Raw genomic sequence first — 57,671 nt, 5'->3', positions numbered from 1 at the left:
TCATTTTGAAAAAGAGAGGAGCCTTTCATCGAATAAGCCAACGAGAGATCTCGAATAATGCCGTACGCCCAGGAAATTCGCCACGAATCATTTTGAGTTTTGCTGATGACGTCTTCCCATAATGCATCCGCATCAACAGCTTTATTCAGCTTGTCCCATCTTCCGGTACCTTCTTTATTCGTCATTCGGTTTACTAAGGCTTCAACGTTTGCGGCAAGCTCAGGATCATTCATATCGATCCCTTCTCCGCCAACCAGCTTTGCCGCCCATTTTTTGCGAAGCGTTTCATACGCTTTTTTCTGTGCTTCCGATTCTACCGTAACAAAGCTTTGTGCGGATACTCTACGATCGCTCGTCGCAGCAGTAATCACCGCCGTACCATAATCATGAGCCGTTACTTCGCCGTTTTGAACCGTTGCTACTAGCGAATTGGAGGAGCTCCAAATCAGGTCATCCATCGGTGCATTCGCAGGTGCCACAGTAGGAATCAGCTGGACTTTTTGCTCCTTATCCATGTTCACGTTTTGTGGACTAAGCGCGATGGACGTAATATCTTTGAATGGAGTGAGCGTTACATCGTCAATCCATATAGTCCCTGTACCCGTCTCAAAAAATATTTCAACCTTAAAGCTGGCAATTTGCGGCTTATCTGGAACCTGCAGCAGCAGTTCATAAGAGGTCCAATCCGTTGTCCCTTTTACATAAGGAAGATAAGGACCGTCTTCAATCTTTTTCCCATCAGCACCGCAATACTGTGTACGAACATATACGCCTTTACTCACATTTTCCGGCAGCACTTGATCCGTCTTCATCCAAGCCTGCAGCTTATAGGTCTGCCCTGGTGTAATCGGAACAAGCGGATCAGGAACGATGTCTGTTCTAGCAAGCTTGTCGTGTTTCACTTGCACTGATCGTGTTCCCGTGTGATAGACAGCCTCCGTAACAGATACATTCTGATTGCCTTCCATTGCGCGCCATACACCCCAGCCCGTTGGTCTTCCTCCATCCTGCCAACCTTTATCCGGTATTAGGCTGCCTTCCTCAAAGCCGCCATTAGCAATCAAATTGACCATTGTATTCGCACTCGCAACCGCTTGATCGCCAAGCATAGGCAGCCCCGCAAACAAAAGCTGAAATGCCATACAGCATACCACTACAATTGAAATAGACTTCTTCCTGATCTTCATGAATGAACCCTCTCCAATCTCCAGTTCATGATGGTATTACTTTGCAATACTTTGCACTACCCCAAATCAGGTGTCTCTTGAAGCGTCACTTGCAGCGTCTTCGCTCCATGCAGTTCGAACACTACAATTTCATTTGCACCGGTACGAAGCAGCGGACCTGGAACATAAAGCGTCTTCTGCGGCCCTGCTTCCCAGTAACGTCCGAGGTTAAAGCCATTTACGAATACAATTCCTTTGGTCCAGCCTTCAAGTGCCAGGAAGGTATCTGCAATATCCGACTCCTGCTCGATGTGGAAGGAGCCTTGGTAGAAGGTTGGTCCATTTATGTCTGGTACTCGCTCTTCAGCAGCAGGCGCTTGCTCAAGTTGAGCAATATTATGAAGCGGCAGCGAATGAATCGTCCAATCATATAGAAATTGGAAGCCTAATCTCACCCCTTCAGTAATCCCTTTATAATCTCGCAAATACGGTCCATAGTTGGTTCTGCCCATATTCTCGACTAGAATACGAAGCTCTGCCCCGCCCTCCGGCACATCGAACTCGCTTGGCTGTGGGTCCCAGCGTTCGATAACTCCCTTATACTCTCCATCTAAAAATACGAGCGCGCGATCGTGAACCTCCTGCAAAACAAGTGAACAATTGAGTCTTGGGCCCGAAACCTTTGTTGTATATAAAATAAATCCATAATCCTGTCCGAGCTTCTCCATCGGTTCAGGGCAAGTGCGCTGCACGGGTGTCGACAGCAGCGGCAGCACGTCGAACAACGGCGCGACCGGCTTCATTTGAACATGGCCATATTCCATTTTGCGAACAGGCTCCGGAAGCGGCATTAACGCCGTGCCAAAATGTTTTGCGATTAGTTCCCTTAACAGGACGTATTTTTCCGTAATATCCCCCCACTCGGTTAGTGGACTATCATAGTCATAGCTCGTTACCGTCGGCTCATATTTCCCGTGGTTGTTGGCTCCATTATAGAATCCGAAATTCGTACCTCCATGGAACATATAGAAGTTAACCGATCCGCCAGCATTCAGCATATCCTCAAACACTTGCACCGCTTCCTGTGCATCCCGCGTATGATGCGGCTTGTTCCAGTGATCGAACCAACCATTCCAATACTCCATGCACATGAGCGGCTTGTCCGGCTGGACTTGCTTTAAGCTGTTAAAAGCTTCCTCTGTTCTCGAACCAAAGTTTACGGTTTCAAGAATACCCGGAATCATCCCGCCCTGCAGCATAAAATCTTCCGGGCCATCTGAGGTAAACAGCAGAACGTCCATTCCGCGCGAAATCATGCTTTCCTTGATATGCTCAAGATACTTTAGATCATTGCCATAGCTGCCGTACTCATTCTCAATTTGCATTGCAATAATTGGACCGCCGTTTGTACATAACAAAGGCTTCAGCATCGGCAGCAGCACATCATAATAAGCATCTACTTTTGATAAAAATAACTCGTCATTGCAGCGCAAGCGCATTCCATCCTCAGCAAGCAGCCAAGCCGGCATGCCGCCGAACTCCCACTCCGCACAAATGTAAGGACTTGGACGTACAATGACATGCAATTCCAGCTCTGCTGCTATCTCGATAAACGCTACAATATCCGCCATTCCCGTGAAACAGAACTTACCTTCCTGCGGCTCGTGCATATTCCATGCGACATACGTTTCAACTGTATTAAAACCGCAGGCTTTCAGCTTAAGCAATCGATCCTTCCAATACCCCGGAATAACACGGAAATAATGAATCGCCCCCGACAAAATCGTTATCGGATTATCCTCATAAAGAAATTGATTACCTTGCACTTTGAATGATGCCATGTCACTTACTCCTCTGCTCATGAACTAAATGTAGTCTACTTTGCGTTACTGCTTTGCTTTTGCATGCTCGCCGATTAAATGATTAATTTCCTCACGCTTGCGGATATACCATTCCGTCTCACGCGGATATGCTTCAAAGGATAGTTCCTGCTCTAAGCCATCTTCGAGCAAAGCAATTACCGCTTCTCGTGAGGTACTCCGCTCTAGAAGCTCAAGCGCTCGCAGATCCTGCAATGCTTCTGTAAGCACCTCCAGCCTAATTGACTCAATTGGCCCTTCAGCACCTGGATATACGAGAAATGCATCCCCCGCTGGAAAACCGCCCCCAGCATCCGTCACTTGAAACGGATTAATTGGATACTTCGAGAACTGCGCATACCAGAAGTTATAGCCCCAATGCAAGAAACCTGCAAGCTTCAGCTTATACAGCTGCATGCCTAATACACGATTGCGCGATGACGGCATATGGAGAAAGCGATTAGACACGAGCTTATATTGGGCGCAGCAATAATACGACCATAATCCCTCTACTCCGTGTTCAAGAAACGGCTGAATCGCATTGCTAGCCGGAATGGGATGCTTAATTAGACCACTTTCATAAAATTCATACTCTGAGAGTGCATCAATGATCGGAAATCCTTCCAAAATCGGTCCAATAAGCTCACTCGCTGCGCGATAGGTGTCCATGTCCGCAAGGTTTGGCTCATCCGACAGATGGAAATAAACCCGCTTCTCTAAATCATTTTCTTTTATAAATGACACTAACTCGTGCAAAAATAACGTAAGAAATTCGGTGTACTCTGAATCCTTGGAATCCGTATCCCAGCCAAACAGCTGCTTCTCCTGACCATCAACTGTGGCGACTACCTTCGGTGCATGCTTGGCACCCCATTGTGTAAAGAGATGAGAGAACTCAAAATATTTCACGCCGCTGCGGTCACATAGTGCAATCCAGCGCTTTAATTTTTCAAAAGTAAATCGGTAATCATCCCCCACGCATTCAACTTGAACGAGCTGCACGGTTGGGCGGTCACCCCCAATTTCCGTGTCTAACGGAGGGGTAAACAAAGGGGTCAAAATCATATTCATTCCATGTTTCACAGCGGTTTGGATGTATTGCTCAATCAAATGCCAATGGTACTCGCTAAATACGTCCGTCTTGTAGTAGGTAGCCAAGCAGTCAACATGGAACCATTCGGTATGGATAAGTGACTGCTCGGGCAGTGCTGCCGCAATTACCTCCAGCGTAAATGTTTCCTCGCCTACTTGCTCGCCGCTATCATTGATGAGATAGATACGAATATCAAATAAACCTGCTTTCGCATCCATCGGCACCTCGACAGTTATCCATAGAGAACGCCATTGGCTGGGATAACCGGTTAAACCACGGCTTGCATCAAATGGGATTAACGCATCTGGATACAAGCCGGGCGTGCTTCTCAGCACATATTCATCCGCATCGTGATAGCTCACCATATTGGCGGGTACCAGCTCTACCGTTCGTACGGTCAATGCTTGCTCAAGCTCGGACTCCACCCGAACCTGCAGCTGCCGCATAAGTACATCTGCCCGATATGCAACCTGGAACGAATAGGATTCACCAAGCAGTGCCGAGCCTCTAGTTACCGCAGCTGTATGCAGTTCTTCATCGGCAAATACTTTAATCAATGAACTGATACATCTCGTTTCCAGCTGCAAAGCTCCATTTAACTTTTCCACTTCATATTCCCCCTACATGATCTAATAAAAAAGATAAGCCCGGTAAACTCGACTGACCTATTCGAACTTACCGGGCTTATTTACTTACTTGCTTGCTAACGCTTTGTAAGAATCACTTGTTTCTTTCAGATGCTGCTGGAAGCTGGCGTCGGCTTTAAGCCCGTTAATAAACTTGTCCCATTCCTCCATGCTTGCTTTGCGGATGACAACGTTTGTGTACATATCAACAAACTTCTTCTGCCAATCGCCGCCTTTTTCCATCCATACTTCAGTCGTTGGCAGCCCTGCAGCAGGATTCTTAATTGAAGATGCTGAGATGGTATCTACCAGCTGGCGGTTGTAATCTCTAACTTCTGCTGGCATGCCAGGTCCTTCAGCACGTTGATATTTGTTGAAATAACCGGAAATCCATTGCGCAGTCGTCGCTGTACCATATGCTTTTTTCTTGCCTTCATCGGTTTGAACGATTGAACCATCTTCCGATACGGTATAATCCTTGTCTTTAATACCATAGGTAACGAGATTGTAGCCTTCTTCAGTCGCCGTTTCGTTATAAACCTCAAGAATTTTCTTCAGCTTGTCTTCACTAACCTTTTTGCTGACTAGGAACAACCCATAGTAGCCATATGCTTGTTCATTGTACTTTTTGCCATCTGTGGCAGCTGGAATTTCATACGCCTTCAATTCTGCTTCAGGCTTAATTTTTTGCAGCTCTTGTCCGAAAATAAATGCTTCGTTAATATTGCCGAAGGAGATACCCGCTTTGCCTTGAATCATCATTTCTTTCACTTGGCTTGGCTTCATTACGGGCAAGTCCGGCGTAATAAGACCATCGCCATACGCCTTGCTCCAGAATTCAAGCGCTTCTCTTGCTTCAGCTGTCAGCCAGTATGGCTCAAGACCGCCTTCAGCCGTTTCCTTCCACGCTGTACCTGCGCCAAACATCGTCATCATATAAGGGCTGACACTCGCTTGCACCATACCAAAGGTATCGTTTTTACCGTTGCCGTCCGGATCATTTTTTGTAAAAGCTTCTAACACTTTGTAGAGCTCATCCATCGTCGTTGGTGCTTTCAATCCCACTTTATCAAGCCAATCTTGACGAATAATGAGAGATTCATGTCCATCCAATGGGCGGACACGCGGAATACCGTAGGATTTCCCCTTGAACTTAATGTTCTCAATGGCATTCTCCGGATATCCTGCCAGGTTCGGATAATCCTGCAAGAACGGAGTCAAATCCCAGAATGCACCCTGCTCAATTGCGGTTGAGAATGCAGGATCATTGATATCCTCAATAAGAATGACATCAGGCAAGCTCTTGGAAGCAAGCAAAGCATTCAGCTTCTCTTTATAGCTATTAATCGGATAAAAATCGATGCTCAGCTTTACATTTAGTTTTTCGTTGAGCTGCTGGACACTTTCGAGATCACTGCTTGGAGATTCACCATAAGTCATCGTGCCGATATTAATATCAACCGGCTTTTGTTTACCCTCTTTATTGCCGGCCGATTTAGCTTCGCCACCATTCGAACAGCCAATTAAACTTGTCGTAAGAACGAGCGTCAAAAGCGTTATGCCAAAGCTACTTTTTTTCATTTTTAAAACCCTCCCTTATTTGTAGTAAACCCCTATATAATGGTCGTTTATCCGTTAACCCTTTACGGAACCAACCAGCATACCTTTTACAAAATACTTTTGCAGGAACGGATACACCATAATGATAGGCAGAGACGCAACAACTACCGCTGCCATCTTGATCGTCTCTGGAGGGAGCATTTGCTCACTCTGCAGCATTGCCGCTACGGATGGATCCGCTATATTGGTTGAAGCTTGAATCAGCATCATTTGCAGCACAACCTGCATCGGACGAAGTTCATCCGAATTAATGTACAATACGCCGTTGAAGTACGTATTCCAGAAGCCTACTGCAAAGAATAGCCCGAACGCAGCGACTGCTGGCATCGAAATCGGAAACATAATTCGAAAGAAAACCCCAATATCATTGCATCCATCGATCTTCGCTGCTTCCTCCAGCTCCTCCGGCAATTCCTGATAGAAATTTCTCATCAAAAATACGTACCAAGCGCTTGTAATAGCTGGCAAAATCAATGCCCACACGGTATCGATTAGCCCCAAGCTTTCAACCAAAAGAAAGTTCGGAATCATACCCGGGTTGAACAGCATCGTCATTAGAATCGCAACGAGGAAAAACTTTTTACCGAAAAACCGTCTCCGCGACAAGGCATAAGCCAAGGCGCTTGTAACGATAATACCGATTGCCGAACCCACAACAGCCAAGAAGCCGCTGACCCCTAATGAACGCATAAACATCGGAGTCGATAAAATGTACTTATAGGAGGAAAGGCTCCACTTCTCTGGAATTATAATTAACGACTTTCTCAAATACTCCGAAGGATCAGTAAAGGAAACAACAATGACATATAGGAAAGGCAGCAGTGTGATGAGTCCAATTAGACCAAGCGCCGTATAAATAATGCCGTTTGTCACTTTATAACCGAGGGACTTATGCATTAGTAAAGACCCTCCTCACCGAATTTTTTTGCTAAACGATTGGCTGTAACGACAAGGATAAGACCAACCACCGATTTAAATATGCCCACGACCGTCGCATAACTGAAACGACCATTTTGAATGCCTGTTCGGTATACATACGTATCGAATACATCAGCCACATGTGATACGGGAGAACTCATCATCAAGTAAATTTGTTCAAACCCTACCTCCATTACTTGTCCAAGCCGCAAAATGAGCAATACAATAATTGTGCTCTTAATGCACGGCAGCGTAACATTCACGATTTGCTTCCAACGGTTTGCACCATCAATTTGCGCCGCCTCATACAAGTCTTGATTAATACCCGCAATCGCAGCGAGGAAAATAATTGTGCCCCAGCCTGCTTCTTTCCAAATGCTCTGTGCAGTCAACAAACCCCAAAAGTAATTCGGCTCCGTCAAGAAACCGATCGGCTTGCCGCCTAATTCGACAATAATCTTGTTAATAATACCATCGCTTTGTCCGAGGATTATAAAGCAAATCCCTGCAATAATGACCCAAGACAAAAAGTGCGGTAAATAAATAATCGTTTGAATCGTTTTCTTAAATGCCCGATTGTGAACCTCATTAATGAGAATAGCGAGAACAATGGGAATCGGGAAAAAGAAAACGATGTTCAGCAAGCTAATCGCCATCGTATTTCTAAATAAAAGCAGGAAGTCTGGATTCGTGAAAAACTCATTAAAATATTTGAATCCGACCCACTCGCTTTGCCAGAAGCCTAAGTATGGGGAATAGTTTTTAAAGGCTAACGCCAGCCCCCATATGGGCAAGTACTTGAAAATAAGAAAGAAGAGAATACCCGGAAGTGCTAATACGTACAAATATTTTTCTCGGCCTAAAATGACTTTAAATTGAGACCACTTTGAATCTCTCGTTTTTTGCCACTTAGGTTCATGTCCTTGTGATAAACTTGCGTTCGCTAATTCAGGATTAGATTGCGGCAAGGGTTTCACCACCTCCAACAATTTTGTTTAAACTTGGCTGCTCATATGGTTTCATGTCTGCATCTTACAAGCCGAAGCTTCCGCCGGGCAATGACCAATTCTTATTCACTCAGAATATCTGAGCAATAATTGAGAATCCCTTGCTGCTGCTGGGTTTGTGGCTGCTTCGAGTCTCATTAATTAATCTCTTTAACCCCTGCCAGATTATAAATTCGCACCCCATAAAATCAAAAAAAGGCTTGCAAGATGGAGAGGTTACAATTCTCTCACTCTTAGCAAAGCCTTTTTGAAATAAGCCTATTCGATTTTGTATGGCAATTTACTTGCGATGCATTTCTCGATATTGTCCCGGAGGCAATCCAACCTGCTTCTTAAATACACGAATGAAATTTTTAGGGTTGTAGCCTACCTGCTCTGCTATTTCATTCACCATCAAATCTGTTGCTTCCAGCAGCTCCTTAGCCTTCTCTACACGAACTTGTGTGAGGTACTCAATAAAGGAGATGTCCATCGTTCGCTTAAACAGCTTGCTTAAATATTGAGGAGTCAGATTGCAAATCTGTGCACACTGATCCAGAGAAATATCAAGATTATAATTTGCCGCAATGTAGTCTGTCACTTTTTCAATAAGCTGCTCATACTCTTGATTTCGCTTGCCGCTCACGGACATCATGATGGGTTCAAATATAAGATCTATCAGCCATTCATTAATGGAATGAATCGTTGCACATGATCTCATATCGAAATTAAGCTCACTAGCGGTTCTTCCAAACAGCTGCTCAGGACTCATGTTCATTAAGTAGACGGTCCGTAAAGTCGTAGACAACAATTGATCGTACGACATCCTAATAAGCTCGGGATTATGCACAGCAGATTGCACTTTATCGGAAAAAGCATCAAGCAAACGCTTCGTTTCAGCGAGATCACCGACCTGCAATGAATCGATAAGATGGTTCTCGATCTCTGCTGGATAACGATACATCATTGAAACCGCAAGCCCTTTGCTCTCAATAATCTGATTGCCGCCATTAATCATCCGCGAATAAATAGCAAGCTGCGCTTCACGATATAAATCGGGCAGTTCCTCTACCTGCGAGGCTGCACGGCTTAACCCAATCGTTGCTGGAGATTGCAGAAAATGAGTGATCTGCTGTCGTATTTTTTCAATTCTAGACTTCAAATTGTTTGACCATGCATTCATTTCTTCATCTTCAGTCCACAGCCAAACCACTACTTGATCATTTAATCCATTAATGACCAAGCCTTCTAGCTGCTGCTGCTCCAGCAATTCTGTCGTCATATTTTTTATAATAAACAGAATTAAATCTTTATCCGACTCTTGAAACTTGCCTGCGTCCGATAGGTGATCATATGAAATAATAAAGACAGCTGCGCATTGTGTCTCTGGAATAGCGTATCTGCGCAGAAGCTCATGCAAATGTTCACGTCGTTCATGACTAAATTGCCCTTCCAATAGCCTTAAAGCAAACAACTCCCGAATAAGTGGAAACTGCTGATTGATTTGGCCTTCCAGCTGACTCGCCTTACTGTTAATTTCCTTCCACCGCTGCTGCACATAATTAAATTCGTCTGTCCCCATATCCGCTTGTTGATTATCACTAATATGAGAGACTAGCTTCCGAATCGGACTATATACCCTTTTCGTGCCGATCATCGCGAGCGCAATTCCCGCAGCAAGAACAACAAGCACGATGCTAATCGTTATACCCGCAATCTTCCTTGCGCTGCTGTAAAGCTCTGCTGTTGGAATCATATCCACAAACAGCAGCTTCTTTATTGGAGATACCATAGAAGTAACTAAGTACTCCCGGTCCTGCCATTGATATAAAAACTCTTGCTTGCCCTCATGTGCAACCGTTATCAACTCAAACAAATCTTTAGGCACTTCAGATCCATTCATATGGAATATGAGCTGGCCGCCTTCATCGATTACAAACATATGCTGGTTCTTGTATTTCACAAATTTTGCAGTTAGAGATTCAAATGCTTTATTATCAATAATGACTTGAATAAGACCGATTGGATCTTTTGTATGTAAAGGAATTGTACTCGTTAAGGTAATACCAGAATCGTACACTTGACCGCCTTGGGAATAACCAGCCTGCCAAACTAATTGCTGTTTGTTTTCCAGCAGCTTCTCATACTTTTCCCGTTCCACTGCCGACTCCATTTTTTTGCCACCATAAGTAGACGAAATTAAGTAATTCTCGTCCAATGTATATAACGAAATATCCTTAACAAGTGGGTTTCCGTTCATAAAAGCCAACATGTTCTGATAGATATTCGAATAAAATCCAGAATAATTGGTACGTTTCATTTCCTTCAAGTCTGAAGTGAAGAACGAGCTCATCTCCAGCTGAATTAAGTTATTCTCTACTCTTTCAAGCCCATTATCGATGGTCTCTGAAGCGTAGCTTAAGACCTGGGTAATGTCTTGGCTGGCATTATCTTTAGCCGTTTTGGAAGTTAAAATATAGCTGGTGATCCCAAGGATAATGATAGGAATGATTGATGATAATAACGTAAAAACAATCATTTTGCGATAAAATGATGGATACTTCAGAAAGCTTTTACGATTAATTATTCGGTTACCCTCTATAAGCTTCATTCTGTCGACTCCTATGTTGATAGACTTTGCTCCTCAGCACAGCGTACAAATCATTTGAAATGAAGTCAATAATTATTAATGAATTTATCCAATTTGCATGCTGCTGAACAAATGTCCACGCAAACAGCATAGCATTGCAATACTATAACTATAGAGATGCACTAGTGAAATAGAAGAATAAACGACTGTTGATTGTCAGTGTCAAACCTTTACTAGCCTATTTGCATTGTCTATATGATTAAGAATAGGGTGGGTGATATCGTTATGCTCTATACAGCTCTTGGAGATTCTATTACCTATGGGGAGAATGCCTCCTCACTCGCAAAAGCATATCCCCAACTAGCCGTTGCCGCTTTAAATTCACGCTCCCGTTCCCGCAGGGCAACTGGATATGTATTAGCTCGTCCGGGCTGGACCAGTCATGATCTATTAAACGCAGTCATCTGGAAGGGTTCCTCAGCTATTAGCAAATCGGATGTTGTTTCTGTCTGGATTGGAGGGGTAGATTTAGCAAACGCTGCATTGTCTTCGATTAAGAACCAACAGCAAATAGCTATAAAACCGATCTTAACTCCCTACAGGCAAAATTTACGAGCCATTCTCGCTCATATAAAAAGCGTGAGTAACGCCCGTATTATTTGCTGCACGCAATATAATCCGTTTCCGAATAGTTCTCTAGCAGCTGCTGCTATCGACCAATTAAATTACACGACGATAGAGGTTGCCCAAAGCTATCATGCACAAATCGCTCCCGCTCATAGATGGTTTGAAGGAAAACAAGCCTCACTAATCTATGGCTATCGTAATGGGAGATTAGAAGATGCATTGAGCGGTACTCTGCCTATCCATCCCAATGATCGGGGTCATCAAGTGATCGCAAACGGATTAATCCCCTATCTTGCTTCTCGCAGTTAGTTTTAGAAATAAAAAAATGACACCTTCCCTCTAATGGGTTGGTGTCATTTTTTGAAATTCGTTTGAGATGCTCCTAAAGAACACCCACAACGACAAGCACCCAGCCAATCATAAATGAAAGTCCGCCTAGCGGTGTAATTGGACCAAGAAACCGGGCTTTGGCAACACTCAGCACATATAGGCTACCTGAGAATAAAATAATTCCCGCTACCAAAAACCAGCCTCCGGTAACGATAAGCTGAACATCTGGATACTGTCCTACCAGCAGTCCAATTAATATCAAGCCTAATGCATGCGCAATATGGTACTGCACGCCTACCTCATATACCTTTAGCTTATCCGCTGTTATTTTACTTTTCAGCGCGTGTGCGCCGAACGCACCAATAGCAACCGCCAGCACCATCAAAATACTGCCGAGCATTACAAATGTTTGCATAAAAATATCCCACCTCATCTTTCAAGTCGTACATTTAGCATATCATGATTGATCGAGGGAGGGAATTGCTCTCCTAGGTTTCATCCTATTAGACAACAGCACTCTATTTATTTTTCCTTACATAATAATTTCCGATTGATTTACTGTTGCCAGAGGAGTAATGTAGTTTGGTATAGCATCAGGAGGCATCTACGTGAAATTCTTTCAATCTACCGCCACAGAGTGGCAGGGCTGGTCCCGCAATATTCGTTTATTTTTTCTAGCAAACATGTTATATCAAATCGGTACGGGCATGTTCTCGGTACTCTACAATTTGTACATTCACGAGCTCGGTTACCCCGATGCCATGAGCGGAAAAATCGTCAGTATGCAATCACTCGCAACCGCATTATGTTTCATTCCCATTGGCTTATTCGGCGATCGCGCCAGCCGCAAGCGCTTGCTCGTCATTGGCGCTCTTTGCAGCGGTGTGGTACTCGCTGGACGCTCATTATTTGAAACAGAAAGCAGCTTACTTACAATGGCCGTTCTGACCGGCTTATTTGCTGCCATCTTTCAGGTGCTTGCCATTCCCTTTCTCGCCACAAACGTAGCTAAAGCGGATCGACTGCGCATTTTCAGTATTTTTTCAGCATTTGTTCTCGCCTCTCAGGTCGGCGGCAGCCTTGGCGGAGGCGTCATTGCAGATATTATGCAGGCGGCAGGACTAAGTAAGCTGCTCTCCTTCAAAATCGTTTTACTAGCAGGCAGTATAGCGACAATTGCAGCATTTCTACCTTTGCAAGCCATTAGGGAATCTGCGCGCAGCCAGAAGGAAAGTGTTGAAGCAACTAACGAGCAGCCAGCTTCGAGCCAAACAGCTCATCCTAATAAAGAAATGTCATTTATTATTAAGTTCGCCTCCATACAGCTTTTGATTGGTATCGGATCGGGCCTTGTTGTTCCTTATTTGAATTTGTATTTCACCAATCGGTTCTCGATATCGCTTAGTGCGATGAGCTTATTGCTTTCATTAGGTCAAGTCATGACCATCATCTCTATGCTCATTGGCCCGTCGCTCGCCAATCGAGTTGGACAAGTGAAAGCGATCGTTATTTTTCAAACCTTATCGCTGCCATTCCTGCTATTAACAGGTTTTACAAACCTGTTACTCGTCGCTTCTATAAGCTTTCTATTCAGACAAGCGCTTATGAATGCAGCTAATCCGCTGCAATCGGCTATTTTGATCGACCGGGTTTCTGCAAAAAAGCAAAGCCTGGCTAACTCCTGTATGCAGACAGCTTTTATGCTTGGATGGGCTACGATGGGACCCATTCATTCTCATCTTATTGCTACCTATGGCTACTACTGGGGGTACGCCATCACGTTCAGCATAACTGGAGCACTGTATGTCACGGCATCTATGCTATTTTTTATGTTGTTTCGGGAGAAAAAAACGGTTGCCGCAGTAAAAACGCCTTCGGCATCTATTTGACGCTAAAGCAGCTTTGACCGTTAATTACAAGTGACTTATAAGATGAAAACTTATACATTCTTATATTTCAAACAGAAAATCAGCCCTCAGATACAATCTGGGGGCTGATTTTTTTTCAATTATTTCCGCGCTGCAAGGAATGCATCAACTTGGCTTTGTACCTCTGCAATGATCTTATCGATTCCAGCGGCCTTGATTTTTTTCTGCAAATCTTCCAAGCCTTTATCTACATCCTTAATCGCACCGTATTCGAGTGGAATCGCATAACGAAGCATGACGTTGCTCACATTAGCCACTTCTGTTTTCACTTTGCTGTTGTCGAATACAAAGGTTTCAAGCGGGTAGTGATATACCGTTGCTTCCCATGCTTTGCTCATGGCAGATGCCTCTTCTGGGAATGCCGCATCCGTACGATTGAGAGGCGAGTTAAAGCTCCAGTTGGAGAAGCCCGTATAATTGGCAGTCTTGTCTGTCGACTTAAGTTTATCGTCGCCATCAGCTACATAATTCACGCCATCAATACCGTACATCACGAGATTATGAAGTTCTTTATCATTTTGCATCAAGTTAATGAACATGAGCGCACGTTCTGGATTTTTCGAAGTCGCATGAACCGATGTTCCATTTTGCGTAGCAACGGCTTGAGACTTTTTCTTAGCAGGCGTAATATCAGCAAGCGCAGCTTTATATGGAGAGTTTTCTCTTTCCATCGCCGCCTTCAAGGAACCGAGCGTACCCATATTATGAGTAATCGAAGCCGTTTTGCCTTCTTTAAAATCCTGCTGGTGATCGTTTTTGTTGTTCAATACGTTTTTTGACCAAGCATTATGATCTGCAAGATCCTTATAGTAGTAGAGCAACTGCTTGAACTCTTCTGTTTCATACACATTGAAGATTTTGCCCGTCTCATCTGTCAGCTTAAATCCGATCGGAAGATCGAAATCAAGCATATTCCACTCACTTTGCTGCTTAAGCAAAATACGATCTAAATTGTGCAGCTTCCAATCACCTGTTTCTGGAGTAAAGGGTACGATACCCTTCTCATTTTCAGAAACCGCCTTTAAGTAATTCGCGTAAGCTTCAGGACTGTCGATCGCAGGAAGATTATATTTTACACGCAAATCTTCACGGTACAAGATGAGCTTCTCAACGGACTCTCCGCTGTTCTGTGGTACCATGTATAGCTTGCCGTCAACCTTTGCTTGATCCCAGCTGGATTTCGGCATGATTTCCCAAGTTTCCGGCATGTATTTAGACAGCATATCTTCCGTTAGCTCTAAAAATCCGCCCTTCAACGCCTGATCATTATATCCAGCCCAGTTCGCGGAATAAATTAAGTCAAATTCTTCATTGGCTGCTAGTTTCAATGGATACTTTTGAGCCCAATCGGACCAATCTAGAAATTCGCCATCAATTGTCGCATTAATTTTTTCCTTCAGCTTCTTATTAATTTCAGCAAACACCGTATCATAATCTACCGGCTTCGGACCTACAAAAATCATTTTAAGCTTAACTTCCTTGGAAGTATCGATCCCCTCTTCTGCAGCGGCAGGCTGCTCAGTAGCTGGCTGTTCCGTAGCGGTCTCGGTTCCTTCGTTCGCTGGTTTCGGAGATGCGGCTTCTTTGTTGCTGTTGCCTGAGCATGCACTTAAAATGAAAACGAATGTTAGTACAAATGCCAGCCAAAGCGATTTTTTCTTAAACATGCTGGAGACCCCCAATTCATATATTGATAAACCAGGATTGCCTGGAACTATCCTTTTACAGCGCCAATCGTTAATCCTCTAACAAAATATTTTTGAACGAATGGATAAGCGATTAGAATGGGTCCGCTTGCTACGATCGTCATCGCCATCTTTAAACCCTCTGTCGGAAGGCTTGTCGTAACAACCGCGCCTGATCCCATCATCGCCTTGCGCATGCCGTCCATATTGCCTAACATTTTGTACAAATAATACTGAAGCGGCATTAATTTCTCATTCGAAATAAATAACAGCGCATTATACCAATCATTCCAGTATCCGAGTGCCAAGAACAAACCTATTGTAGCCAAAGCTGGCTTGGACAGTGGAAGAATAAGTCGCATAAAGATTAGAAAATCGCCTGCACCATCTATTTTTGCTGACTCCGTAATCGCTTCCGGTATACCGCTCATGAATGACTTCATCACGATAATATAGAAAACATTGAACAACAGCGGGACAATTAAAGCTAGCGCGGTATCCTTCATATGGAGATAGTTGACGATGAGCAAATACCAAGGAACAAGTCCGCCGCTGAACAATGTGGTGAAGAAGAAATAAAACGAAAAGTGATTACGCCATTTAAAATCCTTTCTACTTAGACAATAAGCAGTCATCGACGTTAGAAACAAACCAGCTATCGTGCCAATCGCGGTAACAGCTATTGTTACGATGTAAGCATTAATCATTTGATCCGGGTATTTGAAAAGTATTTTGTAAGCTTCCAATGAAAATTCGCTTGGGAAAAGCTGAAACCCGTCCACAACAATTTTGCTCTCATCCGTTAGGGATGACGATAAGATCAAAATAAATGGAACGATACATAACAAGGCCAGCATCACAAGCGCGGTATAGCCAATCGCATAAAATAACCGTTGATCCACTTTTTTTATTTTAGCAGCCTTGACTGCTTTCTTATTTAAACTCAAGCCGGATGCATTCATGTCTTGACCCCCATTCAGAATAAAGCGCGATCCTTATCATATTTACGAACAGCATAGTTGACTAGCATGATTGTCGTGAAGCCAAGTATAGACTGATACACGCCTGCCGCCGCTGACATTCCGATCTCGTTGGTTGTGATAAGTGACCTAAATACGAAGGTATCGATGACATCTGTGGAGGAGAACAACACCCCGTTATTGCCAACCATGTTGTAGAACATGCCGAAATCACCGCGGAAGATGTTGCCGACTGCCAATAAGACTAAAATAATAATGGTCGGATACAGGTTCGGAATCGTGACTCGCATCATTCTTTGGAAAATATTAGCCCCATCAATTTCAGCAGCTTCATACATTTCCGTGTCAATGCTCGTAATAGCGGCCAAGTACATTACCGTTCCATAACCAAGCATCTTCCAAGCGGAGACAAATACAAGTATAAACGGCCAATATTCAGGTGTATTATAAATGTCGACCGGCTCCATCCCAAAGCTCTTCAGCAGGACGTTCACCGTACCAATGTCACTATTCAATAAATTGTAGGCAATCGCTCCAACTACGACCCAAGAGATAAAGTATGGGAGAAAAATAACCGTTTGCGTAATTTTACGGAACCATTTGCCGCCAACCTCAAACAAAAATATGGCCGCGAACATTTGCAGTAAGTTGTTTACGACTATAAAAGCTATGTTGTACAACGCCGTGTTTCTTGTCACCCGCCAAGCATCGCCCGATTCGAAGAAAAAGCGAATGTTGTCGAGGCCATTCCACGGACTTCCAAACACACCGCCCGCATAATCATAATGCTTAAAAGCAAGAATGATGCCGACCATCGGAATGTAGGCAAACAGGAGATAAAATAGAACGGCAGGCGCCAGCATGAAAAGGATTACTTTATACTTGTTCAGATCATTCCAAAATCGATGTCGAATCATCAACACTGCCCCTCTCTTCTCTATGTACACATATTATAAAAAGCAGCGGTAAATAAATTAATTATGTGAAACAACTAAAACCAATACTAAATCAACGATTTGAATATCTTTTGCAAAAAAAATAGCCCAACGCCTGCTTTCGACTTGAGCCTTGCACTACATTTTTTAGATTTTATGCTTTTTTCGATATTCTCCAGGTGACAGCCCCATCGCTTGTTTGAATTGTCTATTGAAATAAATAATATTTTTATAGCCGACCTGCTCGGCAATTTCATAAACCTTCTTTGCCGGGTCCTTTAATAGCTCGCACACCCGCTCCATCCGCAATTGATTGAGATAATCGCTGAATAGTATGTTCGTCTCTGTTTTAAATAGCTGTCCCAAATAATTTGGTGTGAAGTCAAAGTGGGCAGCAACCTCATTGAGCGTTATTTTATGATCCAATCGCTGCTCGATATAGGCTGTAATTTGATCAATCAGCTTGCGCTTCTGCCGCTGCTTCTTTAAATACAGCAGTTCAGACAGTTCAAAGAACCGTCTCCTCAGCCAAGAGAGGATATCATGCACCGTTTCAAATTCAAACAAAATAATCGGATGATGAGATTCCCATTTCAGCATTTCGTACATATGTTCATTCATTTGCTGCAAATCAGCATGAAGCTTGGAGGTAATACGAATAATGAGATCATAAATATCGTTTTTCTGGGTCAACGGTTTTTCACCGTTTAAGAGCTGAAGCAAACAGTCGTCAATAGTCGTCAGGTCATACTCCAGCATCGCTCGAAGCATAACATCAACAACCTCTTCAAAATTTGATGCGGCTGATTGTTTGGGGCTCCACTGGAAAGCGCCTTGAATGATTCGATTTTTACCCATGATCCATTTGATGCTTAATCCTGCTTTCGCCTGCCGATAGGAGTCATGAAGCTTAGCGATATCATTCGTGTACATGCCCATCCCAATCGTAATGGAGCAAGAGAACGTCTCATTAAATTGCCGAACGAGTTGTTCCAGCAACGCCGTCATATACTCCTCTTGAACAGCAGCCAGCAGAACATAATGGTAATCATAGCTTGTCATCATACTGCCCAAGTTGTTGTCCAATGCAAAATTGCGAATAAAGAGGGTGATCTGATTCATAAACAATCGCCGCTCTTCCTCACTTTTCTCCTTAAGCTTCCATGCGAGATCATCAATCTCAATAATCGAGACAGAAGCTCCCTGCTGTAACAGAGGCGATAAAATCGTATGAATATGTGCTTCAGCCTGACCTGGCGTCGCTTCATTAAACCACCGAAGCAGCAGCTCCTGATTTACTAGCGATAAGGTTTCAGACAAGGCCATATTCTGCTGCCGTTCGTTCTCAATCTTAGAGCAAATGAGAACGAGCATATCATTGAGCTCACTATCATCTACAGGCTTAAGCAAATAACCGCTGGCATTCAGTTGAATGGCCTCTTTGGCATAACTGAAATCCTGATGTCCGCTTATAAAAATAATATGAACCTGAGGATTCATTTCCTTTGCCTTGCGAGCAAACTCCATTCCAGACATGATCGGCATTCGAATGTCGGACAAAATAAGATCGATGCGCTTCTGTTCCATTATCTTCAAAGCTGCAAATCCACTGATTGCCGTTCCTACATCTTGGAGGGATAGCTGTTCATTGCCCGCTACCCGGCGCCTTAACCACTCCAAATCTATTGCTTCATCGTCTACCAATAGGATGCTGATATCCATGTCGGTACTCTCCTCCTCTGGCGCATCATTATGACAGCGGTTCCAAATCTTCAATGATTTCTTCATCGATCGGAAGAATAATTTGCACCGTCGTTCCTGCTCCATATATGCTGCCGATATGAATGCCAAAGTCCTTACCGTATCTTAGCTTGATACGTTCCTCCACATTTTTCAGACCGTATCGGTCTGAATGGATCGTGCTTGCCAGCATTCTTTTCAGCGTTTCCGGTCTCATCCCGATCCCGTTATCAATAATTTTCAGCTCAATATGGCTCCCGAGACGTTTCCCAGTAATACGAATAGCGATCGTTTCCCCAAACCAAGCATGTTTGAAAATATTTTCGACAAACGGCTGAAGAATCAGCTTAATAACCGGGATATGTGCAATTTCAGGCTCAATATCGAAATACACCTTAAAGGTATCTGCATACTTCACTCTTTGAATGTCTAGATAGGATTCCACCTGTTCAAGCTCTTTCTCAAGCGTGATATAAACATTGCCTCCGTTTAGCGTAAGCCGATAAAACTTGGACAGCGCCTGCACCATCTTTGTTACTTTATCTACTTCCCCTAAGTTAGCCAGACTGCCGATCGTTGAGAGTGTATTGTATAAAAAATGAGGGCTAATTTGCGCTTGGAGCACATCAAGCTCTGCCTGTTTTTTCTGAATGCCCTGCACATATACATTTTTGATGAGGTCCTGAATGCTGGTTGCCATCTGATTAAAAGAATCTGCAATATGAACAAATTCATCATTTCCTGTAAAACCAATCCGCTTATAAAAATTCCCTTCTTGGAACGATTGCACGAGCGTTACAATACGCTTCATCTTTTTCCCTGACAGACGGGCAACAATCACTCCGATAAACGCCATAACCAAGAAACTGATGAAGCAAACGGTACTTATCGCTTTTTTCATTCTGGTCGCATCTTTATTTAGATAGGAATGAGGAACCAACGTCTCGATCACAAAATTTGTTCCTGGAATCTCTTCCCTCACACTCAAATATGATTTCATGCTAGCCTTCTCATCTATGCTTCCTCGTTCATATAGATTAAGTCCAGAAGCCATATCAATTAATCGCAGGCTGATGCCCTCTTCGATTGGGAATGTATCAAAGTTGCCTAACAATTCATCGAAGCGAGCCGTAACGCGCAAATAGCCGATCGTAGACGAAATGCCGCTGGATGTGACTAATCTACGGAAATGAGAGATGTTGTTTAGTTTTTGGTCCGAATCGACCTGAATCCATAGATGGTCTTGGAATGTAGAGGAAATGGATTTAAACCAATCCGTATTCTCTATACTGTGATGAGATAGAACATAATAGTCACGCCTGCCAATCGGGGTTGCCATATCATCGCCCGAAACTTCAAGCATATTTTCGTTTACCGTATAGAGCGCCAGTCTAATATTGTTTCCATACAGCAGGAGAGGCGCCTTCATTTGCGGAATAATATCATCCCTCATTTTAAGCATCATATCGAGCTGGTCTCCTTCAAATTGAAGAGCGTTCTGGAAAGTAATGCTGCTGAAAAGTGTACTGGACATTCGCTGGATCTCATCCAGCTGATATTCAATATTGCTCCTCGTCTGCTTCATAGCCGTCCGAATATTCGTTTCTGCCATCTCTGTTCTCGACTCAATGAGCATCGTATAGGAGATGTATCCGATTACAGCGTCAGTCAGCAGCACAAGAATAAGATACGGAATCATCATCTTGTACGTAAACGGAATATACATTTTATTCGGAATGAATCTCTTCATTTTCTCCCGCCTTTAGCCCGTTCTACCCATAAATTAAAATGATAGCTTCATATTATTGTAATAAAAATCCATATAATTAATAAAGATATTACAGTATGGCTTCATTAAATACAATCGGTTGTAGAATGATAATAATAGAAAAATGCTGGCTAATATCGCATAATGCAAAAAAAACCACAACCAGATACGGTTGTGGCTTCTAAGTATATTCTCTTATTTATTCATTCTTTTCTTCCTTTAAGCCTCAGCTAATGCTGGGACTTATTTCACTGCTATTCCTACATGCAATCTTTTCAAAAAGTTGTTTAATTTTTCCGTACACAAGAGCATAGCAATCGCAAATATAATAATAAACCATGGAAAAATACTAATCGTTGTATTCGTTGCAAGCAATCCTAGAAAAGGGGGCACTAGCGTACTGCCCGTATAGGCAGCAGCCATCTGAAAACCCATAATAGACTGTGCGTTCTTTTTCCCGAATCGCGCAGGTGTTTCATGCAGCATACACGGAAATATCGGAGCTAATCCAAGCCCTACAATCATAAATCCGACAAGCGAGACGATAGATGGCAACGGCAGCACTAGCACTACTGTTCCGATTAATGCGATCAGCTGGCCGTACCTAATCAGCATGCGACTGCTCATTTTAAATGTTATAAATCCAGTAATCATTCGACCAACTGTAATTCCGACAAAGAACCATGATACCCATTGCGCAGCTGTCGCTGCAGGCAAATCTTTAATATTTACAAGAAAGCTGCTTCCCCATAATCCCATGCTGGCTTCAATGCCGCAGTAAAATAAAAAGGTTAGCATCGCTAATTTGACCCCTTTTATTTGCCATGGCTTCTTATTTTCAGCGGCCTGCTCCAACTTCTGATCATGCAGCTCGTTTTGAGCATCAGCATTTATGACATGGCTGTTTTTTGCAACTTTATCCCATAAAGGAAGAGAAACAAATAAAATGACGACTAAAATAAACTGAATAACTGCAACCGTGAGATAACCATCTCTCCAAAGATTTTGACCTGAGATAGACGAAGCCATAATGATTGGACCTAACGTAGCTCCTACTCCCCAAAAACAGTGCAGCCAGCTCATATGATGAGCTTTGTAATGGGTAGCCACATAGTTGTTTAATCCAGCATCTACACTGCCCGCGCCAATACCTAACGGAATCGCAAAAATAATTAGCCATATAATTGAAGGAGACCATGCAAAACCAAGTAAAGCTCCTGCTGTCAGGATGCAGCTCACAAGCGTTACCTTCCCCGTGCCAAAACGGTGCAGTACGGTACCACTTATCAAGCTCGAAACGATCGTGCTTGCTGCAATAACCATGGAAATGCTCCCAGCCGTTCCTAATGACGCATTCAAATCCATTCTCATCACAGGCCATGCTGATCCGAGCAAGGAATCCGGCAAACCTAAACTAATAAAAGCCAAATAAATAATAATTAAAAAGAACGTTGCCATCGTTATCTGATCTCCTTGGTGTTCGTCATCCATTTGTTTAAGAAGGTTCATGCCGACTTATTAAAGATCTTTAATAAGTCATTATGATAATAGCAGGATTACGTCGTACTGACAAGAGAATAAATCAATGCTTGCCCTATTAGTTATTACATATATTACCTGATTCATTTTATCGTCCATTAACAAATGAGCTTTATACTAACTCTAATGCCTCGCATTGTACATCATCTTTGGGAAAAAGAAAGGAATTGCATGCTATGGGAATTCATACGTACTTTCAATCGCTTAACGATCTCGAACGTATCATTCGTTGTCCAGGTAAATTTAAGTTTGAAGAGCACAGCGTATCCGCTCATTCTTGGAAGGTTGTTCAATACGCCAAAACATTAGCAGATATTGAAGAAACGAACGGTGTCACAATAGACTGGAAGAAGCTTTACGAAATTACGAGCAGCCATGATTATGGTGAAATATTTATTGGAGACATTAAAACACCAGTGAAACATTACTCCTTAGAACTGCGTGGCATGCTGCAAAAGGTTGAGGAAGGCATGATCGCTCTTTTTATCGAGGAAAATATTCCTGAGGAATTTAAGCCTATTTTCCGCAGACAACTGCGCGAGGGCAAAGATGAATCCGTCGAAGGTCTAATTCTTGAAGTAGCTGATAAGCTTGATCAAGTTTACGAGGCGCTTACGGAATTGCAAAGAGGCAACACCGAAAAGGAATTTGTCGTTATGTACCGTGAAGCGCTCGTCAAAATCAAAAAAATAAAGCTGCATTGTGTAGATTATTTTTTAGAGCACATTTTACCAGACATCGTGAAAGAAAGCTCCAATTGTCCTGTCGATATTCAAAAGATTACAAAGGAAGCCTTAGAGCTGTAGCTTTCACTTCAACTCCTGTTAAATCCCGTAATAAACCTCAGCAATACATCACCTTTTATATGCCTGTAGTCAATGCTTGCAAAATGGCAACACGCCTCATTTACCACTAATCTTCCCTCCTTTTTTTAAATCAAACCCACTATCCCTTCTGTTTTTTAACTAAATGCCGCGAACTGTGGTTGTATAAAACCACAATTCGCCGTATTTCATTCCGTACTTTTTTAGCCTCTACGCGATATTGCCTCTTTTACTTCATTCCGTTTCATAAGTGTATTAATTGTAGCCTTAATCCCTATCTCGTATGGTGTGGCAGGGATCGGTCCGACAAGCCGCATATATTTTTCACCGCTTAATACGAATGGTTCCTCAGTTAAATACAGCATCTCAACGACCTCTTTCATAACTGGGGAAAATAAACCGAGCAGCGATAAGCCCATTTTGCCAAGCGGTATGACTGGTTTTGACGTACCTGCTGCCCTCTGGGCTATCTTTACAAAATCGCGGCCAGAGATGACGCCTGACGCTGGAATATGCCAGTTCTGCTCATAAGCATCCTCCCTAATGGCCAGCTCCACGATCATAATTGCCGCATCCGGCAAATAAACAAATTCACGAGCAACCTTCATCGTTCCAATAAATACGGAAGGTTTGCCAGCTGCAATTCCCTCTAAAGTGGATCCCAAATAGGATACTTGGTTAGCAGATGGGCCATAATAGTCAGGTAAACGAACAATCATTTTATGCGCCTTATTCCACCGTGGGCTAAACACCATTTGCTCGTACTGCAGTCGAACCTTTCCTTTTTTAGTGTGCGGATTTTTAGGATGATCCTCAGTTGCCTGAGTAGTCGTTTTTCTCCCATAAGGATAAATGCCATCCACAACGACGATTTTTGTACCAAGCTGATTAGCAGCCTCCATAACTGCCTGTCCCATAGGGATCAGCTTCGTATGCATGTCATTGTACGGCACATTCGCACAGCTAAAAATAACCTCATGACCTTCGCAAGCTGATATCAGCTCTTTGGTATTAAGAACATCTCCAACTTTAAGCGATAAATGCTCAGGATTACCCAAATCCATCGCAAGCTGTTTCAGCTTTTGATGAGACCGCCCGAATGCCGTAGTCTCGATTCCTCTCTTTAGAAGCTCCTCAACAATGGGAGCACCAGTACCTCCGGCAGCACCTAATACAATAGCTTTTTTCATTATTATTCACTCCTCAAATTTGTGATTGATCAATCACTAACATATTGGCGTACGGACAATGCATTGACTTCAAAAACAAATAACAAATCAATTACCTTGGCAAGCTTCTATTACTGTCTGTATCTAAATAGCCACGGTAGCCCCTAATATGCCAAGTATTTTAAATGTATTTTATTGATGTAAAACATTTATTGATTGATCAATTACATCAATAGGTTAAAGAGCCAAAAATCAGCTCTAATACATTAACTCCGGCAAGGCTAGCGCCATCGAGACATTACACAGCATGCCTCTAGCCAAAAATATAACCGTTTTATCCTTCGGATTCTCAAGCCCAGCTTGCTGGAATGCATGTAACACTAACTGCTGCACTTCACGATATCCATTTCGCATAACCTCGACAATCGCTTCGTCTTTTATCGTCTGAGCCTGCATTAACAGCAGCGTTTCATTCTGATACGATTTCATGACTTCTATATAAGCTTCAACAAGCTCCTTCTCAAGCTGCTCAGGTCCCGCTGTCTCGATCACGCTGCGAAATGCATCTACGATGCGTGTCCATGAAACCTCCAAAGCTTCTTTCAACAGAATTTCCTTCGTTGCAAAAAAACGAAAAACATACGGCTGTGATATTTGAGCACGTTCAGCAACCTTTGCGGTTGTCGCGCGATAATATCCAATTTCAGCGAAAACTTCAATCGCAGCAGCAATAATATCTGTACGGCGATTAACGGACGCTGCTGTATTTTTTTCCATTGTATCTTCCACCTTTAAGTACTCACTTGTTAGTAATTGATCAATCACTAACTGAATTGATCATAACTTATCGTTTGAAGGAATGCAATAGCTTTTTAGCCCGGCTGCAATTTAAACACATGAGTTCAATCAATTGAAATCGAAATAACGAAGACAACAGCTGCATATCCACTGTTATCTTCGTTTTTGAATATCCCATTACTGTTGTACCCTATTCCACAGGCAACCCACACTAACTACAGTCACTTACCAACTAACCATTCTGCTATTTCTTCAGTCTGGAGTAGGATCGCTATGGGGTCCCAGTACCATGACCGGTCGCTTCCCCATATGTACACCCTATCGTTCTTGACCGCATCAAGCGTATTCCATATCGGATCAGCCTTGAGATCTGCAAGGGTATGCGAATCGGAAGTCAGTATTATATAGTCCCCTACATATTTCGGCAATACCTCATTGGATATCGATGCCCAGCCCGGATCTTTCATTTCATCAACAACAGCAGCTGGCGGCTTGAAGCCAAATCCTCCGTAAACGGCTTGCCCACCCTTGCCAAAGTTTGCGCCTACCGCGGAAATGTTTTTATCCATTATTTCTAGAATGGAGAATGTACTGTCAGCCGGAACGACCTGCAATACTTTTTGCTTGGCTTCGGCTATTCTTCGATCATAATCATTGAGCCACTTCTCTGCTTCCTGCTCCTTACCGAGCAGCTTGCCGAAATAGGTAATTTCCTCATGAACGGTTTTCAACGATGCATAAGGTATGATAACCGTAGGTGCGATTTTTGGCAGCTGTTCATTCATTTCAGCATAGGTATCGTCCATAATAATAAGGTCGGGTTCCATCTCCAAAATTTTCTCGATATTGCCGTTGCCCTCTCCTATATCTTCAACGCCCTTTAAAGCATCACCGAAATAAGGGTTTTTAATGTGATGGTTAGAAGTTCCGATAGGGACAACACCAAGCGCAATGAGGCTTCCTAAATATTCACCTGCTACGATTCGTTTCGGATGCGTAGGAACTTCTATATCTCCAGCAATTGTAGAGATGGTTTTGGTCTGGGATTCCTCAGCAGGGGGCGACGCTGTCGCCGTTGATGGATTAGTCGTCTCCGCTGTACTCTCTACCCCACAGGCACTCAATAATAAAATAAAACTTAATAGCAATCCCACCACCATGGACGGTCTCAATTGTTTAATCATTTGTATTTCTCCCTCTCCACTTCGTTGATAATGATTATCATTTAAATCAGTATAGCCGAGTAGATTGGGGGAGACAATGGACGATCTCATGCTTATGGAAGGATAATCTTCTACCTTGTGCTTGGAAGAGTACTTCAATTTATATTGTGTCGGTGACATACCTTTATTTTTTTTGAACATTCTGCCTAAATAATAAGGGTCCTGATAACCAATACCGATAGCGATTTCTCTTAGCGTGGCATTGGTACTGAGCAGCAGCTCTGCTGCCTTATCGATGCGTACCTTGATCAAATAATCGATCGGACTGAGGCCTGTCCGGCTTTTGAAATAAGTAGACAAATGGGGAACACTGTAATTCAAAGTTTCAGATAAGGATTCCAAAGTAATGGACTCTGCATAACGTTCATGAATAATCGAAATGATTTGAACTGCCAAATCGCGTTTTTCTGGTCGCACACCCTGTACCTGCATTTGATTTAATAAATCATATACAAATTGATGGAGCAAAGCCCTCACACGCAATCTCCCCAGCGGTTCTGCCCTTCCCCATTCCTTATGCATGTCTGTCATGCTGCGATATAATGCTACCGGAAAAGCAGGCACAAAGCCGTATTGGGCATGAAAAGGTTGGGCGCGCTCTACCAGATCGATCATTTCCTGCCGAACAGGCGATGGAATACGTGCTTTATAATAAATCACATAATATTCAAACCCCTCGGCACCAGCACGAATATCCAAAACTGATCCTTTGCCAGTATGAAATATTTTAAATCGTTTGGCATGGTGATCCACACCATCCAGACAAACTTGCGCACTTCCTTGAATAGACATCACAAATATGCTGGCAGGTACGGAGTAGGCAGATAACGATTCTTCGGCTTTCATATTGATGTGACGAACATCAAAAATGGTGCAAAAAGCATGATTCCATGACACCAAATGATCATGCAATTCCATTTTCAGAAACCTGCTTTCTCTATACGCGCTTAATGGGGTACGATATGATTATATATTATAAATGATATGTATTCTCACTAGTAAAATAATTCTATGTAATCCGTCACGGGGTGTGGTTATGGAATGGCATGAGACCATCACAATATGGAGCCAAACGCCGGTTAAAGTGCTTGATATTCGGCATTTGGCAATGAAGACAGGTGAGGAATTGCAAGCTTACCGCCTTCCAGCAAATGCTTTTATCTTCACTAACCAAGGTGAGGCTAAAATAAGTCTTGATGGAATGGCTGTCGAATCCGCTAATTCCCAGCTGCTGCACGGCGGCAAAGGCGCTACGCTGAATATCAGCTGTCTGAGCCGTCCTTTTGACTACTATCTTATTTTATATAAACCTATGCGCGGCTTATCTACTCAATCTACGCAAAAACAAGCTGAGCAGCATGCTCCATTTGGGCAGCAATATACATTTAAAGCGAAACACCCCTTATCTTTGCTTGCTCTACTAGAGTCTATGCTGCAGCATTGGAAACTGAGTGAAGAGCTGGACCGGCTGCAGGTGACAGGTCTCTTCTACCAATTCGTGCATGAGCAGTTCCGCCAGCTGCGTATCGCTGATACTGAAGCTGCCCCGCCAGATCTGGCTGTACAGATCGCTAATTATATTCATGCGCATTATCACGAAACGATCTCCATGGAGATGATCGCGAATATATTTCATTACAGCACACACTACCTCTCCAGAGTGTTTAAACGAAAATATGGATGCAGCCCTATGGAGTATCTCGTTCAGACACGTATGAATCAAGCTAAGTTTTTGCTAAATGAAACAGAGGTGACCATTCGTGATATCGCCTACAGTGTCGGATATGCAGATATGTATTATTTTAGCCGCCTTTTCAAAAAGCAAAATGGCGAAACACCAGCTCAGTTCAAAATGCATAACCTCGGTTTAAAAAGTTCAGTTCGCACAAATTTTATGCCCGAATCGTTCATTGCTCCCTCCCTAGAAGAAGGTTATATTGTTAAAAGTGATAATCATTATCAACAAGATACTTGGAGAGTGGATGAAATGAGTTTTGGTTTTAAGCCTTCTTTTGCTGTAACGCTATTGTTTAGCCTATCGTTGCTGCTTGCTGCTTGTGGTGGTTCAGATTCAAATGTGCAGCAGTCTACGGAGGGCGATAATAAGCAGCAAAGTGAAAGTACAGATACATTGCCGGCAGAGACTAGGCTTTATAAGGATGCATTAGGGCGAGAAGTGACTATCCCCGTTAAGCCGAGCAAGGCTGTCGTCATTACATACGGTGGTTATTTGCTGCCGCTAGGACTAGAGCCAGTTGGGGTCGATCAAGGTACACTTGAACAATATCCAGACACCATGACAGAGGCTGAAAGTATTGGTGATGGACTTGGCAATGCAGAGGCTATATCTGCCCTGCAACCAGACATCATTATACTGCCAGACTATCATAGCGCTGAAATCTACGAAACTTATCAGAAAATAGCTCCAACGGTTGCCGTAGCATGGGGCGGCGATCCAGATGTCATCAATACGCTCCGAGCGATGGGCGATGTCATGAACCGGAAGCCAGAGGCGGAAGCATGGATTTCTAAATTTGAGGAGAAGCTTGAGCGTATCCGAGATGAGATCAATATTAATATTAAAGAAGGTACAACCGCCATCACGTTCATTCTTTATAAGGGCGAGGTTCTATTGGGAGGCAAAGGCGGTACTTTGGGCAAGCTGATCTATGAGGATCTAGGCTTCCAAATGCCAGAGCAATTTGAGAAATTTGCAGACGGCGGCGCTGCGTTGTCGATGGAATCTTTGGCTGATCGGCCTGCAGACTATTTCTTCACACAAATGAAGGATGAAGAGCTGGAAGAGATGACAAAGCTATTCCAAGAGCCTCTCTATAAAGCCATTCCCGCAGTAAAAAATAATCGTGTCTTAAACGTAACCCGTAATAAATGGAATTATGGTCCTGACCTCGTGGATGAAGCGGTAGATGCGTTAATCGCACAGGTAGAGCAGTCGCAGAAATAAGGTTGAACTATAACTAGCTTAATCTAAAAAAGCCAACAACCGCGCATGATTTGCGTCGGAGTTGGCTTTTTTTTATTGGGTTAATTCAATTCAAACTTATAGGCTTGGCGGTATTTGAGCGGTGAATGGCCAGTAATATCTTTGAAAATACGTCCAAAATGCGTCATGCTCTCAAAGCCTACCTTTTCAGCAATATCAGCTATTTTCAAGGTGCTCCCCGTTAAGAGCTGGCGTGCCTCCTTGATTCGAACATTGTTCAAGTACTCTGTGAAGGTGAAGCCTGTGTTCTCCCGAAACATTTTGCAAAAGTAAGAGGAGCTGATGAAAAACCTGCTGGATATGCCCTGAATCGTTTGGTTTTCATGATAATGCTGGTTCAAATAGTCAACGATTTCGAAAATCTTTTTATTGATCGGATTGCTTCCATCATGTTCAGCTGCAGGAAGCGTTGACGTCTTGCGGTAAAGGAAAATAAGCAGCTCGAACAGCAGTGTTTTTAAATAATATTCATAGCCGGGAGGCTGCTTAATAAATTCCGCAATCATTTTATCGAAAAGCTTCTCGATCATGCTTTGTTCTTGGCCGTTTAAGGGCATGAAATTTTTGCCGCTTGAAAAGCTGGATAGCACATGAAAGCTGTCATTGTAAGGAAACATATCCTCAAGGAATTCCTCTTGAAACAACAGCGTAATCCGCTCAAATGATTCTCTGCTTGAATTGACCAGCTTATGAATCTCATTCACATTGATGATCAATAACGCGCCGCCAACCACCTGATAGCTTTTATCCTCGATAAAGTAGCTGATATCACCAGAGACGAGATAGAAGATTTCATAGCCATTATGATAATGACGTGATGGCATGCTTGTGTCAGTTTTTCTCTCACGACTAATATCAAACTTCGCAGCTTCATAAAAATTTGACTCCACAAACATTACACCGCCATGTAAAGTAATGAGTTTATATTCAAAGTAATATACGTAGAAAAATGATAAATTAGATAAGATATGTGCTTATAATTCATATTATCATATGCTATATTGGTTAGCAATAAGGCATAACAACAGTGGGTGATGCATAGTAGAACATGCTTTTGGAATGAAATATCAATAATTCGAGTTAGTTTTATTAACATTTTGTAAATGTGGGTTCAAAAAAACGAATACGGGGGTTGTCATGAAAAATCTAATAACGAAAAATCGTTTAGTGATGAGTGCACTTCTTTTGTTTTCCCTTTCTACCACGTTGTCTGCTTGCGGCGGTGAAGCCGGGTCAAAAAATAACAGCAACGGAGGGGTAAAGAACAACGGCAAGGATAAGGTTGAGATCGTTTGGGTAATGGCAGCAGACCCAGACAAAAAGGCATGGCAGGACGCAATGGTTTCGACCTTCGAAGAAAGCCATCCGAATGTTAAAGTGCGGCTTGAGAATATCCCGTACGATCAATTCGATCAAAAGCTGACTACCTTGATTGCCAGCGGCAATGCGCCGGATGTTTGGAATCCTAATCAGGCGGATAGCGGATTTGCTACTTATATGAAGATGGGCGCATTGAAGGACCTTACTCCTTATATTGAGAAAGGGGCTCCCGAGCTCGATACAATGGACCCTAACCTGCTCGATATTTATAAAATCAACGGCAAAAATTACGGCGTTCCGCTCGTAAGCAACGCTACTTATCTTTATTACAACAAGGACTTATTTGATGCTGCTGGCCTTTCTTACCCGACGACCGACTGGGATGATAAGTCTTGGAATTTCGATGCGATGCTCGAAACCGCACAAAAGTTGTCTCATGACGTAGGTGACGCTCGCAAGCAGGTTTTTGGTTTCTCCAGCGCATTAAGCGCAAATGCAATGACATGGCTATTCGGAGGAGATCTATTCAAGCCCGAAGCTTATACATCTGGCGTAATGGGTGAGCCTGATCTAATGAAACCGATTAACGTCGAAGCGCTGCAGTTCAATGTGGATTTGATCAATAAATACAAAGTAGCGCCGGACGCAGAGACAGTAGCCGCATCCGCGCAGCTGGGCGATCCTTTCCTTACCGGCAAAGTCGGAATGTACATTTCCGGTGGCTGGGGACTCGGCTCCTACAAGCAAGCGGATTTCAAATGGGGCGTTGCGGCTGTTCCCTATCATGATGGACGCAAGGTTACCCTTTATGTTGACCCTTGGAGCATCTCAGCAACAAGCAAGCATCCCGACGAGGCTTGGGAATTCGTCCGGCATTTAGCTAATCCAGCTGAAGGCGGCGGCGCCTACCGTTACATGAATGAAGTAGGGAGAACGCCGGCAGACGCGAGCCTTTTCAAGCTTTGGTATGACAAAATGGGTGCAGAAATCGGCATGGACCCTGAGGCATTCAAGCAGGTTCATGAAGGCTCAATCAAGTATGGCCGGGAAGCTGAAAACCATTTGATCGTCAAATTCAATACGGTTCTAGAAACGATGAACCAATCGCTCTATCTGGTATGGGGAGGCAAGAAGAGCATAGCCGACGGTTTGAAAGTGTTGAATGATAACCTCCTATCGTTGAATTTGAATCAATAGCAGCCAGAGCTTTAAGTAAATTTCAGCCGAGCGGATGCCCTACATTAGAAGGCGTCCGCCGGCCCAACGGAGGTAGCCCATGAGAAAGCTTTCGCTGGCCATGAAGCGCGAGGAACGGTCGTTTTGGTTTTTCATAGCCCCTTGGTTTATCGGTTTTATATGCTTCACCGGGGGACCGATTCTCGTCTCGCTGCTGCTCAGCTTCACTGATTACAATGTCATCTCGTCCCCGACATTTGCAGGAACAAGCAATTACAGCACGCTGTTCGGAGACCGGCTGTTTTACAAGTCATTGTCCGTGACTCTCTATTACAGCGTAATGGCCGTACCGTTTACGATACTGACATCTTTAATTGTTGCCGTTCTGCTTAATCAAAAAATCAAGGGGCAATCGCTCCTACGCACGCTGTATTACGCACCAAGCATCATATCTGGTGTAGCCGTCTCCTTTTTGTGGTCATGGCTGCTTAACCCGCAGTTCGGTGTCGTGAACTCAGTCCTTTATGATTGGTTCGGGATTCAAGGACCAGGTTGGTTTACGAGCCCGGGTACGGTCGTTCCATCCATGGTACTCATGCAATTGACGGCATCAGGCAGCACGATGGTGATCTTTCTTGCCGCGCTGCAATCGCTGCCGGCAGATCTGTTTGAAGCCGCATCTATGGAAGGGGCGAGCGGTTTCGCAAAGTTCCGTAAAATTACGATTCCGCTTATTTCACCTGTCATTTTATTCAATACCATTATTAGCATGATCGGATCGCTGCAAATCTTTACGGAAGCCTACGTTATCACGAAGGGAGGGCCGGACTGGAACTCCTATTTCTACGTGTATTATTTATTTGATACTGCATTCAAGCAGTTCCGGATGGGGTATGCCTCCGCTCAGGCATGGATATTATTCCTGCTTATTTTCGCGCTGACTCTCGTATCGCTGTGGGGCTCCAAAAAATTCGTCCACTATGAATATGACTCGAAGTAAAGGAGGTTCCTTTATTATGAAGCGAAAAAAATCGTACAATCACGGCGATCTGCGTCTGATGGACAAAACAATCATCTACCTCCTTCTATACGGAGGCGTTCTATTGTTCGCATTTCCGCTGTTTTGGATGCTCTCCACTTCGCTTAAGACCATCGGCGAAATTCATCGCGTTCCGATGACGTGGTTTCCAGCCCATTTGCAGTGGATCAACTTTAAGCAGATTTTCATCGATGCCCCTATGGCTCGTTTCCTATGGAACTCGGTGTGGTACTCAGCCGTGACGGTAGGTGCAGTCGTATTCTCCTCGTCGATGGCCGCATTCGCTTTTGCGAGATTGCGGGCGCGCGGAAGTATGCTTTTATTCGGGCTTGTCCTCAGTACGATGATGATTCCGTCCCAAGTTACCTTGATTCCGCAATATTTGCTGTTTACAAAGCTGCACTGGACAGGCACGTATCTGCCGCTCGTGATTCCAGCTTTTACAGCAAGCTCCTTCACCATTTTTCTAATGCGTCAATTTTATTTGGGCATTACCAAAGAATTGGATGAAGCCGTCAAAATCGACGGAGGAAGCCATTTCACGATGTATTTCCGCATCCTGATTCCCCTCTCCATGCCTGCGTTTGCAACTGCGGCTATTTTGGAGCTGATATCGAGATGGAATGATCTATTCGGACCGCTCATTTATTTGAACGATATGACGAAATACCCGATTTCACTCGGGCTCGCTAACTTTACAGCTGCATACGGGGCAACACCGTGGCATCTATTGATGGCAGCTTCGCTGGTCGCAATTTTGCCGCTGCTATTCATTTTCTTTTTTGCTCAAAAGTATTTCATTCAAGGAATCGTTGTATCCGGCTCTAAAGGCTAAATGTATCTAGTATTCATCACGCATTCATCGGAGGTACTACATGAAGTTTGACTATCATACGCATCATGAACGCTGCGGACATGCAGTTGGTTCGGTCAAGGAATATATCGAAGCAGCAATAACACAGGGATTAGATATTATCGGCATCTCGGATCATACGCCATTTTTTGCAATTGCTGAGGATCGTCCTTCCTTAACTGGCAGCATGGCAAAAAGCGAGTTTCCAGCTTATATTAAAGAGGTCTTGGAGCTAAAGAAAGACTATGAAGAAAAAATAGAGGTGCTGCTCGGCATCGAAGCTGATTTTTTACCTGAACATCTGGATTTATACCGCTCGGTTATCGCTTCTTATCCTTTTGATTATGTTATTGGCTCTGTGCATGAATTCGCCGGTATCGGCATATACGATTCAGAGTATTGGGAAGGCTTGACTGCAGCACGTAAATTGGAAGTGAAAAATTTATTTTATGATTATATCGCTCAGTCCGCCAAGTGTGGATTATATGATATTTTAGGTCATGTCGATTCATTGAACCGCTACTTCTACGGTTATCCAGAGCTCCGCACAGAAGCTGCCGACGTCACGTTGAAAGCAATCGCTGCTAGCGACGTCGTCATCGAAATCAATTCTTCCGACAACAATTGGGTGCCGGATGGCTATTTCCTAGAACGCGCGCTCCATTATGGGGTTAAGGTGACCTTCGGCTCCGATGCGCACCAGCCCGAACGTGTAGGCGAGCATTTCTCGGCCATCGGCAGCCATTTATATGAAATTGGGTATCGAGAATGGGCCATATTCCGCAAACGCGAACGGTTGATGGTTCCAATTAGTCGGTGATCGCCTTGGATAACCCGTGGGTTATTGACCATGCCACCATCCTAATCCGGTTGTCTCTAGCCGTATTTCATGGCGGTCTCATCGGCTTCGAACGGGAGCAGCAAAATCATCCGGCTGGGCTCCGCACGCATATTCTGGTTTGCCTCGGCTCTTCGATGATCATGCTGCTGTCCATTTACGGCTTCGCTGAATTTGCGGGAGAGCCCAACGTACGGATTGACCCGGCGCGGCTAGCAACGGCTGTCATTACCGGCGTCGGCTTTCTCGGAGCCGGCACGATTCTATTCACAGGCAAGTCTATTACGGGACTGACAACAGCCGCTTCCTTATGGGTCGTCGCAGCCATTGGGCTGCAGATCGGTGCGGGCTTTTATTTCAGCGCAGCGGCAGGAACGATTCTTGTGTTCATCACATTATGGGTTTTCAATAAAGTGGAGCACCGTTTTCTGAAGAGCAAGAAGGTTAGAAAGCTTACCATTCAGGCGGAGACAGAAGAGGAACTGCTGGACATCGTCACCCAGAGGCTTGCCAGCCGCTCGATTATGACGCAAAAAATGATGCTGCAGCGGATACGTCCATCACTTGATATGCCGCTATGCTGGGAAGTAAAGCTTGATATCGTCGTTCCAAGAACCATGGAGCCGAAGGAAATCGTAGCCGAAATGAAACAAATCGGCGGAGTCGTTGCTGTCAGTTTTGAATAGAATAATAAGCAGCTAAACACCCCCGGCGGTTATCGCCGGGGGTGTTTGTACGTATTTGCAAATTAATTGATGCATTTACTAGTATATCAACTTTTTTAATTAGAGGGGCGTCGCCCCTTCCCATCGAGCAATCTACAAGCCTAACTTTTGCCCCTTCTCCAGCCGCAAAATTCTGCTCTCTCCCTCATTCGCCAGTTCTCTGAACTGACTAATGGTTTCACGCATACGAGGAAGCGCCTCCTGCTTATAAGTGCTAATTGAATCTAACGCCGACAGCACATCAACAAAAGCCTGTTTCATTGTGTCGACTGAAATATTTGTTTCAAGTGATTGCTTATGGATCGCTGCACCTTGATCTTTCAGCATTTTTGAAGTGCCGCTGATGAGAGTGTCCGTGGTTTGATTGAGAAGCTCAATCTTTTTTAGTACAATCCTTTGATTGTAGAGTGCGCTGGCTACTGTGACTGAAATTTTCAGGGCAGAAACGGTAACGTTCCTCGCTCTGTCTACCCCTCTCATGAGCTCCTTATTATTTCTCATCACAACTTCAATTGCCATAATCCCCTGTTGATTAACGACCATCATTTGCTGCAAATCCATGAGACGCTGGCGCAAAGGAAACAAAACTTCCTCTGTGATGAACAGGATTTTGTCTTCAGATTCTTGACGCAGTTTAGCTGCTTCGATCTGCGATTCAATTTCCGAGTCCATTAACACACCCAGTTGGATTTCCTTTTGAAGCTTTTTAGTGAGCTCTCTGAGAGCATGCTGCTCAATTTCCAAGGTTGTATTGTCATTTTTCAATACCGTTTTTCCCTTATCCAAAGATATTATAATGTCCGAAATGACAGCATCTGCTTTCTGGTACTTTACAAAATAACGACGCAAAGGGTTAAACAACATGCCTAAAACGCCGCTTTTGGCAAAATCTATGACGCTGGGATCTAGATCTTTTAACTGAAGATGCAGCTCCGCCAAGCCCTTGGCTACTTGCCCGCCTTCATCCCCTGTTTTTGATAAGTTCCCTACAGAAACCTGCAAAAGAGCATTTTTCTCCGAGGATGACCGCATGGAGCTCATCCCGAAGCTATCGATGGATTGCAAGACCGCCCTCCGTTTCTCCAATGACTCGATATCCAATGCCAAAATCGTAGAAACATTATTTAAAGCCAGCTCCTTCAGCTGCGTTAATTCCTCTGGCTCGGGCTTAACCTGCTCCTCCATTGCTGATTTCAGTTTTTCCTCACTAATCACTTCCATAGAAAATGACATTGAAGCCCCTCCTCATTGATAATCCTTACATTTGAACGTTGAGCAAATTGCTGATTTTATAAACAACATCCTCTGTATCTGCGTTAATGCTGGCCGCCTCATTGATGCTCGAAATACTTTGAAGCGCCTTGATGTTCGCATTGTAACCTATCGTGTAGATCGGGATTTTGTACGTCTCAATCAGTCCTCTAATATCTTTAAGCGAATGCCCTTCATTCGTTTCCCCGTCGCTGAGCACAAAGATCAGCGGCTTCACATCCGGATTTAAGGCCATCTCATCCTGAAGCATTTTCATTGCCACCACAATACCGTCAAAAGTAGCTGTTCCTCCACTGGCCTGAAGGCTGTCTATGGCCCCAACGAACATCGACTGCTGATTCGTGTCATACTTCCCTATAGGAAGATTAATGGCTACGTCACTGGAATAAGAAACGAATCCAATACTGTTGTCCCGTCCCAAAAACTTTTGTCCTTTCAGCAGCGATTCCTTCAATCGGTTTAAGGGTTCACCGCCCATGCTCCCTGATACGTCTGCTACAAACACAGCCGCAAGCGGTTTACTCCCGTTCTTCTTTTCCTTCCACAGCTTCTGGGCAGCAGACAGAATACTGCCATCCACCGGTTCAAGCTCAGACTTATAGTCATTCAGGCCATTAAAACCCTTTTGCTCTGCTAATTTCTGATATTTTTCTTGTTCCACAAAATCCGCAAACTTCTGAATAATGTCGAGCTTATCCTTTGGCAAATCACCTAAAGCATAAAGCGGGCTGTCATGCCTGACACCGAAAGGGGTGAACACGTAACCTGCTTTGAAATCTGTTGCGTTCACAAAGGTTTGATACTCAAGAACAAAAGCATCAAGCATACCTGTCTTAGCTGCCTCACGCATTTGCAACGTGGTAGAAGCAATAAACGGTACATTTGCCTGGAACTTCTCAAAGCCTTGAACCGCTTTCTCCCCAAGCAGATTGGAGCTGTCAAAGGTTCCGAGGGCAGTCACCAGAAAGTTTAGCCCTGTAGAACTGGCAAATGGATCTGTATACCCCATAGCCAGCTCATTATCCGCGATAGCATCAGTTACTGTTTTTAAATTCAGAGAACCGTATTTATCGACCAGCTCATCATATTTCGCCTTCGTTGCTACAATGCCAGTAACATTGCCAACAAGACGCTTAGAGACCAGCTCAGCTTGGATGCCATCCGCTTTCACCATTTCTCCCCACAGCTCGTTGGAAGGAGTAAAAGCATCCGGTATATATTTGCCTGATCTGATATAATCGGTAGCAGTTCCCGAAGCAATATTACGGATCATGACCGAAACCGGCTTTCCATTTACCGTCGTATTGGATTTATTGAATTCTTCAGCCACCTCGTTTAACCAGCCATCAACACCCGTTCCTGATTTCTCTGTGGATGAGAAAATCTCTACAAAGCTGTCCGTTGTATTCGTTACTGAAACCGGAAACTTCGAAATATCAGGTAAGGAATCCCCGATTGACGCGGGATCGAGATCGATTTGACCCTTGATTGGCTCTATCGTTTTCACAGACACATCTTTATATAATTTATCAAGCTTTTTTGCTGCATCTTCCGTCGTGATCTGCGTCTTTGTTTTACCTAAATTTGAAGTTAAGCTAATGCCTAAATAAACAAGCAAAAAAACAGACACTGCAATAGCTCCTATCACTACAAAAGCTTTCCCCTTACCTGCCATATCCGTCTCCCTCTCCATGCTTATATAATTTAGTCTGCTTGATTAATAAATCGATTTCCTTCATGCATGACATTTCCTCAACATCTCTATAGTCGGTACTGTTTAACAGCGATATTTCCAATAATAATTTATCTAGCTTAAGCAAAATTTCCTCATTTGCACGAAGATAACCCGTCACGTAGGATAAGTACTCCTTGTATAAATTTGTTTTTTCCTGTACTAGCTTGTTAGATAGCCCCGCGGGTTGTTGTTGGCCTGTAAAGTTGGCGTATCCAGAGGCATTGAATACACTAAGCTTATTGAGAATACCTCTAATATTAAGATAGAACAGCTTCTCAACCTCATAAATAACTGAATCGAACTTCTTATAGCTTAATTCCGTCTGATCAAATCGCTGACTAAGAACCTCGGTCAAGGCGTTCTTCTTCTTATCTATGCGTTCCAGCTGATCCAAAGCAAGTGCGATATCATTTTTAAGATCTTTTGCATGTCGATACGGTTGAAGCGCTGCGATATAATCCTCACGCGTTGAAATGTTTTTTACAGGCAGCGCAACTGGCGGTTTAAAAAGAAAACTATAACTCCCATATAACATAACAAGAAGGCTTACAACCAATAACGTTACGCCTGAAGCCGTTTCAAGTACACTTTCACCTCCTATTTCCACACCTAGAAGCCCAGGTGACAACACAACAATATTCAGAATCGCAACACCGCCAATAAGCCCAAACAGCTTCAAAAATCTCCCGTTATCCAACGTTCACACTTCCCCTGCTATTACAGTAACTTACTCCAATTCAACTTTTTAAGAAGCATCGTTATCAACACAGCTACATCGTTAAAATATAGATATTAAACTCCTTATGCTTAATTTTATCAGAGAATAACCGAACAAGCTCCTAAATCTTACTAATTTATCCGTTTGAATTTATAAATGGAAAAAAGAGATGCCTGAAGGTCTCTTTGTTATTGGATTTATAAGTAGGAGAAAGTTAAATTCTTTTTGCCCGAACCCACAATGATCTGCTGCCTAGAGGCATTAGAAAGCTGAAGCTGTAATACCTGTTTAAAGTGACTTACGAGGGTATTAAGTGATGTAATCAACCTATTCATTAAAAATTAAAATGGCTGCTTAATAAGTGAAAAAGCAAAAACCCCGACCTCTTATGGTCGGGGTTTCACATTGTGGAAGCGAACTGCGCCAAAGTACAACGACAATTCGCCTCAGCGCAATGATTTGATTGCTGTGAGTAGTATGATTCCTTATATTCATTGCTTCCAAATCACTCTTTATGAAATGCGCAGCGCCTGTCTTCTCATCCACATCGTCGCGACCCACTTTTCACCTTTAATCACCGGTGTACCTGCATGCAAGGTGAAATCATTTATTTCATTATTGTTATAAAAATATTCAAAGTAAACAGCCATGCCTTTGTTAGGAAAAACTGAAATATTAAGCAGAGGGAACGCCGTTTCTCCGCCTTCCTCCACATCATTCAAATACATTATAAGCGTACTAATTCGATTGTTAGCACTTGCTCGATTTGTTTCTGCGAAAAAATCATAATGTGGCTGATACTCTTGGCCAGGGGTATATAGCAAAACTTGCAAGCCGTCGCCATGCTCAATGGGAATATTCATAATTTGAGAGAATCTTTTTTCGATTTTTGTAATCGTCTCATTCTCCTCACAAAATACTCCACTGCTCGTTCTAATTTGGTTCTCTGCACGATCTCCACTTATTTTTGAACGCTGCAATTGTTCCCTAGAATGTCTAATTAGCTCATCGCATTCCTCATCGCTAAGCACATTTCCTAGTACGACAACCAATGGCTCCTCATACTTGGCAAGAATACGAATCTCTCGATCTTCTGTCTTAATTGTATTTCCAGCATGATCAAATATTGTCCGCTCTTTTTCCGTCGTATCCCCTATCATTCTTACACAGCCCCTATGGTATGACATTCACCACAAAATACCATACCATACATTTCAAGTATTTACTTTAAAAAATCAGAAAAATCGAAACAATCAAACGGTCACCCCGCTATGGTTGCGCAGGTATATACATATTTTGTATCTCCTGTACTCCGGGCACGAACCCGAGATTAAAATAAACAGATTCTGCATCATTACCTTCCATCACATACAATCGTAGAATTGAATATTTATTTTTCAGCATACTCAGCGCTCTTTGCAGCATAAGTGTAGCCAGCCCTCTTCCTCTATGAGCAGGTATTACACCGATACTATATACTGCTGCCATGTTATCTTGTAGACAAAGACGACAATTGGCAATGAGCTGACCAGAGTTCTTATCATAGATTAGTGTTGAAGCCTGAACTAATATGTCATTCGAATAATTAGGATCTTCATTTGGAATAAAATCTTCTAAAGAAAACTTTTTTCTCCTTACTGCTTCAAATCCGCCTTTAAAGCTTTCATAGTCACAATGAGCAATGTCATCCTCATTGATGAATCGCTTAGCTCCCATCTCGTTTTCTTCAATTTGGGGACTTTTAATAATTAGATTATCATCCCAGATCACTTCGAAATGATCTGTAGGACGCTGCATCCAACGGCATCTGAATTCATCCGCCCAGAAGCCTGCCCTCGCAAATAATTGAACTTGATCTGGAAGAACCTCAAAAGTCTTAATTGGCTGCGTTCTGTCAGACCAATGCATTACTATTTTTTTAAGCAGCTTCAATATCTTGAATGCATCATTAAAAGGAGGAATAAAAAACAAATGGTAGATTACGTTGGGCGCCATTCTTACACCACCGATTTTATTCTCTCCCTTATAAATCCAAAATGAATTTCTTCGCGATGCTGCATAGCTTTCTTCTCTAAAAAAACCATTATATTGCATATTATAATATACAGAACAATACAATCCCCATTCTTCTGGCTCCGCCTTCCGAATAGAATATTCCTTCGATAAATCATAACTAATGGTATCCATAGACCAATTGTTTAATTGCATACTCCATACCTCCTTGTAAATTCTCAAAATAATAGAATGAAAACACGAATTACTGCCGTTTGATACCTCTCCACAAGACATCCGAGAACGACAAAAAGACCACAGATGAACATAGCTTCATCTGCAGCCTCTAATCTCCTAAGCGATCCCTATTCACAGGAATGAATTTCATTATACCTGATATAAGAATACAATTACCGCGCACATAAGTCGCGTTAGAGTAAGGGCGTATGATATTGCTATTGTTCTTAATGTACGAGTTCAGCCAAATAGCAGGTATGCAGATCATAACTGCGATCACCTCCAATTAAGCCAAACCTCATATATTCAGTTATTTTTTCAACTGATTAAGAACAACAATAATCACGACACCATTCACTCCTATCGCATGCTTATTTGCCTATATTACCAACGAGAATGCCTATTTTCAATTTACTAAATAATTATAAAAGATTTCTACCTGTATTTTATCCTACAGATAGCAAAAACTTAATGACCTATAATCTGCCTAGTGTTCTGCCTTTCTATTTTACCAGCTATAATTTGTGGGGGATAAGATTGCATTACAACATATTCACCATTATCATTCGTTTTGGGAGTTACATTAACTGATTCACCTATCGCCAGCTCGTTGTAGAGCAGAGTATCCTCAACAATATAATTTATTAATTCAATATCATTCTTTTTAAATGTTTCAAAGTCCATACTTTCTGCATCTTTCCAAGAGATGTCCTTCGCTACTAAGATTTTTTGCTCTTCCTTTGCAATAATGTAATTCCCCTTTTTGTCGTCTGACGAGGAACTGCAACCAGCAAATACACATACGAAAATTGCTAAGGCTACTCCTAATACTAACTTTTTCAACATTTTCACCCCTATTCAGTATAACCTTTAGACGAAAATGCAAGTGAAATGTTACGAACGAATACAATTTCAAGCTTTTGTTTCCGCTGATTTATCAATACGTCATCATATTTCATACTTAATCACTATTGCCACTCGGTTCAACATTCATGTTGTATCCCTTTTAAACCACCATGATGATTCACTATTTCTTCTAGTCCTTCGACCGTCTCTCCGAAAAAACTTTGCTCGCTTTCGATTTCAAAACGGAATCAACCCATTTCGTAGCAACTTATTTCAGTTCTTTTAATTAGCCTGCTAGTAAGCTTCATATAAAATGAGAGCAGGTTCCGCAGCGCCTGCTCATTAATATGTTCTATTCAACTAGCGTTACCCACCCTCGTAATAAAAAAATCATTTAAAGGCTAAGTTCTTTCTCTTAACATTTTATCTTTAACATCTACCAAGCTGATGCGTTCATTCTGGCAATCTCATCGGTTAGTCCCAGTATGGTCATTTCTTCTACCATTACTTTTTCGACTTCCTCGCTATGAAAGCCCTTTGCGTTAAATGTACGTATCAATGCTAGTTTGCCAGCATAGGTAGCCCGCTTTAAATAACCCTGTAATTCTTCAGCTTCCAAATCATCATCCACCAGAAGTGTTTCGTGTTGCTGACCTTTATCTCCAGGATGTACATTGGTTACCCCTAGTCCATCAGGAGTAGCGACAACGATTCGTTTTTCCCTCGCTGCTTTCACTCGATCAAGGTATGTATATGGATGATCGATTTTTGGTAGGTTTAGCGCATCTACCAGTCTGGACATGACCTTACGGCGATTTGCTTGATCTTCCTCGGTTGGTGCCCATTCATATTGCGCTTCTTCTTCCTCTTGTAAGTAGTTTTGGTAGGCCTCATCACTTTCAAACGACATATATATAAAAGTACTGTCAATAGCAATTACGCTCAAAAACTCCCTAATATTGTTGGCAATGACTTCTCCAGCTTCATCCCCACCCATTGGAGAAACTCTTACAATAGGGGCATTATTTAAATCCGGGACAGATCCAAATTCCGTTAAGAAGCCGTAGTGTTCGCCATCTCCACCCGTCCACCCAAACGAAATGATATCCCAAGGAGTATTCCCATACTCGCTCTGGTAATAACCGCCGTAAAAGCCGAGCTCGTCCCATAACGACAGTCCTTCTTCTTCAAGTTCCTTATCCAAGGAGTACAGGTCGCTGAATATATCCAGATCAGAATATTTTCCGTAATTGATCTGCTCACTTTCTTCTGCACTCATTGTATTCTCTGCTACAGTTTCTTGCTTCGCTTGCCATGCGAGCAATTCCTCCCTGTCTTCATCTGTGACCTCGCCAGGGTTTGGAGATGTCGTAATCATAACTTTACCTGTCCCAGCATTAAAAACAATTTCTGAATCTGTTAAACCACTTAATCGTTTGGAGTGAATATAAATATGCCCATCAACTAGTCGAAGCGTATCTTCCCACTCATCATGCATATAGGTCGTACCACTTCCATTTAATGTTTTGTAAGAGATAGCTAATGATCCATCTTTTTCTTGATTATAAGTCCAACCCATGGCAGTAAGTACCGAATCAAGAGGAAGATACAATCTTCGTCCCTCTATAAAAGGTTTGTTAGTAATAAGAATTTCATTCCCATCAACGTAAATATCCACTTGCTTTCCTGCCTTCTGTATATTCTCAGGGGGATTGGGTCTATCGCCACATCCACTCAGTATGCCCACGATTATGTTAAGGACAACTACCACTAATACTAGTTTCTTGACCGTCATTTCTTCTGTTCGCACATACTAATCCCCTTAGAAACGATCTCTTTTTCTATATTTTCGTCAGATAGTTAGATTATTCTGCCTGTTAGCTTAATCGTAAATTTTTCTGAGATGAGAGCTATATTGCGCTTCCTCAAAAGTCATAATAGGGATCTCATCAAGCCAATTAACTTTTGAACCAATTCCTTCGCATCCCAGAAGCATATCTTCCCTTGTACTCATATCAATACCAAGTTTCTTCCAGATAATGTACCCATCCGCTTTAATTACATTTGCAACAATTACTGTACACGTTAAATCGCAATCATCTGGGCACATTAGTACTGGCAAAACAACCTCTTTGCTTACTGAATTGAACCTTTCTTTAATACATTCTTTCTCTTTCAAATCGTAGACCCATTCAATAATTGTTGGGACCATGCCTAGAAGGTTATTTGAAGGATAGTAATTATGAAGCAATAAATCCAGAGGAGTACCATCAATGACAATAGTGTGATGTTCAACTTTACAATACTCACTCTTCATCGTTACGACTTCAATTTTATTTACCAGTTCCATTGTTTAGACACCTCACTTTGAACAATTACCACAAAATAATACACTACGATTTGCTCCGCTAACCTATCCGTTAGTTCAAACGACCTCCTATTTTAAAATCGCAGATGGGATAGGCGGTGCAAACTCATATCACCAGCCACGAGTATATCTCTTGTTTTTAAACCCCGATTCAAAACATGCAACGTTAAATAATTCGCTTTGGTGACTTCAATATCCTTCCAGTTAAAATGCTATCTCCTCCAATATAAATCTCCAATAGTGTAACGGTAGATTGAATTATTCGACATGTATTACGACTTACCAACCAATGTATGAGTTTTTAAATTTATTATATACGTTGACACGCATATACACTTAAGTATATATTGAATGCATGAACACAAACACTATGCAATTAACATTACTTACACTCGCCGAGCCGAACCGCTTTAACATTGTTGAGTTATTAAAAAAAGCACCACGATCGGTGAGCGAGATCGTCCAAGCGCTCAATATCGGTCAACCGCAAGTGTCTCGCCATCTACGAATTTTGAGCGAGGCTGGGTTGGTGCGCTCCCGCAACAAGGCACAACAGCGAATATATAGCCTCGAAGCAAAGCCCTTTCAGGATCTGGATGCGTGGTTTGACTCATTTAGTATCCTTTGGGAAGAGCGTCTCGATCATTTTGAGGATTATATGCTCGACTACAAAAAAAAGGAGGATTAATGCTAGCCTTTTATCTCAAGCGTTATCGCAGCAATGTTCGAAATCACCAAACCATTTGGAATAATCGATTTGACGCACTAGAAAATGATCTAAAAAGGATGAATGAAGATGCGATCAAAAACAAAAATCCATAAAAACCGGGAACTTCGTGAGCTTACCATCGAACGGATATTAGCATTGCCTCCCAAGCTTGCTTGGGAGGGTTGGACAAAACCGGAACATATTACGCGTTGGTGGGGTCCTAAATTATGGACAACCACCGTCTTTGAAATGGATGTAAGACCCGGCGGTATTTGGCGTTATAGTCTCAAATTAGATGACATTATCGGGGAAGAGGCTTTCTGCAAAGCTGTTTACCAAGAGGTTACTGAACCCTTTACACTAGTATATACCGACTCGTTTACCGACAAAGACTGGAATGTCGTAGAGAACAGCGAGATGCTAACGACTGTTCAATTCGAGCAAACAACAAATGGCACAAAGCTTAGTATTGTCACACGATTCGCAAGTGCCGAGGAATTGGAAAATGCCGAAGCAATGGGTATGATTGAAGGCTTCAATGATGCATTTGACCGACTTGAAGAATACTTAGAAACGTCGACGGGAGGAATTATGGATACAGTTACTTCAAAGGATGGAACAAAGATCGCATATGAAAAGCTAGGAAATGGACCTGCCGTTATCCTAATATCACCGGCCGTGGCCGACCATAGCGATGCAGCCCAGCTTGCCCAGCTGCTTGCAACTCATTACACCGTTTACAACTATGATCGCCGTGGTCGCGGTCAAAGCTCTGATGTCTCGCCTTATTCCGTCCAACGCGAAGTCGAGGATATTGAGGCTCTAATCCATAAGGCCGGCGGCAATGCTTGCCTGTTTGGAAGCTCGTCCGGCGCTGTGTTAGCCCTTGAAGCAGCGAGTCGATTAGGAGACCAGGTGTCGAAGCTGTATCTTTACGAACCACCGTTCATTATTAATGACAGCCGTAAACCCTTGCCTACAGAATATGTTCACCATTTGAACACGCTAAACCAAGCAGGCAGACGCAGCGAAGCGGTCGAATACTTCATGTCGGAGGCTCTCGGTATTCCAGAAGAATATATTGGCTACATGAAAGCCGATCCTTCTTGGCAGGCGATGGAAAGCACGTCTCACACAATCGCCTATGATGGCATGATTATGGGTGACACGCAATCCGGCAAACCGCTTCCAACCGACCGATGGAAAGTAAATGTTCCCACGTTAATTATGACAGGCGAGAACAGCGAACCGCTCTTTCACGAGTCAGCCAAAGCACTTACCGAACTGCTGCCTTTTGTTGAATCCCAAACGCTGCCCGGACAGGATCATTCGGCAGTCGTGATGGCTCCGAGCATTCTAGTGAAGACGATTGTCGATTATGACATCGTCCGAGAAGAAAAATGACGAGATTATTGCCATTAGAGAATACGAAATCAGCTAAACCACTATTGATTGCAAAACCTATATCCGCGATGTCATCTAATGCCGCACGATTTTCTATTGTCTCTGGATTACTCTTCGTCTTGATCCTGGGTTGCCTACACCTCTTAGAGCCTGAATTCGATCCGACTTGGCGTTTTATCAGCGAGTACGCATTAGGTAACTTCGGCTGGATGATGCATTTTGCATTTATATTGCTCGCTGTAAGTCTCATAAGCGCCGGAATTGCAATCTTCTCACAAATTCGTAGCGTCTTGGGATATATCGGGCTCGTTATCCTTGGACTAAGTGTCTCAGGTATCTTAATAGCAGGCATTTTTGTGACCGACCCTATATCGGTGAGTCCGGATGCTGCAACGTTCAGCGGTAAAATGCATGCCATTGGCGCCACGCTCGACTATTCGCCTGTCGCCGCTCTCTTAATCAGCTTTGCATTGGTACGCAATGAAGCTTGGAGGCCCATTCGCGGACGACTGTTAACCACCAGCGGAATTATGTTTGTTTTAATGGCGCTATTTATAATTCAAATTCCGCAAGATGGACAGTTCACTCCTGACGTACTTGCAGGTTTATTCGGACGATTCTTAATCGTATCCTACCTTGGGTGGCTTTTGGTCGTCGGGCTTCACGTGCTCAAGCTTCGCAAGCAGAGCTTATAAAAACAGATTTGCCCTACTAGCATGAACAGAAAAATCAAAAAATCCGACCACACGAGGTCGGATTTTTTCATGGTATTGGTGGCGAACCATGGCTGTGCAAAGCCATAATTCGCCGAAGTGTGCTGCTCAAACTGTTTGATGAGTGGAATGAACAGTGGCACGTCCTCCTCACAGGCACAGCCTTACTCTTTTACCGCGCCCAGCATAATACCGGAAACAAAGTACTTTTGCAGGAAAGGATATACGATCAGCATTGGTACCATAGCTATAAAAACCTTGGCCGCATTTAGCGTTCGATTAGACAGCTCGGACAGCTTCTTATATTGTTCAGGAGTCAGATTGGTGCCAACTGGAATGTTTACGACCAGCTGCTGGATATAGGTTTGAAGCGGATATTTAGCCGCAGTGTTCATTAGCACTAACCCGTTAAAAAACTCGTTCCAATGATAAACGCTAAGGAACAACGCTACTGCAGCAAGTACAGGAAAGGAGCATGGAATATATACCCGAAACAGCACTGACCAAGGACCAGCACCGTCGACTACCGCCGCCTCATTCAGCTCCTTCGGCAAATTGCGGAAGAAGTTCATAATCAGGATCACGTCGAATACCGGCACTCCTCCGCCAAGTACTAACGCCCAAATCGAATCGATCAAATGATAGTTTTGAATAGTGAGATACCACGGAATCAAGCCCCCGTTAAACAGCATGCAAAAGACAAGAATCCACATAAAGGTATTGCGCATTTTAAAATCCCTCTTAGGCCTTGCCAGTGGGTAAGCCATTAATACCGTCATCAGCAAGGCAAAACCTGTACCGAGCACGGTGCGCTGAATGGAAATCCAGAACGCGTTAAAGAAGAGGGCGTCATTAATAATTTCCTTATACGGCGTCAAGGAGAAGCCAATGGGATAAAGCGTAACCAAGCCTGCATTAGCAGCGGATTTTTCGGAAATCGATACACAGAAGGTGTACCAAAGCGGGTAAATACAGCTAATAAGCAAAAGGCCGAGGACGACGATATTGGCAATTTCAAACGTCCGTGAGCCTAACGTTGTATTTCTGACCAATGCAGCGCCCTCCCTCAGAATACCGTGTAATCGGCATAGCGATACGCCAGACGATAGGATATGAATATCAGCACAAAGCTAATGACCGACTTGAACAAACCTGCCGCCGTCGCGAGCGAGAATTGAAGATTTTGCAAACCCAGTCGGTACACCCATGTATCCAAAATATCTCCAGTTGAATACACAAGCGGGTTATAAAGGTTATACACTTGATCGAATCCGGCGTTCAGCACGTTGCCTAGACTTAAGACGCCCAGCAAGACAACCGTGGTTGACAGTGCAGGCAGCGTGACGTGCCTAATCAACTGCCAGCGATTGGCACCGTCAATGGCGGCCGCCTCATATAGATTGAGATTAATGCCTGTTAACGCCGCAAGATATATAATTGCGTTAAAGCCAAATTCCTTCCACACATCAGTACCGATGATGAGCTGCCGGAAAATCCCCGCATCCGCCATAAATAGTTTAGGATCGAAGCCGAACATTCCAAAAACCGTATTAACAACGCCATAATAGCCAAAAATTCCGATTACAATCGTTGACATAATAACCCACGATAGAAAGTGCGGCAGGTAAACGACAGTCTGCACCAGCTTTTTGTAGCGCATGCTGCGAAGCTCGTTCAGCAATATGGCAAAGATGAGCGGAATGAGCAGATTAAGCACGATTTTGCCGATTGCGATGATAAAGGTATTAACAATAACCGTCTTGCTGTCATTAAGCTGAAACATATACTTGAAGTTTTCGAGCCCCACCCACTCGGATTTAAGCAGCCCCGCTCCCGGATTGAAATCCTGAAAGGCCATCAGAATTCCAAACATAGGCACAATACTGAACATCACAAGCCAGACCATACCCGGCAACAGCATCAAATAATAGTGTTTCTGATGGCCTAATTTTCTCACTAAGGCTAGCCTCCCGTCTCCCTATCAGGATAACAAAGCTTGCAAAAGGCACTTAAAACCGACAGCGCCTTCTGCAAGAGTATGCTCGGTTACTTCTTCAAAAGCTCGGCGACTTCCGCTGTGATCTCATCTCCGCCTTGAGACTTCCAGTCCTTCACGAATTTATCGAAAGAGTCGATGGACGCTTGGCCAAGGATGATTTTCATAACGGTCTCATCCTCCATCTTCTTCAGGTTAGCCCATTTCGTTTCCATCGTTGAAGTTTGGTTATAGGTAACGCTAAAGATCTTTTTATCAATTGGAATTGTTGTGAACGGACGATCACCAATCATGATGGAGTACAAGCGCTGGAAGTCTCCGAAGTTAGCTGTACTGAAGTTGCTGACATTTAGATCGTCGTACGGAGGCTTAATGACGTCTTTTACCTTTTTCGCATCCGCATACATCAGCTTGTACAAGCTGTTCGGCTTATTATAATCCTCTGGATTGGTCTCGCCTTTCAGTACTTTCAGAAGCTCTGCATACTCATATTCCGTCTCATTGGCCGCGGCCATAACGTTGCGAAGCGGATACCAAGCTACATTAACCGACAAATTAAAGGTCGCTTCATCACGTACAAGCGCATTGTTCATGATCATAATGGCTTTGACGACATCCGGTTTGGCATTTTTGCTAATAACAGTGTAGGTGCTGCCCGTCGTTTTCATATGCACATTCCATTTGTTATCGTCAGAATAGACCGGATAGGCCTGCCAGTTAGCCGTCGGATCGTTTTTGAAGGAGTCCCCGTTGCCATAGCCGCCATTCCACCATGGACCGAAGAAAATCCCCGCCTGATTGGCATTAATCGGATCCCCTACGTTGTCACGGGTACCTACTTCAGGATCAATAAGCCCTTTTTTGTACCAGTCAGCCAGCAAAGCCAACGTTTTTTTCGTATTGTCTGTCGTCGTTCCGTATGTTACCGATCCGTCACCATTGTCAAGCCAGTAGCCCGGATACGCATCCATCGCGCCAAAAATCGGATCGAATCCTCCCATATTGTTAGAGGAGACGAGGAAGGTAGAATAAGGGAACGTATTTTTGGAAGGACCGGCAATACCAATCATTTTGTCCCCGCCTAGCTTGCTATCAACAAACGCTTTCGCCGTCTTTTCGACATCGGACACCGTCTTCGGCACCGGGAGCTGCAGCTTATCAAGCCAGTCCTTGCGAATCCACAAGACATGAACGCCGTCGGTATCCACCGTAATGTTCGGGAGCGAAACCATCTTGCCCTTGTAGCTGGCATTTTCCAATGCACGGCCATCAGTGCTTGCCATAATATCCTTCACCTGTGAAGACTGATATTGCTGGAAGATGTCGGTGATATCATACAACAGTCCCGAGCTCGCCGCTTTGGTCATGAAGGAGCGGTCGTCAACGACCATACCGTCTGGCAGTTTGCCCGATGCGATCGTCAAGCTGACCTTCTGCTTAAAATCGTTGCCGGTGGCTGCGGTCCAATCTACAATCACGTTGATGTTGTACTTTTCCTTAAGGTAGCGCGTGTACTGGTTGTTGCTTACACTGTCGCCTTCCGGCAGCGTTTTATCTGTCGGATCCACCACCATGCCGATGTGGACATCAACAGGGTTCGGAAATTTGGAGAAGGCCAGGTCATCTCCTGATAGTGCTGGGCTTGCAGAGTTTGAGTCTGGATTTGAAGACGCTTTCAAATTATTCGATGAATTGTTGGAAGAAGAACATGCTGTCAAACTTAGGGCAAGTAATACGACGGAAAGCATCAATGCCATATTCTTTTTCATCTAATCCCTCCTCAAAAGAATGGCCAAGCAATTCTTACTTCGTAAGCAACTGCTTAGTTTCTTGCCTTCTCATTGTACATTGGAAGTTAGGAAAAAAAGTCAGACAGATGTGCCGTGTTTTGCGCCAGATACAAGGCCAAGGCAGATATTTGTTCGATCCGTTGTAGTCATTCCTCCCCCTTGTGGAACTGGGCTCGAAATTCGGAGGGTAAAAGACGGGTCTGTTCATGGAACAGCTGGGAGAAATATTTGGAGTCGTTATAGCCTACGGCATGAGCAACCCAGGCGATCGACTGATTGGTTTCGCACAGCAGACGCTCTGCCGCTCTTATCCGCTCTTGTCTTAAGTATTCATTAAACGTTGAGCCCGTCAGCTTCTTAAAGCATTGGCTAAAATAACTTCGGCTCATGTGCACATGATCAGCGACGTCCTCGGCATGCAGCGTATTTGAAGCCTTCTCGCAAATAAATAACACAGCCTTTAGGATGCTGGTTGTCGTATTGGTAAAATCGGAGGATGAAGCAACCTGCGCATAAACACGTTTCCTGTAATCGCGCATCCATTCAACCGCAGACCGGATGTCATCAGCATCAGACCGGAGCTCTGCAGCGAGTAGAATAACGGGCTCGATCTGTGACAGCACACGCATAAATAACCCTTCCAGACGGCGAAAAGAAACCTTAGCTTCTATGGTCTGTTTACATAACCGCTGAAAAACCGATTCATTATAGAGCCAGTAGTGTGAGCGCCACTCCTGCTCCAGCCTGCACCACTCTTCTTCCTCCAGGTTTTGCTCAGGGCCATGCGTAGGCGCTGGTTGCGCAGGAGTCTTGGCAGAAAGAGGTTTCATTTCTCCTGTCATTTTCTGCTGGATTCGTTTCAATATTTGCTCATCATCCTCTGATTCCAGGCGTACCTTGGAAATATAATCGAGCACACCCATGCGATAAGCCGTTTGCACAATCTCAAACTCTTCGTGAAAAGATAAAATAACGGAACGCAGGTCCGGAAATCTTTGCCGTGTGACTTGAAGCAGCTCCATACCTGACATGACAGGCATCGAGAGATCTACGAATATGAGGTCCACCTCATAACTTTCCATAAACTCCAGCGCCTTCGCGCCGTTCGCCGCTTCTCCTACAACAACCATATCATGATTGGACCAAGGCATAATCGAAATCAAACCTTTGCGCGCTAGCTTGTCATCGTCAACAATTAATACACGAATCAAATCGCTCTCTCCTTTCTATGATGGAGAAAAGGAAGGGTTAAAGTAACCGTTGTGCCTTGATTTGGAGTGCTTTCTATACTCATACGAGCTTTATAGCCATAAGATGATTCCAGCATAGACCTGACATAACGAAGTCCAATTCCCCAACCCGTCTGCTGCTGATCCGGCGTGTCGCGCTGCAGCAAAGCAAGCGTCTCATGGCTGAGCCCTTTGCCATCATCACGGATTATAATGCGCACCATCTGTGCCTTTTCATCAGCCGAAATGTTGATCTCCAGCTTGCCGTTATCATCAAGGCCATGACAGACGGCATTTTCCACAATGGGCTGCAGAATGAACCTCGCGACAGGACTATCGAGATAAACCCCTTCCGCAATATTCAGATTCACCTCAAAATCATGCCTCATCTGCTGCAATTCCAGATAGGTTCGCATGACCTCTATTTCCGATCTGAAGGTAGCCGTATCCTCTGATTTACCCAAGTTATAGTTCAGCAAAAAAATTAACGATGAAACAAACTTCTCAATCTCCGCCTGCTTATGCATAACCGCCAGCCACCGTACCGAATTGAGCGTATTCATCAGAAAATGCGGGTTGATTTGATAGGCTAGCTTCTCTATCTCCAGCTGATGACGGCGCTTTTCCTTTTGCTCCACGTCCATAATCAGCTGCTGAATTTGTCGCTTCATAATATTGAATTGATCGAGTAGCCGGTCGAATTCATCGATCCCCGTATGATATTGGCTGGTACCCATATATCCCTTGCCAAACGTCCTCATTTCCTTCTCGATTAGTCGAAATGGCTTGTTAATGATCCTTCGCAATAATAGTGTGAGCATAAACATCATTAGAAGAGCAATGGCGAGAATCCAGTACATATGATTTTTCCACGTATAGAGCTCGTGATTGTAGAAGGAGACAGGAAGCAGCAACGTAATGCCGTAGCCGTAATCACCAGTCATTCGGTTCCATACATAACCGCCCGTCACTCCCGATTGCCCGCTTAGACTGAGACGCTGGCCAGCACTAAAAGCAGTTGAATTACTGCTATAAGTCACCAAACCCGCCGTATCGGTGAAAACAAGCATATAGGGCATACTCAAACTTTCTGTAAGCGAATTCATAACGGTGGAGATATCCGACTTTGCTTCCACATAAACAACTAATTTCGTTCCGTCTGAAAATTCAACCTCTCTTGTCACCGACATAACCAAATCATCGCTGAATCGGCATAGTGATTTATGCGGGGACTGGTATTTCAGCTCCCCGGTACCGGCGACACTCGGTAAAGATTGCAGCGTAAAGTCACCGCGCAGCGGCAAATTCGAATAAGAAGCATTTCCGCTTGCGGGATTATAATACATCACCAGCTCCATAGCCGGATTCGAAAAAGTAATTAATCCAATGTTGTAGGCGATATCGCGTGAGAGAAGACGCTGACTATACGTGTCCGCGGTGGAGATATACGTCTCCATCAGGTTGCCAACCGTACCTTCCGGTGTCATCTGCTGTGTAACTTGTAGCAAGTTACTGTACATCTGATTCAACTTTGTCGTTTGCTGGTATAGATCAAAAGCCATAGAAGTCTTGATTTTATCGCGCTGCATCGTGTAGATCGCATTATAGGAAACAGACGCCATTAAGATGGCATATCCTACAAATCCAACGGTCAGAAACACCATGATTCGTTTGCGAAGAGAGGTGAAAACAAACCGATTGCGCAGCATAGACACGAAGCTTATTTTCCTACTTGTAGACTTCATAGAGCGATTACCGTCCACCTCCATCACCTCACAACAAGTATGAATCATTATTCGCTGTTTTACAGGTTTATCCTTCCTTGTGGGGAGAGCGCTGTGTTGCACAGACACATAGCGATCTGAGAAAAAGCAAAAACCCACAACCTATTGCGATTGTGGGTTTGCATGGTGGAGGTGAACCGTGGTTATACAGAACCAAAATTCGCCGTCGTATATCTCTACAATATGCCTACAACGATCCACTCACAAGCCGCCCTTGGTACCATACCGCTTGACGCGCCGCTCTTCGCGCTATCGCTTCAGCCGTGCAGCTTGCGTGCAACAGTACAAAACTCGCGTCGTCTCCGATCTTAGGCCACACCTGCTGACCTTTTGAATCAAGTGGCGTTATCCCCCCAGTAATGAAACTGATGGCTTGAGATAGTGATAATTCATCGTTATACCCATACAATTCTGCGAATCGCCCTGCTTTATCTAATTGATCTCCATTCCCGAAGGGAGACCAGTGATCTGTAAGGCTATCCGTTGCCAATTTTACCGCTACTCCATTTTTAGTTAACATCGGGAGCGGCATCGTCATCTTGCCAATCGGAACCGTCGAAGCAACGGACATGCCAAGCGATCCCATCCGTTTAGCAACTTCCTCCGCCTCTTGTGGCTGCGCACCTGCAAACCAGAACGCATGGCTAACCGTTACTTTTCCTTGCAAACCAGCCTCTTCGGTCAGATCAACTAAACGCATCAGAGCTTGCTTGCCCGCTTCGTTTCTATCATGTAAGTGAATATCGATACCAGCATTATTCAAAACCGCTAGTTCTACGATGGTCTGCAGTGACTTCTCTATATTTCCATCCACTGAGAATGGATCTAATCCGCCAACATGAGTTGCTCCCTCTGCCAAAGATTGCTTTACGAGTTGAACAGAATCCGATAGCAGAAGCCCGTGCTGGGGGAAAGCGACAATTTCCGATGAAATTTTACCTGAGAATGTATCTAGCGCCTGCTTAGTCGCCTCTAACCGTTGCAATCCACTGGTAGGCTCGATATTACAATGGGTACGAACATGAGTAGCCCCATATCCCTGTATAAGAGTTAAGATGCTTTCGGCTTGTTGTCTTGCCATTGGAAGGAGCTTAGGCAATATTACTTTCTCTTCCTCAATCCTCTCGAAGATGCTCGATACAGGCTTTACCGCTTTCCACGGTCCATCGAAATACGTTTTATCCAAATGAATATGAGCCTCTTCGAACGAAGGCAGCATCAATAACTCTTTACAATCATATTTAACAGCATCACTTTGAATATCCCGTTCTGTCCCTATAATTTCAGCAATAGTACCGTTCTCAATTCGTATATGACAAATTTTCGTTTTCGTACCAGAGACCTGCCCATCTTCCATATCATAACCCTGTTCTAATCTTACATTCGTTAACCAATAAGAAGCGTTCAACCGATCATCTCCTGTCTTTACCCCTATTATAATCGTGTCCTCTTTATTCCCAATCTACTTCTATGGTATCACTAACCACTATTTTACGATAATTTCAATAGCGTTAGCATCCCCGCTTAGCTTGCAATTGAAACTCCAATACATATATTATGGCCGCATCGCATTTGAGTAAAGTGAATAGGGAGAAAGAATTTGCAGTTATATATCGCAAAGCTCGTAACAAAATTAACAAAACACAGCTGCGTTGTTTTATTTGTGCATGTAAAAAACACCATTCTCATGCGGATGGTGTTAATGATGGCGGAGGCGAGGGGAATGCATACCTCTTATATTCAATTTCACCCAAACGACTGAGTGAAAAAAAGGCTCTACCTTATCAGGTGGAGCCCTCTAGTTTTGTTATGTAATTAAATTATGCCGAGATTCTTCTGCCTTCACTATCCGTAAACTTTCCTACAATAATCATAATTAGGTCAATCAGCAACCAAATTCCCAATCCACCTAAAGTAATAATTTGCAAAATAGCCGTGCCTATTTTCCCGACATAAAACCGATGGATGGAAAACCCTCCCAAGAAAAAACAAAATAGTAATGCAGCTACAAATGATTTAGGACTTTTATCCAAGATACATTCCTCCAAATTATTATATGATACCCTCCTATTCTATCGACAGAAAACCCATCAAATGTTAATTTTCTAGTTGATGAGGTTTCTATGAATTTTAGGGGTCCTTTGATGCGTTCAAAGAATTGCGCAAAGTGATTTTATTGATGTAAATATGATTGGTCTGCAGCTATGGAAAGCCAATGAAAAAGAGAATAATTTTCCATAAAACAAAGCAATTCTTTATCATTCTTTCAGTCAGTAATTTAACGAGATCTGTGTCGAATTAAATTAACTCAACATAAAAAGAGCTGTCGAGACTTTCTCGACAGCCTGAGCCTGCCATACGGCAGGCTTTTTGTATGAAAGCACTATGCATTTATTATTTTAAAGCTTCCAATATTGCTTTTAGGTCCGCATTGGTTTGAAGCGTGTGTAAAATAATCGTTAATGCTTCAGCGCGAGATGATGGTTTGTTTGGCGCAAATTGTCCATTACCCGCTCCGTTAGTAATTCCTGCCGCTGCTGCTTGCTTGATTTGCTCTTTGTTCCAAGCTCCATCAATATCTGTGAAAGCAGGCGCTGAAGCTGTGTTTACAGCTTTAAGATCAATGATTTTAGAAATAATGGAAATAATTTCTCCACGGCTGATTTCTTTGTTTGGTTTAAATGTGCCATCTTCGTACCCTGAGATAATGCCGCTTTCAGTTAAAGCAGCAATTGATGCTGAAGCCCAGTGGTCGGAAACGTCACTTAGCTTATTTTTATCACCCATCGCAGAGAGGTCAAATACCTTTGCAATAATGGTAGCAAATTCGGCGCGGGTAATACTTGCGTTAGGTTGGAAGGAACCATCCTCATATCCGTTTACAATCCCCAATTTCACGAAAATATGAACGGTTGCCCCAGCCCAGTGAGATTTTGTGTCTTTGAACTCAACATCAGTAGGATTAGCTTTCGCTTCCTCTACTTTCTTGTTTAAGCTGGATATCACTTTTTCCACTTGAATCACATTTTGATCAAATTTCACTTCAGGCGTTGCTGTCGGTTTTGGTTCAGGTGTTTTTTCAGGCTTTGTTGTTGGCGCTGGAGTAGGTGTCGGATTACCATGATCGCCACCGCTGCCAGAGCTTACTTTAACCTCAACTATTTTTGTTCCAAAAACGGTACTGCCGTCAGCAGCCGTTGCTTTAACGGTAACCGTTCCTGCTGAAACACCCGTCAATACTCCGCTTTTGCTAATTGTCGCTGTGCCTGTTGCGTTTTCAACAGACCACTCGATTGATTTGTCCGTCGCATTAGCAGGAGCAACGGTCGCGTCAACGGTTAACGTCTGACCAACCAGCACGCTGGAATCACCTGTTAACGTAATCGAAGCAACAGGGACTTGGACTGCCGTAATCGTAAGGATCGTGCTGCCTACAACTCCGCTTTCATCGGCAGCTGTTGCTTGGACTGTTACTGTACCTGGATTGCCGGCAGTAAGCTCACCCGTTGTTTTATCAAT

General features: G+C 43.4%; 47 protein-coding genes (1 of these 47 running past the window's edge). 13 read left to right on the top strand and 34 right to left on the bottom strand.

The genetic code is table 11. From position 1 onward, the window contains the following. The 7 genes from AC1DOV_RS00235 to AC1DOV_RS00205 all read right to left on the bottom strand — a co-directional run. Positions 1 to 1,187: the start of a polysaccharide lyase family 8 super-sandwich domain-containing protein gene (locus AC1DOV_RS00235; protein ID WP_477548847.1), read on the bottom strand. 4,096 nt of this gene lie to the left of the window's left edge; 1,187 of the gene's 5,283 nt are visible here — the first part of the coding sequence; it begins with the start codon at positions 1,185 to 1,187; its stop codon lies off the left edge, out of view. 56 nt (positions 1,188 to 1,243) lie between these two features. Beyond that, positions 1,244 to 3,007 (bottom strand): glycoside hydrolase family 35 protein, encoded by a 1,764-nt coding sequence (locus tag AC1DOV_RS00230; protein ID WP_477548846.1) that lies wholly within the window; start codon positions 3,005 to 3,007, stop codon positions 1,244 to 1,246. Between the two features lie 45 nt (positions 3,008 to 3,052). Next, complete coding sequence (locus AC1DOV_RS00225; protein ID WP_477548845.1) at positions 3,053 to 4,726, bottom strand: DUF4091 domain-containing protein; 1,674 nt, start codon at positions 4,724 to 4,726, stop codon at positions 3,053 to 3,055. An 84-nt stretch (positions 4,727 to 4,810) separates the two neighbouring features. Then, complete coding sequence (locus AC1DOV_RS00220; protein ID WP_477548844.1) at positions 4,811 to 6,325, bottom strand: extracellular solute-binding protein; 1,515 nt, start codon at positions 6,323 to 6,325, stop codon at positions 4,811 to 4,813. A gap of 54 nt (positions 6,326 to 6,379) precedes the next feature. Continuing rightward, positions 6,380 to 7,261 carry a carbohydrate ABC transporter permease gene (locus AC1DOV_RS00215; RefSeq protein ID WP_076270687.1) on the bottom strand — a complete coding sequence of 294 codons (882 nt, stop codon included), beginning with the start codon at positions 7,259 to 7,261 and terminating at the stop codon, positions 6,380 to 6,382. Further along, positions 7,261 to 8,250 carry an ABC transporter permease gene (locus tag AC1DOV_RS00210; protein ID WP_076270688.1) on the bottom strand — a complete coding sequence of 330 codons (990 nt, stop codon included), beginning with the start codon at positions 8,248 to 8,250 and terminating at the stop codon, positions 7,261 to 7,263. Before AC1DOV_RS00210 ends, AC1DOV_RS00215 begins: the two co-directional genes overlap by 1 nt. Before the next feature lie 319 nt (positions 8,251 to 8,569). Further along, positions 8,570 to 10,879 (bottom strand): PDC sensor domain-containing protein, encoded by a 2,310-nt coding sequence (locus AC1DOV_RS00205; RefSeq protein WP_477548843.1) that lies wholly within the window; start codon positions 10,877 to 10,879, stop codon positions 8,570 to 8,572. A 264-nt stretch (positions 10,880 to 11,143) separates the two neighbouring features. On the opposite strand from AC1DOV_RS00205, the gene AC1DOV_RS00200 reads away from it, so the two are divergent. Further along, on the top strand, positions 11,144 to 11,794 hold the full coding sequence (locus tag AC1DOV_RS00200) for a GDSL-type esterase/lipase family protein (RefSeq protein WP_475445562.1): 651 nt from the start codon (positions 11,144 to 11,146) through the stop codon (positions 11,792 to 11,794). Between the two features lie 73 nt (positions 11,795 to 11,867). On the opposite strand, the gene AC1DOV_RS00195 is transcribed toward AC1DOV_RS00200, so the two are convergent. After that, positions 11,868 to 12,230: a DUF423 domain-containing protein gene (locus AC1DOV_RS00195; protein ID WP_339206118.1), complete on the bottom strand. Its 363-nt coding sequence runs from the start codon at positions 12,228 to 12,230 to the stop codon at positions 11,868 to 11,870. 193 nt (positions 12,231 to 12,423) lie between these two features. Between AC1DOV_RS00195 and AC1DOV_RS00190 the strand changes: the two genes are divergently transcribed. Beyond that, complete coding sequence (locus tag AC1DOV_RS00190; protein WP_475445558.1) at positions 12,424 to 13,704, top strand: MFS transporter; 1,281 nt, start codon at positions 12,424 to 12,426, stop codon at positions 13,702 to 13,704. Between the two features lie 119 nt (positions 13,705 to 13,823). Here the strand turns inward: AC1DOV_RS00190 and AC1DOV_RS00185 are convergent, their stop codons facing one another. The 6 genes from AC1DOV_RS00185 to AC1DOV_RS00160 form a co-directional block, all read right to left on the bottom strand. Further along, on the bottom strand, positions 13,824 to 15,410 hold the full coding sequence (locus AC1DOV_RS00185; protein ID WP_477512463.1) for an ABC transporter substrate-binding protein: 1,587 nt from the start codon (positions 15,408 to 15,410) through the stop codon (positions 13,824 to 13,826). Positions 15,411 to 15,457: 47 nt separating this feature from the next. Then, positions 15,458 to 16,390 carry a carbohydrate ABC transporter permease gene (locus tag AC1DOV_RS00180; RefSeq protein ID WP_076270694.1) on the bottom strand — a complete coding sequence of 311 codons (933 nt, stop codon included), beginning with the start codon at positions 16,388 to 16,390 and terminating at the stop codon, positions 15,458 to 15,460. 14 nt (positions 16,391 to 16,404) lie between these two features. Next, the gene (locus tag AC1DOV_RS00175; protein ID WP_339206112.1) at positions 16,405 to 17,325 is read right to left on the bottom strand and encodes an ABC transporter permease; all 921 of its coding nucleotides are present in this window, start codon (positions 17,323 to 17,325) and stop codon (positions 16,405 to 16,407) included. Positions 17,326 to 17,490: 165 nt separating this feature from the next. Then, a complete protein-coding gene (locus tag AC1DOV_RS00170; RefSeq protein ID WP_477548842.1) occupies positions 17,491 to 19,065 on the bottom strand; it encodes a response regulator in 1,575 nt (524 codons plus the stop codon). 28 nt (positions 19,066 to 19,093) lie between these two features. Next, a complete protein-coding gene (locus AC1DOV_RS00165) occupies positions 19,094 to 20,833 on the bottom strand; it encodes a sensor histidine kinase (protein WP_441881177.1) in 1,740 nt (579 codons plus the stop codon). 261 nt (positions 20,834 to 21,094) lie between these two features. Further along, a complete protein-coding gene (locus AC1DOV_RS00160) occupies positions 21,095 to 22,309 on the bottom strand; it encodes an MFS transporter (RefSeq protein WP_441881178.1) in 1,215 nt (404 codons plus the stop codon). A gap of 257 nt (positions 22,310 to 22,566) precedes the next feature. On the opposite strand from AC1DOV_RS00160, the gene AC1DOV_RS00155 reads away from it, so the two are divergent. After that, positions 22,567 to 23,196, top strand: a complete 630-nt coding sequence (locus AC1DOV_RS00155; RefSeq protein ID WP_339206107.1) for a YfbR-like 5'-deoxynucleotidase — start codon at positions 22,567 to 22,569, stop codon at positions 23,194 to 23,196. A 221-nt stretch (positions 23,197 to 23,417) separates the two neighbouring features. Here the strand turns inward: AC1DOV_RS00155 and AC1DOV_RS00150 are convergent, their stop codons facing one another. From AC1DOV_RS00150 to AC1DOV_RS00140, 3 genes are all read right to left on the bottom strand, one after another. Further along, positions 23,418 to 24,404: an NAD(P)H-binding protein gene (locus AC1DOV_RS00150; RefSeq protein WP_477548841.1), complete on the bottom strand. Its 987-nt coding sequence runs from the start codon at positions 24,402 to 24,404 to the stop codon at positions 23,418 to 23,420. Positions 24,405 to 24,641: 237 nt separating this feature from the next. Next, the gene (locus AC1DOV_RS00145; RefSeq protein WP_477512467.1) at positions 24,642 to 25,160 is read right to left on the bottom strand and encodes a TetR/AcrR family transcriptional regulator; all 519 of its coding nucleotides are present in this window, start codon (positions 25,158 to 25,160) and stop codon (positions 24,642 to 24,644) included. Positions 25,161 to 25,402: 242 nt separating this feature from the next. Further along, entirely contained in the window at positions 25,403 to 27,322 is a 1,920-nt protein-coding gene (locus tag AC1DOV_RS00140; RefSeq protein WP_477548840.1) for an AraC family transcriptional regulator, read from the bottom strand. A 118-nt stretch (positions 27,323 to 27,440) separates the two neighbouring features. Between AC1DOV_RS00140 and AC1DOV_RS00135 the strand changes: the two genes are divergently transcribed. Beyond that, positions 27,441 to 29,369 carry an ABC transporter substrate-binding protein gene (locus AC1DOV_RS00135; RefSeq protein ID WP_477548839.1) on the top strand — a complete coding sequence of 643 codons (1,929 nt, stop codon included), beginning with the start codon at positions 27,441 to 27,443 and terminating at the stop codon, positions 29,367 to 29,369. An 80-nt stretch (positions 29,370 to 29,449) separates the two neighbouring features. On the opposite strand, the gene AC1DOV_RS00130 is transcribed toward AC1DOV_RS00135, so the two are convergent. After that, on the bottom strand, positions 29,450 to 30,298 hold the full coding sequence (locus AC1DOV_RS00130) for a helix-turn-helix transcriptional regulator (RefSeq protein ID WP_339206102.1): 849 nt from the start codon (positions 30,296 to 30,298) through the stop codon (positions 29,450 to 29,452). 247 nt (positions 30,299 to 30,545) lie between these two features. Between AC1DOV_RS00130 and AC1DOV_RS00125 the strand changes: the two genes are divergently transcribed. The 5 genes from AC1DOV_RS00125 (at position 30,546) to AC1DOV_RS00105 (ending at position 35,320) form a co-directional block, all read left to right on the top strand. Next, complete coding sequence (locus AC1DOV_RS00125) at positions 30,546 to 31,925, top strand: ABC transporter substrate-binding protein (RefSeq protein WP_441881183.1); 1,380 nt, start codon at positions 30,546 to 30,548, stop codon at positions 31,923 to 31,925. A 79-nt stretch (positions 31,926 to 32,004) separates the two neighbouring features. Further along, complete coding sequence (locus AC1DOV_RS00120; RefSeq protein WP_076270705.1) at positions 32,005 to 32,904, top strand: carbohydrate ABC transporter permease; 900 nt, start codon at positions 32,005 to 32,007, stop codon at positions 32,902 to 32,904. 16 nt (positions 32,905 to 32,920) lie between these two features. Next, a complete protein-coding gene (locus AC1DOV_RS00115; protein ID WP_441881184.1) occupies positions 32,921 to 33,778 on the top strand; it encodes a carbohydrate ABC transporter permease in 858 nt (285 codons plus the stop codon). A 40-nt stretch (positions 33,779 to 33,818) separates the two neighbouring features. Beyond that, on the top strand, positions 33,819 to 34,616 hold the full coding sequence (locus AC1DOV_RS00110) for a histidinol-phosphatase (RefSeq protein WP_441881185.1): 798 nt from the start codon (positions 33,819 to 33,821) through the stop codon (positions 34,614 to 34,616). 5 nt (positions 34,617 to 34,621) lie between these two features. Then, the gene (locus AC1DOV_RS00105) at positions 34,622 to 35,320 is read left to right on the top strand and encodes an MgtC/SapB family protein (RefSeq protein ID WP_477548838.1); all 699 of its coding nucleotides are present in this window, start codon (positions 34,622 to 34,624) and stop codon (positions 35,318 to 35,320) included. Positions 35,321 to 35,452: 132 nt separating this feature from the next. Here the strand turns inward: AC1DOV_RS00105 and AC1DOV_RS00100 are convergent, their stop codons facing one another. From AC1DOV_RS00100 to AC1DOV_RS00065, 8 genes are all read right to left on the bottom strand, one after another. Beyond that, positions 35,453 to 36,592, bottom strand: a complete 1,140-nt coding sequence (locus AC1DOV_RS00100) for a toxic anion resistance protein (protein WP_441881186.1) — start codon at positions 36,590 to 36,592, stop codon at positions 35,453 to 35,455. Between the two features lie 25 nt (positions 36,593 to 36,617). Then, positions 36,618 to 38,306: a vWA domain-containing protein gene (locus AC1DOV_RS00095; RefSeq protein WP_477548837.1), complete on the bottom strand. Its 1,689-nt coding sequence runs from the start codon at positions 38,304 to 38,306 to the stop codon at positions 36,618 to 36,620. Continuing rightward, on the bottom strand, positions 38,296 to 39,063 hold the full coding sequence (locus AC1DOV_RS00090; protein ID WP_477548836.1) for a hypothetical protein: 768 nt from the start codon (positions 39,061 to 39,063) through the stop codon (positions 38,296 to 38,298). The genes AC1DOV_RS00095 and AC1DOV_RS00090 overlap by 11 nt, the downstream gene beginning before the upstream one ends. A 533-nt stretch (positions 39,064 to 39,596) precedes the next feature. Next, positions 39,597 to 40,244, bottom strand: coding sequence for a 2OG-Fe(II) oxygenase (locus AC1DOV_RS00085; protein WP_339206093.1), 648 nt, complete (start codon positions 40,242 to 40,244; stop codon positions 39,597 to 39,599). A gap of 109 nt (positions 40,245 to 40,353) precedes the next feature. Further along, positions 40,354 to 41,292 carry a GNAT family N-acetyltransferase gene (locus tag AC1DOV_RS00080; RefSeq protein ID WP_441881189.1) on the bottom strand — a complete coding sequence of 313 codons (939 nt, stop codon included), beginning with the start codon at positions 41,290 to 41,292 and terminating at the stop codon, positions 40,354 to 40,356. Between the two features lie 489 nt (positions 41,293 to 41,781). After that, entirely contained in the window at positions 41,782 to 42,159 is a 378-nt protein-coding gene (locus AC1DOV_RS00075) for a DUF3221 domain-containing protein (RefSeq protein WP_477512474.1), read from the bottom strand. A gap of 436 nt (positions 42,160 to 42,595) precedes the next feature. Further along, positions 42,596 to 43,969, bottom strand: a complete 1,374-nt coding sequence (locus AC1DOV_RS00070; protein WP_477548835.1) for a hypothetical protein — start codon at positions 43,967 to 43,969, stop codon at positions 42,596 to 42,598. A gap of 72 nt (positions 43,970 to 44,041) precedes the next feature. Then, the gene (locus AC1DOV_RS00065; protein ID WP_477548834.1) at positions 44,042 to 44,509 is read right to left on the bottom strand and encodes a hypothetical protein; all 468 of its coding nucleotides are present in this window, start codon (positions 44,507 to 44,509) and stop codon (positions 44,042 to 44,044) included. A 388-nt stretch (positions 44,510 to 44,897) separates the two neighbouring features. Between AC1DOV_RS00065 and AC1DOV_RS00060 the strand changes: the two genes are divergently transcribed. Genes AC1DOV_RS00060 through AC1DOV_RS00045 form a run of 4 tightly spaced genes read left to right on the top strand, consistent with a single transcriptional unit; the run spans position 44,898 to position 47,335 of the window. Further along, positions 44,898 to 45,215 (top strand): ArsR/SmtB family transcription factor, encoded by a 318-nt coding sequence (locus tag AC1DOV_RS00060; RefSeq protein WP_430056135.1) that lies wholly within the window; start codon positions 44,898 to 44,900, stop codon positions 45,213 to 45,215. Continuing rightward, positions 45,215 to 45,349 (top strand): hypothetical protein, encoded by a 135-nt coding sequence (locus AC1DOV_RS00055; RefSeq protein WP_477548833.1) that lies wholly within the window; start codon positions 45,215 to 45,217, stop codon positions 45,347 to 45,349. Before AC1DOV_RS00060 ends, AC1DOV_RS00055 begins: the two co-directional genes overlap by 1 nt. Continuing rightward, positions 45,324 to 46,640, top strand: coding sequence for an alpha/beta fold hydrolase (locus tag AC1DOV_RS00050; RefSeq protein WP_477548832.1), 1,317 nt, complete (start codon positions 45,324 to 45,326; stop codon positions 46,638 to 46,640). The genes AC1DOV_RS00055 and AC1DOV_RS00050 overlap by 26 nt, the downstream gene beginning before the upstream one ends. Next, entirely contained in the window at positions 46,637 to 47,335 is a 699-nt protein-coding gene (locus tag AC1DOV_RS00045; RefSeq protein ID WP_477548831.1) for a DUF998 domain-containing protein, read from the top strand. The genes AC1DOV_RS00050 and AC1DOV_RS00045 overlap by 4 nt, the downstream gene beginning before the upstream one ends. A 182-nt stretch (positions 47,336 to 47,517) precedes the next feature. Here AC1DOV_RS00045 and AC1DOV_RS00040 read toward each other — a convergent pair whose 3' ends face one another. The 8 genes from AC1DOV_RS00040 to AC1DOV_RS00005 all read right to left on the bottom strand — a co-directional run. Then, positions 47,518 to 48,405 carry a carbohydrate ABC transporter permease gene (locus AC1DOV_RS00040; RefSeq protein ID WP_076270717.1) on the bottom strand — a complete coding sequence of 296 codons (888 nt, stop codon included), beginning with the start codon at positions 48,403 to 48,405 and terminating at the stop codon, positions 47,518 to 47,520. 14 nt (positions 48,406 to 48,419) lie between these two features. Continuing rightward, positions 48,420 to 49,310: an ABC transporter permease gene (locus tag AC1DOV_RS00035; RefSeq protein WP_076270718.1), complete on the bottom strand. Its 891-nt coding sequence runs from the start codon at positions 49,308 to 49,310 to the stop codon at positions 48,420 to 48,422. An 89-nt stretch (positions 49,311 to 49,399) separates the two neighbouring features. Then, positions 49,400 to 51,118, bottom strand: coding sequence for an extracellular solute-binding protein (locus AC1DOV_RS00030; protein WP_477548830.1), 1,719 nt, complete (start codon positions 51,116 to 51,118; stop codon positions 49,400 to 49,402). A gap of 167 nt (positions 51,119 to 51,285) precedes the next feature. Then, positions 51,286 to 52,350: a helix-turn-helix domain-containing protein gene (locus AC1DOV_RS00025; RefSeq protein WP_477548829.1), complete on the bottom strand. Its 1,065-nt coding sequence runs from the start codon at positions 52,348 to 52,350 to the stop codon at positions 51,286 to 51,288. After that, positions 52,347 to 54,113 carry a sensor histidine kinase gene (locus tag AC1DOV_RS00020; RefSeq protein WP_477548828.1) on the bottom strand — a complete coding sequence of 589 codons (1,767 nt, stop codon included), beginning with the start codon at positions 54,111 to 54,113 and terminating at the stop codon, positions 52,347 to 52,349. The genes AC1DOV_RS00025 and AC1DOV_RS00020 overlap by 4 nt, the downstream gene beginning before the upstream one ends. Positions 54,114 to 54,339: 226 nt before the next feature. Then, positions 54,340 to 55,560, bottom strand: coding sequence for an amidohydrolase (locus AC1DOV_RS00015; protein ID WP_477548827.1), 1,221 nt, complete (start codon positions 55,558 to 55,560; stop codon positions 54,340 to 54,342). Between the two features lie 412 nt (positions 55,561 to 55,972). Next, positions 55,973 to 56,185 carry a TM2 domain-containing protein gene (locus AC1DOV_RS00010; protein ID WP_339206070.1) on the bottom strand — a complete coding sequence of 71 codons (213 nt, stop codon included), beginning with the start codon at positions 56,183 to 56,185 and terminating at the stop codon, positions 55,973 to 55,975. A gap of 361 nt (positions 56,186 to 56,546) precedes the next feature. Continuing rightward, positions 56,547 to 57,671, bottom strand: a 1,125-nt coding sequence (locus tag AC1DOV_RS00005; protein ID WP_477548826.1) for an S-layer homology domain-containing protein, incomplete at its 5' end; no start/stop codon positions are given.

Source organism: Paenibacillus sp. 01T47, assembly GCF_056398245.1.
This window is presented reverse-complemented; position numbering and strand designations above follow the sequence as displayed.

Coding starts and splice junctions, on each gene's coding strand:
- AC1DOV_RS00230 (WP_477548846.1), bottom strand. CDS start 3,007: ATGGCATCATTCAAAGTGCAAGGTAATCAATTTCTTTATGAGGATAAT.
- AC1DOV_RS00220 (WP_477548844.1), bottom strand. CDS start 6,325: ATGAAAAAAAGTAGCTTTGGCATAACGCTTTTGACGCTCGTTCTTACG.
- AC1DOV_RS00215 (WP_076270687.1), bottom strand. CDS start 7,261: ATGCATAAGTCCCTCGGTTATAAAGTGACAAACGGCATTATTTATACG.
- AC1DOV_RS00205 (WP_477548843.1), bottom strand. CDS start 10,879: ATGAAGCTTATAGAGGGTAACCGAATAATTAATCGTAAAAGCTTTCTG.
- AC1DOV_RS00200 (WP_475445562.1), top strand. CDS start 11,144: ATGCTCTATACAGCTCTTGGAGATTCTATTACCTATGGGGAGAATGCC.
- AC1DOV_RS00195 (WP_339206118.1), bottom strand. CDS start 12,230: ATGCAAACATTTGTAATGCTCGGCAGTATTTTGATGGTGCTGGCGGTT.
- AC1DOV_RS00185 (WP_477512463.1), bottom strand. CDS start 15,410: ATGTTTAAGAAAAAATCGCTTTGGCTGGCATTTGTACTAACATTCGTT.
- AC1DOV_RS00180 (WP_076270694.1), bottom strand. CDS start 16,390: ATGAATGCATCCGGCTTGAGTTTAAATAAGAAAGCAGTCAAGGCTGCT.
- AC1DOV_RS00175 (WP_339206112.1), bottom strand. CDS start 17,325: ATGATTCGACATCGATTTTGGAATGATCTGAACAAGTATAAAGTAATC.
- AC1DOV_RS00170 (WP_477548842.1), bottom strand. CDS start 19,065: ATGGATATCAGCATCCTATTGGTAGACGATGAAGCAATAGATTTGGAG.
- AC1DOV_RS00165 (WP_441881177.1), bottom strand. CDS start 20,833: ATGAAGAGATTCATTCCGAATAAAATGTATATTCCGTTTACGTACAAG.
- AC1DOV_RS00160 (WP_441881178.1), bottom strand. CDS start 22,309: ATGGCAACGTTCTTTTTAATTATTATTTATTTGGCTTTTATTAGTTTA.
- AC1DOV_RS00155 (WP_339206107.1), top strand. CDS start 22,567: ATGGGAATTCATACGTACTTTCAATCGCTTAACGATCTCGAACGTATC.
- AC1DOV_RS00150 (WP_477548841.1), bottom strand. CDS start 24,404: ATGAAAAAAGCTATTGTATTAGGTGCTGCCGGAGGTACTGGTGCTCCC.
- AC1DOV_RS00145 (WP_477512467.1), bottom strand. CDS start 25,160: ATGGAAAAAAATACAGCAGCGTCCGTTAATCGCCGTACAGATATTATT.
- AC1DOV_RS00140 (WP_477548840.1), bottom strand. CDS start 27,322: ATGGAATTGCATGATCATTTGGTGTCATGGAATCATGCTTTTTGCACC.
- AC1DOV_RS00135 (WP_477548839.1), top strand. CDS start 27,441: ATGGAATGGCATGAGACCATCACAATATGGAGCCAAACGCCGGTTAAA.
- AC1DOV_RS00125 (WP_441881183.1), top strand. CDS start 30,546: ATGAAAAATCTAATAACGAAAAATCGTTTAGTGATGAGTGCACTTCTT.
- AC1DOV_RS00120 (WP_076270705.1), top strand. CDS start 32,005: ATGAGAAAGCTTTCGCTGGCCATGAAGCGCGAGGAACGGTCGTTTTGG.
- AC1DOV_RS00115 (WP_441881184.1), top strand. CDS start 32,921: ATGAAGCGAAAAAAATCGTACAATCACGGCGATCTGCGTCTGATGGAC.
- AC1DOV_RS00110 (WP_441881185.1), top strand. CDS start 33,819: ATGAAGTTTGACTATCATACGCATCATGAACGCTGCGGACATGCAGTT.
- AC1DOV_RS00100 (WP_441881186.1), bottom strand. CDS start 36,592: ATGTCATTTTCTATGGAAGTGATTAGTGAGGAAAAACTGAAATCAGCA.
- AC1DOV_RS00095 (WP_477548837.1), bottom strand. CDS start 38,306: ATGGCAGGTAAGGGGAAAGCTTTTGTAGTGATAGGAGCTATTGCAGTG.
- AC1DOV_RS00085 (WP_339206093.1), bottom strand. CDS start 40,244: ATGATAGGGGATACGACGGAAAAAGAGCGGACAATATTTGATCATGCT.
- AC1DOV_RS00080 (WP_441881189.1), bottom strand. CDS start 41,292: ATGCAATTAAACAATTGGTCTATGGATACCATTAGTTATGATTTATCG.
- AC1DOV_RS00075 (WP_477512474.1), bottom strand. CDS start 42,159: ATGTTGAAAAAGTTAGTATTAGGAGTAGCCTTAGCAATTTTCGTATGT.
- AC1DOV_RS00065 (WP_477548834.1), bottom strand. CDS start 44,509: ATGGAACTGGTAAATAAAATTGAAGTCGTAACGATGAAGAGTGAGTAT.
- AC1DOV_RS00060 (WP_430056135.1), top strand. CDS start 44,898: ATGCAATTAACATTACTTACACTCGCCGAGCCGAACCGCTTTAACATT.
- AC1DOV_RS00055 (WP_477548833.1), top strand. CDS start 45,215: ATGCTAGCCTTTTATCTCAAGCGTTATCGCAGCAATGTTCGAAATCAC.
- AC1DOV_RS00050 (WP_477548832.1), top strand. CDS start 45,324: ATGCGATCAAAAACAAAAATCCATAAAAACCGGGAACTTCGTGAGCTT.
- AC1DOV_RS00045 (WP_477548831.1), top strand. CDS start 46,637: ATGACGAGATTATTGCCATTAGAGAATACGAAATCAGCTAAACCACTA.
- AC1DOV_RS00030 (WP_477548830.1), bottom strand. CDS start 51,118: ATGAAAAAGAATATGGCATTGATGCTTTCCGTCGTATTACTTGCCCTA.
- AC1DOV_RS00020 (WP_477548828.1), bottom strand. CDS start 54,113: ATGAAGTCTACAAGTAGGAAAATAAGCTTCGTGTCTATGCTGCGCAAT.